Source organism: Neorhizobium sp. DAR64862/K0K3 (genome assembly GCF_050500185.1).
Classification (GTDB): domain Bacteria; phylum Pseudomonadota; class Alphaproteobacteria; order Rhizobiales; family Rhizobiaceae; genus Neorhizobium; species Neorhizobium soli.
In genome coordinates, this window is record NZ_CP191450.1 from 1371532 (window position 1) to 1428318 (window position 56787).

General features: G+C 60.2%; 56 protein-coding genes and 1 pseudogene (1 of these 57 only partly in view). 42 read left to right on the forward strand and 15 right to left on the reverse strand.

What is annotated here, in order from left to right:
• The 4 genes from ACQY1L_RS23115 to ACQY1L_RS23130 all read right to left on the reverse strand — a co-directional run.
• Window positions 1-1357, reverse strand: partial view of an MFS transporter gene (locus ACQY1L_RS23115; RefSeq protein WP_430244826.1) — the 5' portion only. The gene continues 356 nt to the left of window position 1, outside the view; the window shows 1357 of its 1713 coding nt (coding positions 1-1357); the start codon lies at window positions 1355-1357; the stop codon falls past the left edge of the window.
• Entirely contained in the window at window positions 1344-1799 is a 456-nt protein-coding gene (locus ACQY1L_RS23120; protein ID WP_062576743.1) for a MarR family winged helix-turn-helix transcriptional regulator, read from the reverse strand. Before ACQY1L_RS23120 ends, ACQY1L_RS23115 begins: the two co-directional genes overlap by 14 nt.
• A 249-nt stretch (window positions 1800-2048) precedes the next feature.
• Window positions 2049-2282 (reverse strand): hypothetical protein, encoded by a 234-nt coding sequence (locus ACQY1L_RS23125; RefSeq protein WP_113110177.1) that lies wholly within the window; start codon window positions 2280-2282, stop codon window positions 2049-2051.
• Between the two features lie 67 nt (window positions 2283-2349).
• Window positions 2350-3129 carry an SDR family oxidoreductase gene (locus tag ACQY1L_RS23130; RefSeq protein ID WP_062576745.1) on the reverse strand — a complete coding sequence of 260 codons (780 nt, stop codon included), beginning with the start codon at window positions 3127-3129 and terminating at the stop codon, window positions 2350-2352.
• A 264-nt stretch (window positions 3130-3393) separates the two neighbouring features.
• Between ACQY1L_RS23130 and ACQY1L_RS23135 the strand changes: the two genes are divergently transcribed.
• Both ACQY1L_RS23135 and ACQY1L_RS23140 read left to right on the forward strand, forming a co-directional pair.
• Window positions 3394-3894 carry a hypothetical protein gene (locus ACQY1L_RS23135; RefSeq protein WP_062454454.1) on the forward strand — a complete coding sequence of 167 codons (501 nt, stop codon included), beginning with the start codon at window positions 3394-3396 and terminating at the stop codon, window positions 3892-3894.
• A gap of 105 nt (window positions 3895-3999) precedes the next feature.
• Complete coding sequence (locus tag ACQY1L_RS23140) at window positions 4000-4158, forward strand: YqaE/Pmp3 family membrane protein (protein WP_082471680.1); 159 nt, start codon at window positions 4000-4002, stop codon at window positions 4156-4158.
• On the opposite strand, the gene ACQY1L_RS23145 is transcribed toward ACQY1L_RS23140, so the two are convergent.
• Window positions 4142-5128, reverse strand: coding sequence for a GlxA family transcriptional regulator (locus tag ACQY1L_RS23145; protein WP_430244830.1), 987 nt, complete (start codon window positions 5126-5128; stop codon window positions 4142-4144). The genes ACQY1L_RS23140 and ACQY1L_RS23145 overlap by 17 nt on opposite strands.
• 107 nt (window positions 5129-5235) lie before the next feature.
• Here ACQY1L_RS23145 and ACQY1L_RS23150 point away from each other — a divergent pair, with 107 nt between their 5' ends.
• From ACQY1L_RS23150 to ACQY1L_RS23200, 11 genes and pseudogenes are all read left to right on the forward strand, one after another.
• Window positions 5236-6138 (forward strand): 3-keto-5-aminohexanoate cleavage protein, encoded by a 903-nt coding sequence (locus tag ACQY1L_RS23150; RefSeq protein ID WP_430262133.1) that lies wholly within the window; start codon window positions 5236-5238, stop codon window positions 6136-6138.
• A gap of 5 nt (window positions 6139-6143) precedes the next feature.
• Window positions 6144-7645, forward strand: a pseudogene (locus ACQY1L_RS23155) (carnitine 3-dehydrogenase).
• A 73-nt stretch (window positions 7646-7718) separates the two neighbouring features.
• The gene (locus ACQY1L_RS23160) at window positions 7719-8012 is read left to right on the forward strand and encodes an Rmf/CrpP family protein (protein WP_430244832.1); all 294 of its coding nucleotides are present in this window, start codon (window positions 7719-7721) and stop codon (window positions 8010-8012) included.
• A gap of 48 nt (window positions 8013-8060) precedes the next feature.
• Entirely contained in the window at window positions 8061-8525 is a 465-nt protein-coding gene (locus ACQY1L_RS23165) for a GNAT family N-acetyltransferase (protein WP_249406523.1), read from the forward strand.
• A gap of 293 nt (window positions 8526-8818) precedes the next feature.
• Window positions 8819-10924 carry a TonB-dependent siderophore receptor gene (locus ACQY1L_RS23170; protein WP_430244834.1) on the forward strand — a complete coding sequence of 702 codons (2106 nt, stop codon included), beginning with the start codon at window positions 8819-8821 and terminating at the stop codon, window positions 10922-10924.
• Between the two features lie 80 nt (window positions 10925-11004).
• Entirely contained in the window at window positions 11005-12051 is a 1047-nt protein-coding gene (locus ACQY1L_RS23175) for an iron-siderophore ABC transporter substrate-binding protein (protein WP_430244836.1), read from the forward strand.
• Window positions 12048-13034: a FecCD family ABC transporter permease gene (locus ACQY1L_RS23180; protein WP_430244838.1), complete on the forward strand. Its 987-nt coding sequence runs from the start codon at window positions 12048-12050 to the stop codon at window positions 13032-13034. The genes ACQY1L_RS23175 and ACQY1L_RS23180 overlap by 4 nt, the downstream gene beginning before the upstream one ends.
• The gene (locus ACQY1L_RS23185) at window positions 13031-14047 is read left to right on the forward strand and encodes a FecCD family ABC transporter permease (RefSeq protein WP_430244839.1); all 1017 of its coding nucleotides are present in this window, start codon (window positions 13031-13033) and stop codon (window positions 14045-14047) included. The genes ACQY1L_RS23180 and ACQY1L_RS23185 overlap by 4 nt, the downstream gene beginning before the upstream one ends.
• Window positions 14044-14823 (forward strand): ABC transporter ATP-binding protein, encoded by a 780-nt coding sequence (locus ACQY1L_RS23190; protein ID WP_430244841.1) that lies wholly within the window; start codon window positions 14044-14046, stop codon window positions 14821-14823. Before ACQY1L_RS23185 ends, ACQY1L_RS23190 begins: the two co-directional genes overlap by 4 nt.
• A 291-nt stretch (window positions 14824-15114) precedes the next feature.
• Window positions 15115-15291: a hypothetical protein gene (locus ACQY1L_RS23195; protein ID WP_192078735.1), complete on the forward strand. Its 177-nt coding sequence runs from the start codon at window positions 15115-15117 to the stop codon at window positions 15289-15291.
• Window positions 15292-15394: 103 nt separating this feature from the next.
• Window positions 15395-16189 (forward strand): DUF1194 domain-containing protein, encoded by a 795-nt coding sequence (locus ACQY1L_RS23200; protein WP_062454443.1) that lies wholly within the window; start codon window positions 15395-15397, stop codon window positions 16187-16189.
• Between the two features lie 27 nt (window positions 16190-16216).
• Here the strand turns inward: ACQY1L_RS23200 and ACQY1L_RS23205 are convergent, their stop codons facing one another.
• Window positions 16217-16852: an alpha/beta family hydrolase gene (locus tag ACQY1L_RS23205; protein ID WP_430244844.1), complete on the reverse strand. Its 636-nt coding sequence runs from the start codon at window positions 16850-16852 to the stop codon at window positions 16217-16219.
• Between the two features lie 118 nt (window positions 16853-16970).
• On the opposite strand from ACQY1L_RS23205, the gene ACQY1L_RS23210 reads away from it, so the two are divergent.
• The 4 genes from ACQY1L_RS23210 (at window position 16971) to ACQY1L_RS23225 (ending at window position 20112) form a co-directional block, all read left to right on the forward strand.
• Window positions 16971-17864: a TIGR02587 family membrane protein gene (locus ACQY1L_RS23210; RefSeq protein WP_244473913.1), complete on the forward strand. Its 894-nt coding sequence runs from the start codon at window positions 16971-16973 to the stop codon at window positions 17862-17864.
• A gap of 10 nt (window positions 17865-17874) precedes the next feature.
• Window positions 17875-18288, forward strand: coding sequence for a TIGR02588 family protein (locus ACQY1L_RS23215; protein WP_430244846.1), 414 nt, complete (start codon window positions 17875-17877; stop codon window positions 18286-18288).
• Between the two features lie 192 nt (window positions 18289-18480).
• Window positions 18481-19008 (forward strand): DUF992 domain-containing protein, encoded by a 528-nt coding sequence (locus ACQY1L_RS23220; RefSeq protein WP_062454438.1) that lies wholly within the window; start codon window positions 18481-18483, stop codon window positions 19006-19008.
• 198 nt (window positions 19009-19206) lie between these two features.
• A complete protein-coding gene (locus ACQY1L_RS23225) occupies window positions 19207-20112 on the forward strand; it encodes a S1C family serine protease (RefSeq protein WP_062454437.1) in 906 nt (301 codons plus the stop codon).
• 12 nt (window positions 20113-20124) lie between these two features.
• Here ACQY1L_RS23225 and ACQY1L_RS23230 read toward each other — a convergent pair whose 3' ends face one another.
• Both ACQY1L_RS23230 and pcaQ read right to left on the reverse strand, forming a co-directional pair.
• Complete coding sequence (locus ACQY1L_RS23230) at window positions 20125-21381, reverse strand: glycerate kinase type-2 family protein (RefSeq protein WP_430244848.1); 1257 nt, start codon at window positions 21379-21381, stop codon at window positions 20125-20127.
• Window positions 21382-21435: 54 nt separating this feature from the next.
• On the reverse strand, window positions 21436-22380 hold the full coding sequence (gene pcaQ, locus ACQY1L_RS23235; protein ID WP_430244850.1) for a pca operon transcription factor PcaQ: 945 nt from the start codon (window positions 22378-22380) through the stop codon (window positions 21436-21438).
• A gap of 86 nt (window positions 22381-22466) precedes the next feature.
• On the opposite strand from pcaQ, the gene pcaD reads away from it, so the two are divergent.
• From pcaD to ACQY1L_RS23265, 6 genes are all read left to right on the forward strand, one after another.
• A complete protein-coding gene (gene pcaD, locus ACQY1L_RS23240; RefSeq protein ID WP_430244852.1) occupies window positions 22467-23261 on the forward strand; it encodes a 3-oxoadipate enol-lactonase in 795 nt (264 codons plus the stop codon).
• 5 nt (window positions 23262-23266) lie between these two features.
• Complete coding sequence (pcaC, locus tag ACQY1L_RS23245) at window positions 23267-23686, forward strand: 4-carboxymuconolactone decarboxylase (protein WP_209898727.1); 420 nt, start codon at window positions 23267-23269, stop codon at window positions 23684-23686.
• Entirely contained in the window at window positions 23683-24423 is a 741-nt protein-coding gene (pcaH, locus tag ACQY1L_RS23250) for a protocatechuate 3,4-dioxygenase subunit beta (protein WP_192078741.1), read from the forward strand. The genes pcaC and pcaH overlap by 4 nt, the downstream gene beginning before the upstream one ends.
• Window positions 24424-24425: 2 nt before the next feature.
• Window positions 24426-25043: a protocatechuate 3,4-dioxygenase subunit alpha gene (gene pcaG, locus ACQY1L_RS23255; RefSeq protein WP_062454426.1), complete on the forward strand. Its 618-nt coding sequence runs from the start codon at window positions 24426-24428 to the stop codon at window positions 25041-25043.
• A gap of 40 nt (window positions 25044-25083) precedes the next feature.
• Complete coding sequence (locus ACQY1L_RS23260; RefSeq protein WP_430244855.1) at window positions 25084-26154, forward strand: 3-carboxy-cis,cis-muconate cycloisomerase; 1071 nt, start codon at window positions 25084-25086, stop codon at window positions 26152-26154.
• 112 nt (window positions 26155-26266) lie between these two features.
• Window positions 26267-27442: an ABC transporter substrate-binding protein gene (locus ACQY1L_RS23265; protein ID WP_430244857.1), complete on the forward strand. Its 1176-nt coding sequence runs from the start codon at window positions 26267-26269 to the stop codon at window positions 27440-27442.
• 213 nt (window positions 27443-27655) lie between these two features.
• Here the strand turns inward: ACQY1L_RS23265 and ACQY1L_RS23270 are convergent, their stop codons facing one another.
• Window positions 27656-29056, reverse strand: a complete 1401-nt coding sequence (locus ACQY1L_RS23270; RefSeq protein WP_430262066.1) for a helix-turn-helix domain-containing protein — start codon at window positions 29054-29056, stop codon at window positions 27656-27658.
• Window positions 29057-29173: 117 nt separating this feature from the next.
• Between ACQY1L_RS23270 and ACQY1L_RS23275 the strand changes: the two genes are divergently transcribed.
• The 5 genes from ACQY1L_RS23275 to modC all read left to right on the forward strand — a co-directional run bounded on the left by ACQY1L_RS23275 (window position 29174) and on the right by modC (window position 33806).
• Window positions 29174-30766 carry an isocitrate lyase gene (locus ACQY1L_RS23275; RefSeq protein ID WP_430244861.1) on the forward strand — a complete coding sequence of 531 codons (1593 nt, stop codon included), beginning with the start codon at window positions 29174-29176 and terminating at the stop codon, window positions 30764-30766.
• Between the two features lie 67 nt (window positions 30767-30833).
• Window positions 30834-31010, forward strand: coding sequence for a hypothetical protein (locus ACQY1L_RS23280; protein WP_174197375.1), 177 nt, complete (start codon window positions 30834-30836; stop codon window positions 31008-31010).
• Between the two features lie 193 nt (window positions 31011-31203).
• Entirely contained in the window at window positions 31204-31989 is a 786-nt protein-coding gene (gene modA, locus ACQY1L_RS23285) for a molybdate ABC transporter substrate-binding protein (RefSeq protein ID WP_430244863.1), read from the forward strand.
• A gap of 48 nt (window positions 31990-32037) precedes the next feature.
• The gene (modB, locus tag ACQY1L_RS23290; protein ID WP_430244866.1) at window positions 32038-32739 is read left to right on the forward strand and encodes a molybdate ABC transporter permease subunit; all 702 of its coding nucleotides are present in this window, start codon (window positions 32038-32040) and stop codon (window positions 32737-32739) included.
• Window positions 32736-33806, forward strand: coding sequence for a molybdenum ABC transporter ATP-binding protein (modC, locus tag ACQY1L_RS23295; protein WP_430244868.1), 1071 nt, complete (start codon window positions 32736-32738; stop codon window positions 33804-33806). The genes modB and modC overlap by 4 nt, the downstream gene beginning before the upstream one ends.
• 84 nt (window positions 33807-33890) lie before the next feature.
• Here modC and ACQY1L_RS23300 read toward each other — a convergent pair whose 3' ends face one another.
• A complete protein-coding gene (locus ACQY1L_RS23300) occupies window positions 33891-35240 on the reverse strand; it encodes an MFS transporter (RefSeq protein ID WP_184656015.1) in 1350 nt (449 codons plus the stop codon).
• A gap of 304 nt (window positions 35241-35544) precedes the next feature.
• Between ACQY1L_RS23300 and cyoA the strand changes: the two genes are divergently transcribed.
• The 6 genes from cyoA (at window position 35545) to ACQY1L_RS23330 (ending at window position 42370) form a co-directional block, all read left to right on the forward strand.
• Window positions 35545-36666 (forward strand): ubiquinol oxidase subunit II, encoded by a 1122-nt coding sequence (gene cyoA / locus ACQY1L_RS23305; RefSeq protein ID WP_244473942.1) that lies wholly within the window; start codon window positions 35545-35547, stop codon window positions 36664-36666.
• Window positions 36667-36677: 11 nt separating this feature from the next.
• A complete protein-coding gene (gene cyoB / locus ACQY1L_RS23310) occupies window positions 36678-38681 on the forward strand; it encodes a cytochrome o ubiquinol oxidase subunit I (protein ID WP_062454404.1) in 2004 nt (667 codons plus the stop codon).
• Window positions 38682-38686: 5 nt separating this feature from the next.
• Window positions 38687-39307, forward strand: a complete 621-nt coding sequence (cyoC, locus tag ACQY1L_RS23315) for a cytochrome o ubiquinol oxidase subunit III (RefSeq protein WP_062454402.1) — start codon at window positions 38687-38689, stop codon at window positions 39305-39307.
• On the forward strand, window positions 39304-39705 hold the full coding sequence (cyoD, locus tag ACQY1L_RS23320) for a cytochrome o ubiquinol oxidase subunit IV (protein WP_062454400.1): 402 nt from the start codon (window positions 39304-39306) through the stop codon (window positions 39703-39705). The genes cyoC and cyoD overlap by 4 nt, the downstream gene beginning before the upstream one ends.
• Window positions 39706-39790: 85 nt before the next feature.
• Window positions 39791-40468, forward strand: coding sequence for an SURF1 family protein (locus ACQY1L_RS23325; protein WP_430244873.1), 678 nt, complete (start codon window positions 39791-39793; stop codon window positions 40466-40468).
• Between the two features lie 33 nt (window positions 40469-40501).
• Window positions 40502-42370, forward strand: coding sequence for an adenine deaminase (locus ACQY1L_RS23330; protein ID WP_430244875.1), 1869 nt, complete (start codon window positions 40502-40504; stop codon window positions 42368-42370).
• 7 nt (window positions 42371-42377) lie between these two features.
• Here the strand turns inward: ACQY1L_RS23330 and ACQY1L_RS23335 are convergent, their stop codons facing one another.
• The 3 genes from ACQY1L_RS23335 to ACQY1L_RS23345 are packed head-to-tail and all read right to left on the reverse strand — an operon-like array spanning window position 42378 to window position 45267.
• The gene (locus ACQY1L_RS23335) at window positions 42378-43412 is read right to left on the reverse strand and encodes a trans-3-hydroxy-L-proline dehydratase (protein WP_430244877.1); all 1035 of its coding nucleotides are present in this window, start codon (window positions 43410-43412) and stop codon (window positions 42378-42380) included.
• A 19-nt stretch (window positions 43413-43431) separates the two neighbouring features.
• Window positions 43432-44460: an SAM-dependent methyltransferase gene (locus tag ACQY1L_RS23340; protein WP_430244879.1), complete on the reverse strand. Its 1029-nt coding sequence runs from the start codon at window positions 44458-44460 to the stop codon at window positions 43432-43434.
• Between the two features lie 12 nt (window positions 44461-44472).
• On the reverse strand, window positions 44473-45267 hold the full coding sequence (locus ACQY1L_RS23345) for a DUF1295 domain-containing protein (RefSeq protein WP_430244881.1): 795 nt from the start codon (window positions 45265-45267) through the stop codon (window positions 44473-44475).
• A 197-nt stretch (window positions 45268-45464) separates the two neighbouring features.
• Here ACQY1L_RS23345 and ACQY1L_RS23350 point away from each other — a divergent pair, with 197 nt between their 5' ends.
• From ACQY1L_RS23350 to ACQY1L_RS23370, 5 genes are read left to right on the forward strand one after another with little or no spacing between them, the layout of a single operon-like run.
• Entirely contained in the window at window positions 45465-46826 is a 1362-nt protein-coding gene (locus tag ACQY1L_RS23350) for an NAD(P)/FAD-dependent oxidoreductase (RefSeq protein ID WP_430244883.1), read from the forward strand.
• Window positions 46823-47638, forward strand: coding sequence for a DUF1365 domain-containing protein (locus ACQY1L_RS23355; RefSeq protein ID WP_430244885.1), 816 nt, complete (start codon window positions 46823-46825; stop codon window positions 47636-47638). The genes ACQY1L_RS23350 and ACQY1L_RS23355 overlap by 4 nt, the downstream gene beginning before the upstream one ends.
• The gene (locus tag ACQY1L_RS23360; protein WP_430244888.1) at window positions 47625-48857 is read left to right on the forward strand and encodes a class I SAM-dependent methyltransferase; all 1233 of its coding nucleotides are present in this window, start codon (window positions 47625-47627) and stop codon (window positions 48855-48857) included. Before ACQY1L_RS23355 ends, ACQY1L_RS23360 begins: the two co-directional genes overlap by 14 nt.
• Window positions 48850-49230 carry a DUF2147 domain-containing protein gene (locus ACQY1L_RS23365; RefSeq protein WP_192078754.1) on the forward strand — a complete coding sequence of 127 codons (381 nt, stop codon included), beginning with the start codon at window positions 48850-48852 and terminating at the stop codon, window positions 49228-49230. The genes ACQY1L_RS23360 and ACQY1L_RS23365 overlap by 8 nt, the downstream gene beginning before the upstream one ends.
• A gap of 37 nt (window positions 49231-49267) precedes the next feature.
• The gene (locus tag ACQY1L_RS23370) at window positions 49268-49684 is read left to right on the forward strand and encodes a DUF2177 family protein (RefSeq protein WP_062454982.1); all 417 of its coding nucleotides are present in this window, start codon (window positions 49268-49270) and stop codon (window positions 49682-49684) included.
• 48 nt (window positions 49685-49732) lie between these two features.
• Here ACQY1L_RS23370 and ACQY1L_RS23375 read toward each other — a convergent pair whose 3' ends face one another.
• Window positions 49733-52276, reverse strand: coding sequence for a DNA translocase FtsK (locus tag ACQY1L_RS23375; RefSeq protein WP_430246035.1), 2544 nt, complete (start codon window positions 52274-52276; stop codon window positions 49733-49735).
• A 362-nt stretch (window positions 52277-52638) separates the two neighbouring features.
• On the opposite strand from ACQY1L_RS23375, the gene paoA reads away from it, so the two are divergent.
• Genes paoA through paoC form a run of 3 tightly spaced genes read left to right on the forward strand, consistent with a single transcriptional unit; the run spans window position 52639 to window position 56444 of the window.
• The gene (gene paoA, locus ACQY1L_RS23380) at window positions 52639-53286 is read left to right on the forward strand and encodes an aldehyde dehydrogenase iron-sulfur subunit PaoA (protein ID WP_062454375.1); all 648 of its coding nucleotides are present in this window, start codon (window positions 52639-52641) and stop codon (window positions 53284-53286) included.
• Entirely contained in the window at window positions 53283-54233 is a 951-nt protein-coding gene (locus tag ACQY1L_RS23385) for an FAD binding domain-containing protein (RefSeq protein ID WP_430244890.1), read from the forward strand. Before paoA ends, ACQY1L_RS23385 begins: the two co-directional genes overlap by 4 nt.
• A gap of 3 nt (window positions 54234-54236) precedes the next feature.
• A complete protein-coding gene (gene paoC / locus ACQY1L_RS23390) occupies window positions 54237-56444 on the forward strand; it encodes an aldehyde oxidoreductase molybdenum-binding subunit PaoC (protein ID WP_430244891.1) in 2208 nt (735 codons plus the stop codon).
• Between the two features lie 56 nt (window positions 56445-56500).
• Here paoC and ACQY1L_RS23395 read toward each other — a convergent pair whose 3' ends face one another.
• Complete coding sequence (locus ACQY1L_RS23395; protein ID WP_430244893.1) at window positions 56501-56749, reverse strand: hypothetical protein; 249 nt, start codon at window positions 56747-56749, stop codon at window positions 56501-56503.
• Window positions 56750-56787 lie beyond the last annotated feature (38 nt).

Below are 56787 nucleotides of genomic sequence, written 5' to 3' on the forward strand. Positions count from 1 at the left end.
CCTTCTGGGTAAACAGGAAGACAGCGATAAAGCTGATGACGTAGGTCAGGCCCTTCTTCAGCGCGGCGGCAAAACCCACCGCCATGGCCGGCGGTAGAAACAGACCGCTTCCGAATGCGATCATGGCCTGGCTGACATACATCTGTTCCGGCCGGGTCAGGACCGTGGATTGGCTGTCCATGTAGCATCCCGCCGCAATCAGGATCAACGCGACGAGGTGGATGAAGCCTTCCCGGCCGGGCTTCATCACAAGCGCGCAGACGAGGCCTGAAATCACGCTGGCAATCAGGATCGCCCAGTAGAGCCCAGCCATCTGTTCGTTGAACAGCCCGAGCTGTTTGAAGAAGTTGATCGCGCCTGTGGATTGCTCGGTCAAAAGCATGCGGAAGACCAGGAGAACGCCTGCAAAATGGATGATCTCGCGCGAGGTGATCCAGCGCACGTCGATCAGGTTTGTCTTGCGGTTGAGTTCGATGATCGTCATCAGAACGCCGGTGACGATCGCGACGACAAGCATCCAGCCGAGCCAGTCCGCTTCCAACCACCAATACAGGCGGCCCATGGTGAAGACGACGGCAAGGCATCCCATGCTGGTGGCCAGAAGCGCATAACTGACAAAGTCGAGCGGCGCGATCACCTTGGCTCTTGGAGGCGAGGTGAGTGGCAGCAGGAACACAAGGCCGAACACGATCAGTGCGAGGCCCAGTTCCAGAAGGTAGAGGCCCTGAAGGTCGCGCTCGTCGAGCAGCGATGGCGACACGAGACCGGCAATCGGCGTTGCCAGAAGCAGACCGATCAGCGCCAGACAGATACCGATATTCAGCTTCTTCTCCGGCGGAAAGATCTCCAGCATGTAGAGAATTGCGATGGAGGAGACAGGCGCGGCCGCGGCTCCCGCAAAAAACCGGAGGGCAATGGCAACGCTGAGATCGTTCACCCACAGATGTGCCAAGCTGATGATCACGTAAGGGATAATGGCGATTTCGCAGAAGTTGCGGATACCGTATTGCGTGCGGACCTTGAACAGAAACAGACCAAGGCTGGCGTTGGGAAACAGATAGGCGGCCACCAGCCAGGACGCTTCGGTCTGGGTCGCTTCCATCGGGCCGGCAATCTGCTGGAGGTTGGCCGAAATCAGACTTGTGCCCAGGCCCTGCATGACCGCCGCGGCAATCGACGCGAATGCATAGAGGAGCGCAATCGGAAGCGGTTTCGGAACGAAAGCCGGGGGGGCTACAGGCGGCGCAACGGCAGGGGCCGCATCCTGCACAGCTGAGGCGGCCGATCGCCCCGCATCGGGGCTCGCATCTGAATTTTCGACGTCGTCTTTCACGACTGTTGTGTCACGTGATGACATTGAAGCTCTCCAGATCGGCAAGATTGGTGCCGATCGCGTCCAGGAGGTCGTTGGCACGGCGGATATCGTCGTGGTCGAGGCCTGCAAAAATCTGTTTCCGGATCTGGTCCGCGAGGGAGCGCACGAAGTCTGCCTGCTCCTTGCCGTGGGACGTCAGCGAGATCAGTTTCGCGCGTCGGTCGCCGGGATCGGGCCTGCGCTCGATCAGGCCGTTCTGTTCCATGCGGTCAAGCAGCCGGACCAGTGTCGCCTGCTCGAGCTCAAGCTCAAACGCAAGCTCGGTCTGTGTCATGCTCTGCTTTTTAGTCAGCCGAAACAACGCACGGGCGCGCGGATAGGTCAGGCCGTGGGCGGTGACCTGCTGATTGAACGCCGTGCGGATTTTCCGGCTTACCTTGGTAAGCGATTCCAGAAAATCAGAGCTTGCGAGATCCTGATCCATAAAAGGTTAGTGTGCTAAGTTTATGATGACCATTAGTTAGCATGCGTACTATTCCGGTTCAAGGTCGGGATCGCCCTGTCTGCCGGCTTCAGCAACGCCATTATCGCATTGCGGACCCCGTTCTGCTGCATGGGTCCGGAGTGTCCGCTCCCATACTGACGTGCCTATTCCATAGAAAATGCCGCGCTCTTGGGAAGCGCGGCAGGACTTATCGCTGTATCGCAGAAAACCTGCGGCCAGCACTTGGTGTTAGCGGCAAACCTTCGTTTCCTTGATGATCACGGCACCGTGACGCATCGTCTTGACCTTCTTCACGACGCAACCGCGGCGCTGATGATGACGGTCACGTTCGCGCATCATGCGCGGCGGCGGCGGTCCACGGCGGTCGTCGGTAACGATCGTAACGCTCTGAGCCTGTGCAAAAGGTACAAATGATACAGTCGATGTAATAGCAATAGCGGCTGCGATAATAAAATTCTTCACGTTTCCTGCCCTCCTTGATGGCGGACAGTAACGCGAATGTCATCGACTGGTTCCACGCCTTTACATCTTAGCGAAGAAGGCTTTGCCCGCCGTCGACGAAGATCGGCGTTCCAGTGATGTGACGGGAGCGATTGGACGCTAGAAACAGCACGACGTCAGCAACATCCTCACTTTCGCCTGCCTTGCCTCCGGTGATCGGAATTTCCCCTGCCGGGAAAACGACAGGGACAGCCGTTTCGTCCTTGCCGCGAAGACTTGTATTGTCGTCGATGCTTGTCCCGATCGATCCCGGGCAGATCGCATTCACGCGGATCCTGTGCTTGCCAAGTTCGAGTGCCAGTTGCTGCACCATCGCAACCTGGGCAGCCTTGGTGGCAGAATAGGCGGTAGCGCCCGGCGTTGTGAACGTGCGGTTGCCGTTGATCGAGGAGATTACGACGACCGACCCGCCCTGTTTCTTGAGATGCGGCACGGTGACGTGAAAGGATAGGTAGGTGCCGCGCAGGTTGACGCGGATCGTGGTGTCCCACTCGTCCGGCTTCATGTCGTCGATCGGGGCCCAGACGCCATTGATACCGGCGTTGATCACAACGATGTCCAGTTGGCCATAGGCTTCGACGAGATGATCAACCGCTGCTCTCATTGCGGCTTCGTCCGCAACGTCGGCATCCAGCACGAGGGCGTCGCCGCCTCCGGCCGTGATTTCGTCAGCCGTCTCTTCCAGTTCGCTGCGCGTATGGCCGAGAAGCCCGATTCTGGCTCCCGATTGGGCCAGCTTGAGCGCTGCCGCCTTGCCAATTCCAGATCCGGCGCCAGTGACCAGGGCGACCTGCGTTTTCAATTCCATGAGCACATTCCTTGCTGCGACGCGAAAATCAGCGAAGGGCAAACGGCAAACGTAAATCGTGGTTCCCAATCCGGACGTCAAAAGTGACCGCATGGAGAGACCCCCGTCGCCGGCGCCTCTTAATAGGAGCTCCAGGATCAAGGGCAGCGTCCCGCATTCGAGCCCGTCACAGTTCTCGTTCAGGCTCCGCCGGATCCTGCTTTGGAGGGGGGAACTCCAAACGCGTTTGCGACGTTGGGTAGCAATCTCAGATGGAGCCAACCCATGCGCTTTCGCCGCCCGATCATCGCCTGCATCGCCAGCCTTCTCAGCTTGCCCGTATCGGCACAGGAGTCTTCCTTTCTTCCCACGCTCAAGGGCAGCTGGACCGGCGTCGGCACCGTCGTGACGCGCATCGGTGCAAAGCCGATCAACGTGACGTGCAAATTCGATATGTCGGGTGGGCGCACGGCGTTTTCGATGGACGGCACCTGCCGCGGCCTGCTGGTCGTCCAGCGCAAAATATCCGCCACACTTCAGGAAAGCGGCAATGGCTACCGCGGCACCTATACCGGCCCTTCCGGTCAGCCTTCGACCCTTTCGGGAAGACAATCCGGCAACCGGATCAATCTGTCCGTCCGTTGGGCACGTGTCATCAACGGCGATCGGACTGCCAATATGACAATCGAATCGCGCGGTGCTGGCAGCCTGCGTCTACAGACGGTCGACAAGGATCCGAGCACGGGCAAGACCGTCGTAACCAGCAGCATCAATTTAACCCGGTAGGCGCTCGAAAGCGCCTCGCCACGCACCTCGACCGCAGGGCGGGGAAATGAACTTTTCGCTGCACTGCACGTTGTCTTGCGCCATTGATCATTCGGAGAGATAATTTTGGACATCATCCGCATCCTTTTTGCCTTCCTCCTGCCGCCGCTTGGCGTGTTCCTGCAGGTCGGCCTCGGCCTCCACTTCTGGCTGAACATCCTCCTCACCCTGTGCGGCTTTCTTCCGGGTATCGTGCACGCGCTGTGGGTCATCCTGAAGAAATAACAGGATCGCGGCGCTTGACGCGCCGTCGCGTCTCACTCGGACTTTCGCGATACTGCGCCCTGTAGCTGCGCGATAAGGCGGAAGCCGAGTTGAAACCGGTCTCGGCGGCTATGTCGGCGATCGTCCCTGAGGTCTCGATGACCCTTCGTCGGGCTGCGTTCAGACGCAGGGCAATATAATGAGTGTGTGGTCCCACACCCATCGTTGTCTGGAACATGTCTTGAAGATGCCGGGCGCTTACACCTACGCGCTTTGCGAGCCTGGTGAGAACCAAGGGAGCATCGACAGTCTCCTCCATCAATCGCACCGCCGCCTGAACTCTGGCGTCGCGTCCCTGTCTGACGGAAGTGACGGCCGAACCATGCTCGCGGTCTAGGCGGTGACCGTATTCATAGAGAAACAGCCTGGACACTTCGAGCGCAAGCGTATGGCCATGGGCCCTGCGGATCAGTTCCAGCATCAGGTCGAGCGTCGGAACCGGTCCGCCTGTCGTAATGCGCTTGCTGTCGATCACGAAGCGGTCTCGAACAAGCTCGACCTCCGGATAAACCAGCGAAAAGGCCTCCAGATCCTCCCAGTGGATGGTTGCACGCGACCCGTCCAGCAGGCCAGCCTCGGCCAGCACGAAGGTTCCGGTCTCAATACCCGCGATCAGGCTTCGATGTCTCGCTGTGCGAGCAAGCTGCGCCTTCAGGTCGTTCGTGACGCTTTTCTTCCAGTCATAACTCGACAAGACGAACAGCGGGTCCGTTTCCCTTGCCGGTCGAAACGCGCCAGCCACCGCGATCGGTATTCCGCATGTCGTGTCGACCGGCGTTCCGTCAGGAGAATGCAGTGTCCAGCGATAGAGGTCGCCCCCGGCAATGCGATTTGCAGCCCGCAACGGTTCGATCACAGACGCCAGAAGGATGAGGTTGGTCTCTGGCAGAAGAAGGATATCGAAGTGCTGACTGGGGGCCTTTTGGCTCATTCACCGTAATCCGTGCTGATTGCCGATAGTGTATGAAATGGCTCCGATAATGCAAAGCATTCCATCCGCCTCTCGGTCGTAATACGCTCAATCAGAAGGAGCATATGATGCCGCTTGAGATGAACCGCGAGGTTTTCATAACCTGCGCCGTGACGGGTGCCGGAGATACGACATCACGATCGTCACACGTGCCCATCACGCCGAAGCAGATCGCCAATTCTGCGATCGACGCGGCGAAGGCGGGAGCCGCCGTGGTTCACTGCCATGTGCGCAACCCGGAAACCGGTGCCGCGGCCCGCAATATCGAACTCTACAGGCAAGTGACCGATCGCATCCGCTCGGCCGATGTCGATGTGGTCCTTAATCTGACCGCCGGCATGGGCGGCGACCTCGTGTTCGGCAATGTCGAAGCGCCGTTCCCGGTCAATCCTGATGGAACCGACATGGCCGGCGCGACCGAGCGTGTGGCGCATGTGGCGGAGTGCCTGCCGGAGATCTGCACGCTCGACTGCGGCACCATGAATTTTTCGCTCGGCGATTACGTCATGACCAACACGCCGTCGATGCTGCGCGAAATGGCAAGGCAGATGACGGCGCTTGGCGTGCGTCCCGAGATCGAGGCTTTCGATACCGGCCATCTGTGGTTTGCCAAGCAACTCGTCGAGGAAGGCCTGATCGAGGATCCGGTGCTGATCCAGCTCTGCATGGGAATTCCATGGGGCGCGCCCGACGACCTGAACACGTTCATGGCCATGGTCAACAACGTTCCGAAAACCTGGACGTTCTCGGCCTTCTCGATCGGCCGCAACGCGCTTGCCTATCCGGCGGCAGCGGTGCTGGCCGGCGGCAATGTGCGGGTCGGTCTTGAAGACAATCTCTATGCCGGCAAGGGGCAACTCGCGACCAATGCGCAGCTCGTCGAAAAAGCGGTCGGTGTGATCGAGGGCATGGGCGCAAAGATCATCGGCCCGGCCGAGGTGCGCGAAAAACTCAAGCTGCAGAAAAGGTGACCGGCATGAGCAAGATCAAGAAGGCAGCCTGTATCGGCGGCGGTGTCATCGGTGGCGCCTGGGCCGCGCGTTTCCTGCTTGGCGGCATCGACGTTTCCATCTTCGATCCGCATCCGGATGCCGAGCGCATCGTCACGGAGGTGGTGGCCAATGCGGAGCGCGCCTATGGCATGCTCACCATGGCGCCGCTGCCGCCCCGGGAAAGCTCACCTTTTGCGCGACGCTGGAGGAGGCGGTAACAGGCGCCGACTGGATCCAGGAAAGCGTCCCGGAACGGCTGGAGCTGAAACGCGGCGTGCTGACGAAAATCGATGCCGCTGCCGATCCGAAGGCGCTGATCGGCTCGTCCACATCCGGGCTGATGCCGACGCAACTGCAGCGCGACATGCGGCATCCCGAGCGTATGTTCGTCGCGCATCCCTACAACCCTGTCTACCTCCTGCCGCTGGCCGAACTGGTCGGCGGCGAACGCACAAGCCCGGAGACCCTGCTTCTCGCCCGCGAGCGGCTGGCGCCGATCGGCATGAAGGGCGTGATCCTCAAGAAGGAGATCGAAGCCTTTGTCGGCGACCGTCTGCTGGAAGCCTTCTGGCGCGAGGCGCTGTGGCTGATCCATGACGATATCTGCGATACCGAGACACTCGACGATGTGATCCGCTATTCATTCGGCATGCGCTGGGCGCAGATGGGACTGTTCGAAACCTACCGCATTGCGGGTGGCGAAGCGGGCATGCGGCATTTTCTGGCGCAGTTCGGCCCCTGCCTCGCCTGGCCCTGGACCAAGCTGACCGACGTGGTCGATCTCGACGACGCTCTGGTCGACAAGATCGCAGCCCAATCGGATGCCCAGTCCGGCGCCTATGGTATCCGTGATTTGGAGCGGATCCGGGATGAAAACCTCGTCGGAATCATGCAGGCGCTGAAGGCCGGCGACGGCGGCAAGGGCTGGGGCGCGGGCAAAATCCTGTCCGAGTTCGAGACGCATCTCTGGTCCGAAGGTGGCGGAAACGGCAAGGGGACAAGCCTGTCCGTCGACACCTCGGCCCCGCTGCGGCTGGTCGATACCAAGGTCAACGCCGCCTGGGTCGATTACAATGGCCACATGACGGAGCACCGATACCTCCAGGTGTTCGGCGACACGTCCGATGCCCTGCTGCGCCTGATCGGCGTCGACTTCGCGTATGTCGAGGCGGGCCACAGCTATTACACGGTCGAGACGCATATCCGGCATCTGGGCGAGGCCAAGCTCGGCCAGGCGATCTACGCCACACTGCAGATCCTGTCCGTCGACGAAAAGCGCGTCCGATTTTTCTCGACCATTCACGACTCGAAGACTGACGGCATCATCGCGACGGCAGAGCAACTGATGCTGCATGTGGATGCAAGCGCCGGCAAATCCGTTGTCGCTCCTCCGGAAGTGATGGCAAAGCTTGCGCCGATTGCGCAGGCGCATGCCAAGCTAACGTTCCCGGACGGGGCAGGCCGCTCAGTCGGGCAGAAAAATTAGCTCAGCGGAAGCGTTAGGCGGCCGGAACAATAACCGCATCTCCTCTGTTTCTGACAACAAGGAGAGATGCGCCATGACCTACGAGTTAAGGGCCGTCCGAGGCGATCAGATCATTCGGGAAAGTTTCGCAACGGCGCAGGATGCCGTCTCTTCGATCGATGCGTTGCGGGGACAGGGGGTGCGGGTGGAAGTAGCCATCGACAGCACCGCAGTCCAGCCTGATACACTGACGGATTCGGAACGGCTGATCATCGTGAGAGAAGGCCGGAGATCCGCGGCAAGCGGCAACACGCTGGACACCTGCCCTTACACGGATGATCTTGACCGTCGCGCACTTTGGCTGGAAGGATATCAGGATCCGAGCTGATTGATTTTTCTGCCGGACGATCACACGTATCGCAATAAGGCAAAAATCATGCAGATTCGTCCGTTTAGCGCCGGGGACACCGATGAACTTGCGGGACTGCTCGAGGAAATGCAGGACTATTACGGCGTGTTCTGCCCTCCGCGGGACGCAATCGTCGCGGGGATTCTCAACCGGCCGCTCAATACCGAGATCATCGTCGCCGGAACCAGCCGCGTGATCGGCTTTGCCGCCTTCGCTTCGATCTTTCCCGGTCCCGGCCTGGTGCCGGGCCTGTTCCTCAAAGAGCTTTTCGTGTCAGCTTCCGAGCGGGGCCAAGAGGTTGGTATCAAACTGATGCAGCGGCTTGCAGCGATTGCCGTCGAACGGAAGTTTGGCCGCGTCGATTGGACGGCGGCGCGCACGAACCAGCGGCTTTTGAAGTTCTACGACGACCTCGGCGGCGAGCGGAAGGAAACCCACATCTTCTACCGTCTCGAGGGTGCGAAACTGAACGCGCTGGCTGAACGGAGCTAGCTTAGAAAGCGCCGTCCTATCCAGGAAGCACGGACAGCCAGCACCCTCGCTATGACATTCCTGCCACAGTTTGACCCCGCTTTCCCGTTCCGGGCAACTCTTGCTTTGAGCAAAAGAGTTCAGCCGTTGACTTGCAAAAGCCCTCCCGATAATTCCTGATCAAAATAATCATGATTTCCTTTCCGCTTGGTCTGAAGCGGCGGGGCGTCGTGGAAGGAATTTTAGTACGAGGGGAATTTCGCGTGGCGTTTCGGTCAAGACCTTTTCAAATCAATCGTTTTTCACGGATTTCGATGGGGCGCCGGGTAAGCGCCCAACGGATAGCGCTTCTTTCCAGTGTGGCAATCCTGCTGCCGCTGCAGGCTCTTGCACAGACAGCTGATGCCACCGGCACAACGCTCGCCCCGATTGTGCTCGAAAGCGGTGGCAATGGAGTGGGTCCCGATGCGACGATCGTTGCCAAGGCTTCCCGTTCCAGCAGCAAGACCGATACCCCTCTGCTCGACGCGCCCGCTTCGGTTTCCGTCGTGACGGAAGAAGAACTGGAAAAGCGCGGCGTCACGACGCTCGACGAGGCTCTGGCCTACACGCCGGGTGTTTCGACCGACATCTACGGCTCCGATAATCGCTACGATCACTATCTGATCCGCGGGTTCTACTCGACCGGCAACGCGACCTATCGCGACGGTCTCCCGATGTACACGGGTGGCGATTTTACGACCAACCGTATCGAACCCTATGCGATGCAGCGCATCGAAGTGCTGAAGGGTTCCAACTCGTCTCTGTTCGGACTGTCGGGACCGGGTGGTATCGTCAATGCGGTGACCAAGCTTCCGCAGGACGAGAAATTCGGCGAAGTCTACACGACACTCGGCGACGGTCATGTCGAGACTGGAACCGATTTCGGCGGCCCGCTGGATGCAGACGGTATCTGGAGCTATCGTTTGACCGGCAAGTGGCAGAATGCCGACGCAGGGATCGACGAGACCGAGGACGATCGCATCTACGTCGCGCCGGCGCTGACCTGGTCTCCGACCGCGGATACGTCCTTCACGCTTCTGATGGACTACAACAAGCGTGACGGCAGCACGTCTCACGGCATTCCGCTCGGCTCCGGCATCGATTCCGAGACCTATCTCGGCGAGCAAGATTTCGACAACATGGACGTAATCGAGAAGAATATCGGTTACCAGTTCCGCCACGATTTCGGCAATGGTCTCGAGTTCCGCCAGAACGCCAGGTACACCAAACTCGATGTCACCTACGAGAGTGTCTACAATTCGGCTGATCCAGCCACGAGCCGGAACGCTCTTGCAGTCTACGGCGAATCCACGCGTTTCCACATCGACAACCAGCTGCAATACGAGGCGAGCTTTGGTGCCTTCGACAGCCGGACGCTGTTCGGCTTCGACTACGGTCGCGACAGCAACGAGGAAATGCGGTTTGACGGTACTGCACTCGGCGTCGGCGATATCCGCAATCCGGTATACTGCGGTCGAAGCTGCGTGTCATTCGGTGCCGGCGTTGCGTCCGAGTCCGATCTCACGACCAAGGGTCTCTATATTCAGGAAGAGCTGACCTACGACGATCGTCTGATCTTTACCGTCGGCGGTAGGTATGACCATGCCGAAACTGAAAGTACCTCCTACGGCACCGACTACGACGCGGTCGACGAGAATTTCTCCAAGCGAGCCGGTGTGACCTACAAGGCCACGAGCGAAGTCTCTGTCTACGCCAACTACTCGGAATCCTTCCTTCCGGTTGCGGCCAATCGCAGCTACTTCATCGGCACCCCTAAACCGCAGGAAGGCAGGCAGTACGAAATTGGCATCAAGTATGAGCCGACCGGCATCGATGCGCTCTTCACGGCGGCACTGTTCGACCTGACGCAGACCAATGTTGCACAATGGGCACCGGACTATTCGGCACAGTACCAGGTCGGAAAGATCAACGTTCGCGGTCTCGAACTGGAAGCCAAGGTCGCGCTGTCCAATCGGATCAACTTTACCGCCGGATATTCCTACCTGGATGCAGAGATCGAGGAGGATGTCGACCCCACTCTCGTCGGCAACCGGCCGTATCTGGTTCCCAAGCACATGGCGTCGGCATGGTTCGACTACACGCTTCCCGGCAACGGCGCGCGCGGCGATCTGACGCTCGGCGTTGGCGGACGCCTGGTCGGCAGTTCCTATGCCGATAACGCCAACACGGATCCCGTTCCGTCGAGGGTCCTGTTCGACGCAGCCGTGAAATATCAGATCCGCGACAACGTCGCTCTCTCGGCGAACGTCACGAACCTGCTCGATAAGGAATATATCAGCCAGATCGACGGCTTCAGCAACACCGCCTATTACGGCGATCGCCGTACGGTTCTCGCAACGCTGAAATACACTTGGTAACCGGGCTTCGCCTCAATGGGGCACTCGAACTGTGAAACCTGATTATACCAAGACATGACTGTGGAAAGGACCGTTTACAGATGCCTATCTGCCAGACAGCGATCGGCTTCGGTATCGTTGCACCCACGAGACGACAGGTTCTGACGGCTATCGCGTCGGGGTTTGCCGCTGCGGCGACCGGAGGCCTTCCTGGTGTCGCGATGGCGGAAGACGAACTTCGCTTTGTCCATGCCTTCGGTGAAACGGTACTGCCGCAGCCGGCCAGGCGTGTGGTCTCGCTCGGGTACTCCACCCATGATCCTCTCATGGCGCTGGGTGTCGTCCCTGTCGCCACGCGCCAATGGTTCGGAGGCTATCCCTACAACGTCTGGCCTTGGGCCCAGGCGCTGATGGGCGATGCCCAGCCGCAGGTCATCTCGGGTGAAGTGTCAATGGAGATCGTCGCTTCGCTCCAACCGGACCTGATTATCGGCATCGGATCAGGTATCTCGCAGGCCGAATACGATATCCTATCCCAGATTGCGCCTGTCCTGATGCAGGAAAAGGGCGATCTCGCCTATGGCACCACCTGGGACGCCCAGACCCGCGTCATCGGTCGCGCGGTCGGCAACACTGGCAAGGCTGAGGAACTCATCGAAGGCGTCAAGTCGAGGTTTGCGGACATCAGGACACGGCATCCGCAATGGGCGGAACAGACCGCTGTCTGCGCCTACAATTTCGGCGGAGAAACCGGTGCCTTCATCGGCACCGATACCCGCGCGACGTTCCTGAAGGAATTGGGTTTCAGGCCGCCGCCAGCACTCGCCAACCTCGAAACAAACGAGGGTTTTTACGCCCGGCTTTCCCCGGAGGATCTTTCCAGTCTCGACGCGGACCTGCTGATCTGGGTCTCCACGTCCGATGCCGTGCCGGACATCGTCTCAATGCCGATGCGCAAGACGCTGAAGGCCCATGTCGAGGGTCGTGAGGTCCTGGCCGGAGCGCTTCTGGCCGGAGCGTTGACCTTCGGCAGCGTTCTTTCCCTGCCGTTCGCGCTTGAGCGGCTTGAAGCGGAGATCGGGTTGGCTTTGGACGGAAAAGCCGAGACAAAGGTTCCATCAAGCGTTGCCGCCGGGCTTGCCCCGTGAAGTCAGCTGCCATCCTTGGCCTGATTTTCCTCTTCGCCGTGGTGCTGACACTTGGCGTCGGGGTGCGCGATGTCACGCCTATCGATGTGTTCCAGGCAATCTTTGCATATGATGAGAGCAATCCGGTCCATATCGTCATCGGTTCCGTCCGAATGCCGCGCCTTGTCGCGGCGCTGATCGCCGGTGCGGGCCTCGGTATCGCCGGCACGATCATGCAGGCGCTCACTCGTAATCCGCTGGCGGATCCCGGCATCATGGGCGTCAACTCCGGTGCCGCCTTCGCAGTGGTGATTGCGGCTTTGCTGACAGGGCGGTCCGATAGTGGCTTGATGTCTGCCATGGCCTTTCCGGGCGCAGCACTCGCCGCCGCCGCCGTGTTCATGCTGGGCGGTGGACTACGCGGCGATGCAGGCCCCGTCCGGCTGGCGCTCGCGGGCACAGCGCTCAATGCGATGCTTCTGTCTCTGGTCTCGGCCATCGTCCTTGCCCGCAACGAGACGCTCGAAATTCTCCGTTTCTGGATCACAGGATCGCTGGCACAGGCTGGCGCGCGTCCGCTCGCCGGCATGGGGAGCGCCGCTGCCATCGGTATCGGGGTGGCTCTCCTGATTGCGCCGCGCATCGAGGCACTTTCACTCGGGTCTTCGCTTGCCCGCGGGCTGGGCACGAAACCGGCGCGCGTGCAGGCCGGAGCCCTCGTGGCGATCACGCTCACGACGGGTGCTGCGGTCGCGGTCGCGGGCCCCATCGCTTTCATCGGCCTTCTGGTCCCGCCACTCGCACGGCGCGTCGCCGGACACGCCCTGCGGTTCGAGCTGATGGCCGCCGCAGTCATCGGCGCGTCGATTCTGCTCTATGCGGATACGCTCGGGCGTATCATCCTCGCACCATCGGAAATTCGCGTCGGCATCATGACGGCGCTGATCGGTGCCCCGGCTTTCGTCATCATCGCACGGCGGCTTCGTCCCGGAGCGACATCGTGACGGCGCGAGGCAATGGTCGGGCGAGGGGTGGCGGCAGGGCTGGCGTCGTCCTGCTGGTTGGCCTGCTGCTTTCCTCCATTCTCGCATCGCTCATGCTCGGCCAGATCTTTTTGACACCGCAGGATCTGTGGACCGGTCTATGGACGGGGACCGGGCCAGGAGCGCTGACGCTGCGTGTCTTGCGAGGCCCGGGAATTGCGACGGCAGTCGGTGTCGGGGCAGTTCTTGGTGCGTCCGGCACGATCTTCCAGATCCTGCTGCGCAATCCGCTGGCGGCGCCAGATGTGATGGGTTTCATGCAAGGCGCTGGCCTTGCGGTGATCTGCGGCGTCGCCTTAGGCCTTTCCCTGCCGCTGCCATTTCTGGCCGCCGCCGGCGGACTGATTGCGGCTGTCATTGTTGCGGGACTTTCTTACCGGCGGCACGGTACGCAGGCGGCGCTGACGCTTATTCTCGTCGGCCTCGGAATGGGTTTTTTCTGTTCTGCTGCAAGCAGCTTCCTGATGACCCGCCTGCCGCTCCAGGAGGCTGCGGATGCGCAGCGCTGGCTTGCAGGCTCTCTGGCCGCCCGCAACTGGGGACATGCGCTTCAGGTTTCCTCCACCGGCGGCGTTCTGTTTGCTTTGCTGGCCTTTCAGGTGCGCTCGCTCGGCCTGCTCGAACTGGGCGATGAGCTTGCAACGGGTCTCGGCGCGCGTGTGCGCCGGTCGAAATATCTGCTGATCGCCACGGGTGTGCTGCTGGCCGGCGCCGGTGTCGCCGTGGCGGGGCCGGTGCCGTTCGTGGCGCTGATGGCCGGGCCGCTCGGCTCGCGGATGACTAAGGCCAGCAGTCCGGGATCGCGGCTTGCAGCAGCCGCCGTCACAGGTGCCACAATTACTGTACTCGCGGATCTCGTCGCGCGCTCGCTTGTGCCGGGTCTGCAGCTACCGGTCGGCGTGATGACAGGGATCATGGGAGCGCCCTATCTACTGTGGCTGCTCTCGCGTGAAATGGAGACTGGAGACCTGTGACAGGCAAGGCGCTGAAAACCGAACTCCTGACCCTTGGCTATCGCGACCGGATCGTGATCCAGGATCTGTCGCTCACACTGCCGGACGGCAAGATCACGACCATTCTCGGGCCGAACGGATGCGGAAAATCGACGCTTCTGAAAGCGTTGGCACGGCTTATCCCGCCGCTGCACGGCACTGTGACGCTGGGGGGGGATGATATTGCGAAGATCGACACGAGAGCTCTCGCACGAAGGCTCGCCATCCTGCCGCAGGCATCCAAGGCCCCGGAAGGCATCAGTGTGTCTGATCTGGTGCGGCGAGGCCGCACACCCTGGCGCGGACTGCTCGCGCCCTGGAGCGAGACCGATGCGATCGCCTGCGAACGGGCGTTGTCACAGGTCGGCCTTGCCGATCTCGCCGACAGGCCGCTCGACGAACTGTCCGGCGGCCAGAGGCAGCGGGCCTGGATCGCGCTCGTGCTCGCACAGGATACGCCCTACCTTTTGCTCGATGAGCCGACGACATGGCTTGACCTCAGCCACCAGATGGACGTGCTTTCCGTGCTGCGCGAGCGCAATCGCAACCACGGAACGACGGTTGTGGCCGTACTGCACGATCTCAATCTAGCCGTCCGGTTTTCCGATCATCTCGTGTTGCTCGGCAGTAACGGACTGGTGGATGTCGGAAGCCCCGAGCAGATCATGACGGAAGCCAATCTCGACGAGGCTTTCGGTTTGAAATCAATGATCATTGCCGATCCGGTGACGGGAAAACCGATGGTCGTCCCGCGGTAAACTGGCCAATGCCGGCGGCATGCCGACAAGCCTCGCGCCAGAAACGTGATATATATTCACATCGCGGGGAAGATCTCATTCATGAAAACTAACAGTGATTGTTTTCGCTTAAGAATTTGGAATGTTTATTGCCGCGAAGCAAATCCGTGCCGGATTCACGAATCTATACTGTTGCGCTAGATTCTGCTCAGCAAATGATTCGCCGTCACGATGCATTTATCTAGTGAGGCCACATTGGACGCAGTAAGCCACAGGTTTGAAGACCAGAGTTCATCAGTCGAATACTGGGCCATGAACAGGGCCCATCAGATTGTCGTCCACCACGGTATGAGCCTGATCGAAGCCGCGCAGTGCCTTGACCGCAAGCGAACCAGCGCAAGCACCTACGCGCTCAGAAAAGCGATCATGGATTGCCTTGTCGAAGCGCTCACACAAGGCGCCCAGCAGGAGGTGACGCCTGCAGAATGAGTCTCATCACTGAGAGTTGAAGTCGAGTTCGCGCAACTGCATCGAAGCTTTCCAATCCTGTGTTACTGTTTTCACCAGTACAAACGCAGTGATTGGAGTGCAGATGCTTGCAACACTCGCGATGCTGATCAGCCTGTCTTCGGCTGCAACGCCCGTCGTACAATCGCCTGCCACTGCGGGCGGTCCGTCCGGCGAGGTCGATGTCGAACTCGTCCTCGCCGTCGATACCTCCCGTTCCATGGATTTCGAAGAGGTCGCCATCCAGCGCGAAGGCTATATCGAAGCTCTCCAGCACAGGGAATTTCTCGATGCGGTCAGGTCAGGCATGACCGGCCGCATTGCGATCAGCTATTTCGAATGGGCTGGCGGGGTCGTGCCGGGGTCGGTCATCGACTGGCACGTGATCGAAAATGCGCAGGATGCGCTCGTCTTTACGCAAAAACTGGCAGCGCGTCCGATCGAGACACAGAGGCGGACGTCGATTTCCGCGGCGATCACGCAAGGGGCGACGATGATCGTCTCCAACCCGTTGAGGGGCATGCGGCAGGTCATCGATATCTCGGGCGATGGGCCCAACAATTCCGGCAACCCGGTTGAGCCTGCAAGGAACAAGGCGGTCGAGGCCGGAATCGTCATCAACGGTCTGGCTCTGATGCTGCGACCGTCTGGTGCACCGGGCGGCCTGGACAAGTATTACGCGGATTGCGTGACGGGTGGTCCGGGCTCCTTCGTTCTCCCGGTTCACCGCATCGAGGATTTCGCAGTTGCGGTGCGCCGCAAGCTGGTGATGGAGGTGAGCGGCATCACGCCTCCGGAGAAAGTCATGAAGATTGCGTCCGGGCCGAAAAGCGATTGCATGATGGGCGAGAAACAGTGGCAGGACATTTTCGACCGTTAACCGGGACGCAGAATAGGGCTGTCGGGATCAAAGCCGCGCGGACCAGCTTTTGACGTGGGCCGCAACTGTCTTCAGGTGATCGTCGGCGGAATAGCCTGAAACGGTTTTTCGCGGCTTCAGATCGTGATCGCCATCGGGAAGCCACAGGAGTTCGATCGCGTCCGAAAGATCGTAGCCTTTGACCTCCTCTTCGCTGCCGAGCGGGTCGCGGGTTCCCTGGCAGATCAGCGTCGGCGTCTTAAGGTCGCTCAGATGTGCGGTGCGGAGCTTGTCCGGCTTGGCCGGCGGGTGGAACGGATAACCCAGGCAGAGGAGACCGGCGATCCTGCCATCGGCAAACTCCAGGTCAGCAACCATGCTGGCGACGCGTCCGCCCATGGATTTTCCGCCTATAACCAGCTTCGATTTCCCATCGAGATCGCCGATGGCCTGGCGGTATTCGTCCTGCAATCGTTCGGCTTTCGGTGGCGGCCTTTTGCTGCCGCCCTCCCGCCGCGCCGCCATGTATGCGAACTCGAACCGCGCCACGCGAAACCCTTCGGCAGCGAGAGCCTCAGTGACGGCTGTCATCGCGCCTGAATCCATCGGAGCGCCTGCGCCATGCGCAAGAAGGATGGTCACCGGCGCGTCTTGTCGTCCATCGATCAGAAATTGTGTCGCCATCGTCAAGACGCCCTTCCGCAAACTGAGGATAAGTCCTTTTATCGGCAGAGGGATAGCTAGCCAATCGGGGCCATGTTCCTATCTATGCCATTCAGGCGTGTAAGCGAAAGCGACCGGTTTGGGCGGAACTGCCAGTATCGAAAACAGCAAGACGCAAGCCGATGGCGAATTGCGGCGCTTTCTCGTGGGCCTTGGCCGGGGTGCCGCGGGCGCGATGCTGTTCGGCATTCCCATGCTGATGACGATGGAGCTGTGGGAACTGGGTTTCTATATCGAGCAATCCCGGCTCCTGATCCTGCTCCTCGTCAACATCCCGCTCCTGATCGTGCTTGCGCATCTCATCGGGTTTGAGCGGACCTCTACCTTCTGGCAGGCCGTGCGCGACGCGTTGACGGCCTTCGCGCTCGGGATCGTCATGAGTGGTGCGGCACTTGTGATGCTCGGCGTGCTGAAGGCCGATATGCCCATGGCAACGATCATCGGCAAGATCGCCATCCAGGCGGTTCCGGCAAGCATCGGCGCCATGCTCGGGCGCTCCCAGCTGGGTGGAGAGGATAACGCTGACGACGAGGACGACGAGACGTCCCAGTCATCAGATGCCGTTCCCGACAGTCTTTCGACGAACTACGTGCGCGAGCTGTTTCTGATGGCGATCGGTGCACTGTTTCTCAACCTCAATGTCGCGCCGACGGAAGAAGTCGTCCTGATTTCCTACAAGATGATGAACTGGCACGGGGTGGTAACAATCCTGGTGTCGATCGCCATCATGCACTGTTTCGTCTACGCGGTGTCTTTTCGCGGCGGGCACAGAATGCCGGAAGACAGCTCACGCTGGCCTATCTTCTTCCGCTACACGCTTCCCGGTTATATGGTCGCGATGCTGGTCAGTCTCTATGTGTTGTGGATCTTCGGCCGGCTGGATGGCATGGCCGCAACGCCGGTGCTGATCTCGGTCATCGTCCTCTCATTCCCGGGGGCGATCGGCGCTGCCGCGGCCCGACTGATCCTTTAGCGAGGCCCTGATGAAAGACACGAGCGATATCGGCAAGGTCACCGAAAAGGGTGAGGCACACTGGATCGAGTGGGTCACTGCGATCGTTTCGACGCTGATTGTTGCGGGCGTCCTAGGCTGGGTTGGCTGGCGCGCCGTAAGTGAGGAGAAAGTCCCGCCCGCGTTCCGTATCGAGATCACCGAGCGCATGCCCGTCGAGGGCGGCTACCGCATCCGGTTCGTTGTTTCCAACAGCGCTAACCGAACGGCGGCAGCGGTCGTCGTGCGCGGCGAGGTCATGGATGGTGATGCGGCCGTCGAACAGGCGGATGTCACCTTCGATTACGTTCCCGCGCAATCGAAAGCCTCGGGAGCCATCCTTTTCGCCCGTGAGCCGCGTCAGGACCAGATCCGGTTGCGGACGATCAGCTTCACCGATCCCTGAACGGGCGCCGCCAGCCGATCATGGCTTTTCGACGGGCGCCGCCAATGCAATCCACTCACGTTCTGGAATCCGGCGTGACATTTCGTGTAGCGATGACGGGATCGATTCGGAGTCATGTGCGTTTATGTTCGCTGCCTGCGACCGACCAAGAGGTGAGGTCGCGGTAAAAGAAGAATTAAATGGAGTACAGGGATGAATAAGACTTTCGCCGCGGCTGTTGCCGCCCTGCCGATCGTTCTCACCGCAACGACCGCCTTTTCTGCTGACGTGATTTCGCGCAGGGATGCACCATACCAGGAAGCTGACCAGCGCGGCGGCGTCCGTATCGGCTATCTCGATTGCCAGGTCGGCGGTGGCGTCGGTTACGTCATCGGTTCCGCCAAGGAAGCCGAATGCACCTTCTCGTCCACGATGGGCAGCGAGCCGATCGATCAGTACACCGGCGTCATTCGCAAGATGGGTGTCGATCTCGGCTTCACCACGCGCAGCCGCTTGATCTGGGCAGTCTTCGCACCGACCGCTGGCTATCACCACGGTTCGCTCGGCGGCCTCTACCAGGGCGCAACGGCTGAAGCGACTGTCGGTGCCGGCATCGGCGCCAACATTCTCGTCGGCGGCACATCCGGTTCGATCCATCTCCAGACCGTCAGCATCACCGGTCAGCTCGGCCTGAACGTTGCTGCGACAGGTACTTCGGTTACGCTGACCCCAGCCAACTGATCTATCGGCCAGACGTCAAGTCATTTGGAAGGCCGCCGGGTAACTCCGGCGGCCTTTCCATGTCTGGTAGCAACCTCTTGAACCGGTCCGCGCAAAATCATATTTTGACCCTGTCGCTTGGAAACAGCGTGCAGTTTGCGATCAATCAATTCGGCTAGGCGGCCGCGCCCCTACCGCGACAAGATAAGGATCGGCATCATGGATATAGAGAAAATCTTGGCGTCCGTCGTCGCGGTACGCGCCTCCATTCCCGATAACGCGTTCACGGCCGATGCTCTCGGCGTCCGGCGCGAAGGCAGCGGTGTGGTCATCCGGGAAAACGGTCTTATCCTGACGATCGGCTATCTGATTACCGAGGCCGATGACGTGTGGATCACGAGCCGTGATGGCCGCAAGGTCCCGGGCCATGCACTCGCCTACGATCAGGAAAGCGGCTTCGGTCTCGTCCAGGCCTTGGCGCCCTTGGAACTGCCGGCGCTCGAGATCGGCGATTCCGACAATGCTGCTGTCGGAGATCCGATCGTTTTTGCGGACGGGGAGGGCCAGTATGTGCGCGGCAATATCGTCGCCAAGCAGGAGTTCGCCGGATACTGGGAGTACCTGCTCGACGAGGCGATATTCATCACGCCAGCGCATCCCTCCTGGGGAGGCGCCGCGATGGTCGATGCCGAAGGCCGGTTGATCGGTGTCGGCTCCCTACGACTGCAGATGAGCAAGGGCGGAGAGATCGCCGATATCAATATGGTGGTCCCGATCAACCTACTGGCTCCAATCTTGGATGACCTGCTCAACAGCGGCGAATTCAAGCGCCAGCCGCGCCCTTGGCTCGGCGCGTTCTCGGCAGAAACGAATGGCGACGTCGTTGTCATGAGCGTCACCGAAAATGGCCCGGCCGCAAAGGCAGGGCTCAAGCGTGGCGACGTCATCTCGGAAATCCGCGATGGTGAGGTCGACGGGTTGGCTGACTTCTACCGCAAGGTTTGGGAAAGCGGTCCGCCTGGTGCCGAAATTCCCATGCGTGTTCTCCGTGACGGCCGCGAAGCCTGGCTTCGCGTGAAATCGGCGGACCGCAACGACTTCCTTCTGAAACCGCAACTGCAGTGAACGCCAGCCGGATTACCGGATCAGGATTGCCCTGAAATCGTTGACATTCGTGCCCGTCGGGCCGGTGACGAACAGGTCACCGGTCGCTTCGAAGCCGGTATAGCTGTCGTTGCGTGACAGAAGCGCGCGTCCTTCCTGTCCGGCCGCGATCAGTCGCCTTGTCGTGCTGCCGTCGCAAAAGGAGCCGGCGTTGTTTTCGGAGCCGTCGATCCCATCCGTATCGGCTGTCAGCGCAGTGATCTCGAGGCCGTCGATAGCTAGCGCAAGGGCCAGTGCGAATTCGCCGTTGCGTCCGCCACGTCCGCCGTCGGAGCGCAGCGTCACAGTCGTTTCGCCACCTGAGAGAAGCACGGCAGGCTTGGCGAACGGCCGGTCGTGCTTTGCAATTTCCCGCGCAATCGCTGCATGAACGAGCGCCACATCGCGCGCTTCACCTTCGATGGAATCCGACAGGATATGCGGCGTCAGGCCGTGTGCCAGCGCTATCTCGGCGGCGGCCTGCAGCGAAACGCCGGCCGAGGCGATGACGTGATGCTCGTTCCGGGCGAAAACCGGGTCTGAAGGATCCGGAGCATCGGCCGCGGGCGACGTCAGATGCGCCATCATGGCCCGCGTGAGATTGAGTCCGTAGTTTTCGACGATGGCCAAGGCATCGTGCCGCGTGCTTTCGTCGGGGATTGTCGGGCCGGACGCGACAAAGGCCGGATTGTCGCCGGGGATGTCGGAGACGATCAGGCTGACGACCCTGGCCTGGGTTGCTGCCGCAAGACGGCCACCCTTGATCGTCGACAGATGCTTGCGGACAACGTTCATCGCTGAAATCGGCGCGCCCGATGCCAGCAGGGTCTCGTTGAGCGCGATCTCGTCATCGAGCGTCAGTCCCTCCGGTGGCGCCGGCAGAAGGGCAGAACCGCCGCCGCAGACCAGTGCAATCACCAGATCCCGTTCCGTCAGATCAGAGACCGTTTCCATGATCTTCACCGCAGCGGCGAGACCGGCCGCATCAGGCACAGGGTGAGACGCTTCCAGAACCTCGATAAACCGTGTTTCGCAACCGTAGCCGTAACGGGTGACGACGACGCCTGAGAGCTCGCCGGGCCATATCGTTTCCAGCGCAGCGGCCATCTGGGCCGCGCCCTTGCCGGCACCGACAACGACGGTACGGCCGTCTTGCGGCTTCGCTGGCAGGTGCCGGCTGATGCCGGTTAGAGGATCGGCTGCCTTTACCGCTGCGCGGAACATCGCCTCCAACAATTCCCGATCCTGCATTCTCCGCTCCCTCATGCCTTCATTCGTCCGTTCGATCACGGTGACCTGCGGTCGTCAATCGCGTTTGCCCGCCGCCCCTGCAATGTCACGCGCCGCCTGGCGGATCGTCTGCATTAGAATATCGAGTGGCGCGGGGACACCGGCCTCGGCCTTGAGGGTCAGCCCCACCGGACCCTTCGTCTCCGCCGTGTCGATGGGCAGCGTTGCCAGCAGGCCGTGGGCGATATCGGCCGCCACAACGCCGTAGGAGATGATCCAGATAGCGTCGCTGGTCTGGACGAAGGCGCGACCGAACGTATCGGAAACCGTCTCGATCTGGACCGGGAGATCGGTAATGCCGTGGGTGATCAGAAACTGCTCGACGACCGGCCGAATGATCGATCCGCGCGTCGGCATCAGGATCGGGAAATTGCCAAGCGTTTCAAACAGCGACTGTTTTGCATCGAGCAGTCGATGCCCGGTGCGGACCGCAAACACGACCTGTTCCGAATAGAGATGCTCGAAGCTCAACCCCGCCATTTTCTCGGGCGCCGCAAGCCGTCCCACCACCAGATCGAGATCGCCGAGGCGTAGCTGTTCCATCAGGACGGCATTCTCGCCCGTCACGATCTTGACTTGGCCGCCTGCATTCTCGGCAAGAAAAAGCGTCATTGCCCGCGGCATGATGTTGCTGGCGACCGTCGGAAGTGCGCCGATCCGCAGCGGCATCGAGTCACCAAAGCGTGTGGTGGAAACGGCATCCATGCCCCTCTTCAAAGAGGCGAGCGTGGTCCCGGCGTGGCGCAGAAACACTTCCCCTGATCGCGTCAAGCGCAGACCGCGGCCTTCGCGCTCGAACACCGTCACACCAAGCGCCTCCTCCATTTCGCGAATGGTCTTCGTCACCGCCGGCTGGCTGACATTCAGCACCTTGGAGGCCTGCACTACACTCTTCTGCCGGGCGACCTCGACAAAGGTCTGCAGGTGGCGGAACTTGATCTTGAGATTGTCCAAATTCATAACCCATGGGTTAAGCAATGGCCAAAAATTATCATTTTACTTAACCGCAAGCCAGTGCGAACACTGTGCCCAGGAGGATTTGGTTCATGCAGTTTGTCGATTTCGACGGCGTCGCGGTTCACTACGATATCGACTGGGCGGGAGATAACCGGCCGGTCGTGGTGCTCGTGAATTCGCTCGGTACGGATAGCCGTATCTGGCATCACGTTGTCCCCAAGCTGGCAGGCGACTACACCGTGTTGACCTACGACAAGCGTGGTCACGGGTTGTCGGATCTTGGAAGCCCTCCCTATTCCATCGAGGACCTCTCCGGAGAGCTTGCAGCGCTGCTCGATCATCTCGGCCTGTCCGATGTCATCGTCTGCGGCCTTTCCGTGGGTGGATTGATTGCCCAGAGCCTCTACGTGTCGCGGCCGGATCTCGTTCGCGCGCTGATCCTTTCCAACACGGCGCACAAGATCGGGACACCGCAGATGTGGGCTGACCGTATCGGCGCCGTCGAGCAAAACGGGATCGGCAGCATTCTCGAACCTGTCATGCAGCGATGGTTCACCGCAGCATTCCGCGAGCCCGGAAATGCCGCCTACAAGGCCTATTGCAACATGCTGGTGCGCCAACCCGCCCTCGGCTACAGCGGCACATGTGCTGCGATCAGCAAGGCGGATTACACGGAGCAGGCAGCCCGGATCGCGGTGCCGACGCTTTGCATCGCAGGCGATCAAGATGGATCGACCCCGCCCGAACTGGTGCAGTCGCTTGCGGATCTCATTCCCGGTGCACGCTATGAAGTCATCGAAGGCACGGCGCATATACCCTGTATCGAAGCGCCTGGCGCCTACGCGGCCTTGGTCCGCGGCTTTCTCGAAGAACTGGAGTCCTGAACGACATGGCAGAAGCTTCCATCCCGTCGGAACGCTACAAGCAGGGACTGGCGACGCGCCGCTCGGTTCTCGGCGAGGCGCATGTGGACCGCGCTCTTGCCAACGAGACGCCGTTCGACCAGCCGTTCCAGCAGTTGATCACCGAAGGCGCCTGGGGCTCCGTCTGGTCTCGCGAGCAATGGTCGAAGCGCGAACGGTCGATGGTGACGATCGCGCTTCTGGCCGCACTCGGCCATGATGAAGAGGTGGCGATGCATATCCGCGCCACGGCCAATACGGGAGCGACGCGCGAGGATATCTGCGAGGCGCTGATGCATGTGGCGATCTACGCAGGCGTGCCCGCCGCCAACCATGCTTTCAAGATCGCCAAGGCCACCTATGCCGAAATCGATGCGGCAAAGCCTGCTGCGGAGGAGCAGAAATGAGCAACGCACCACCAGAAACGACACCCTTTTTCGCACGCGACAGGGACCGGCACCCTCCGGCATACACACCAGGCTACAAGACCTCGGTGTTGCGCTCGCCGCAGCGGGCGTTGATCTCGCTCGAAGGCACGCGCAGCGAAATCACCGGGCCGGTGTTCGGCCATAACATTCTCGGCGAATTCGATAACGACCTGATCGTCAACTACGCCAAGCCCGGTGAATCCGCGATCGGCGAGCGCATCATGGTCTATGGCCGTGTGCTCGATGAACGGGGTAGGGGCGTTGCGGGGGCTCTCGTCGAATTCTGGCAGGCCAATGCCGGTGGACGCTATCGCCACAAGAAGGAAAGCTATCTTGCACCGCTCGATCCCAATTTCGGCGGTTTCGGCCGGGCGATTGCGGATGTAGAGGGCTATTACTGTTTCCGCACGATAAAGCCCGGTCCCTATCCCTGGCCGAACGGAGTCAACGACTGGCGTCCGGCGCATATCCATTTCTCGGTATTCGGGAACGGTTTTGCCCAGCGCCTGATCACGCAGATGTATTTCGAGGGTGATCCGATGATCTGGCTCTGCCCGATCGTCAAGACGATCCCGGACAGGCACGCGATCGAAAGCCTGATCGCACCGCTCGACATGAATGCCTCGATCCCGCACGATCTGCGGGCCTACAAGTTTGATATCATCCTGCGCGGGCGCCGCTCGACCCTTTTCGAAAATCGTCTGGAAGGCAATTGATCATGGCGCAGCCGCTGAACTACCTCAAGGAAACGCCATCCCAGACGGCCGGACCCTACGTGCATATCGGTTGCACGCCGAATTTCGCAGGCCTTGAAGGCATCTACGACCAGGATCTTGGGTCCGGGCCGATGGCCAGCGACAAGACCAAGGGCGAACGGATCACCATCAGGGGTTTTGTCTATGACGGTGCCGGCGCACCGCTGAAGGATGCGCTGATCGAGATCTGGCAGGCCGACGCGGACGGGATCTACAACAGCCCGTCGGAAACGCGCGGTGCGGCCGATCCCAATTTCTTGGGGTGGGGCCGTTGTCCCGGCGATATGGCAACCGGCGAGTTCGCTTTCGAAACGATCAAGCCCGGGCGCGTGCCGTTCCGGGACGGCCGGCTGATGGCGCCGCATGTCACGTTCTGGATCGTGGCGCGTGGCATCAATCTTGGCCTGCAGACGCGGATGTATTTCTCCGACGAGGAAACCGCCAATGCGGAGGATCCGGTCCTTGCCCGCATCGAGCATCGCGTGCGGGTGCCGACCCTCATAGGTCAGCGGGACGGCGATACGGTTCGCTTCGATATCCATCTCCAGGGTGACAAGGAAACGATATTCTTCGATATCTGACGGACACTCTGAGAGAGACCAGCAAGGTGACAATTCCGGCATGACCGTTTCCGCATTCGAACATCCCTTCCTGTCTGGTCTGCTCGGCGATGAGGAAGTGTCTCGGCTTCTGTCTCCAGAGGCCGAGATCACGGCGATGCTGGCGTTCGAAGCGGCTCTCGCCACCGCGCAGGCAAAAAGCGGTCTGATACCGGATGCATCCGCACAGGCGATCGCTGCGGCATGCGCGTCGTTTTCGCCCGATATAGCCAAGTTGAAGCAGGCGACAGGCCGCGACGGTGTCGTCGTGCCGGAGTTGGTCCGACAGCTGCGCGGTGCGATCGGGGTTGAGGCGGCCCCGCATATCCATTTCGGCGCGACCAGCCAGGACGTGATCGATACCGCACTTATGCTGCGCCTGAAATCGGTCGCCGCGCTTCTGTCGGGGCGACTGCAGGATCTGGCCGAGCGGTTCGGTGAAGTTGACCGGGCGCACGGTTCCCGCGCGATGATGGGGCATACGCGCATGCAGGCGGCTTTGCCGATCAAGGTATCGGACCGCGTGGATGCCTGGCGCCATCCGCTTATCCGCCAGAAACATTTACTTGCCGCCTTTGCCGAGGATGGCTTTGCGCTGCAGTTTGGCGGTGCCGTCGGCACGCTGGAGAAATTGGGGGACCACGCGGCTCAAGTCCGCGCCATCATGGCCGCCGAGCTTGGTCTTGCCGATGCTCCGCAATGGCAGAGCCAGCGGGGCAGGCTTGCCGAGTTCGCCGGCATCCTTGCCACCATTTCCGGAAGTCTCGGAAAATTCGGACAGGATATCGCCCTTCTCGCGCAAATGGGGGGCGAGATAACCTTGTCGGGCGGTGGTGCCTCATCGGCCATGGCGCACAAGCAGAACCCGGTGGCGGCCGAAGCGCTTGTCGCTCTTTCGCGCTACACAGCGGTTCAGCTTTCCGGCATGCAACTCGCCATGGTCCACGAGCAGGAACGCTCGGGCGCTGCCTGGACGCTGGAATGGCTGGTCCTGCCGCATATCGTAATGGCGGCGGGTGCGGGCCTGCGGCTGGCCGGCGAGCTCGCTTTCAACATCACCGCGCTCGGCCGCGATGCCCCGCGCGATATTTGACGAATAGCAATCGGCTGACACGCCGATTTCGGTTTTACATTGCAGCACCGCATGCAATCTTCTCGCAACGTTACATCGGGAGGCGATGCGACACATGGCACGGGAGAGCCTAATGAAGACGCTGATTTCAACTGTTTTCGCACTGACCTTGATGTCGGGAGCCAGCTATGCCGAGACCATCAAGGTCGGCGTCGTCGGTCCCTTCTCGGGCCCTTTCGCGCTGCAGGGAAAAAACTTCAAAGCCGGTATCGATGCCTTCTTTGCCCTGAACGGCAAGAAGGTTGGCGATAACGAGATCGAGGTGGTCTATCGCGACGTGCCGACCGCCGATCCCGCCAAGTCCAAAGCGATGTCGCAGGAGCTGATCGTTCGCGAGAAGGTCCAGTATCTCGCCGGATATTATTTCACGCCAGACGCGATGGCGGCGGCCCCCATGCTGCAGCAAGGGAATGTGCCGATGGTTGTCATGAACGCCGCCACGTCCGCAATCGTGAACGCGAGCCCTTATGTGGTCCGCACCTCGTTTACCACCTGGCAGACGGCCACGCCGCTCGCCAAGGTCGCCAAGGATGGCGGCGTCACCAAGACGATCACGCTGGTCAGCGATTACGGCCCAGGCGCCGATGCCGAGACGGCTTTCAAAACAGCGTTCGAGAAAGAGGGCGGGCAGGTTGTCGAATCCATCCGGATGCCGCTTTCGACAACGGATTTCGCACCCCTGATGCAGCGGATCAAGGATTCCGGCGCGCAGGCGCTGTTCACCTTCCTGCCATCCGGCCCACCGACGCTTGCCTTCGTGAAGGCCTATAACGACACCGGTCTCAAGGCTGCGGGGATCAAGTTCTTCGCAACGGGCGATCTGACGCAGGAATCCGATCTGCCGGCTCTGGGCGAAGCCGGCCTTGGCCTCACCACCAGTTTCCACTACGCGGTCTCGCATGACTCGGCCGAAAACAAGGCTTTCGTCGAAGCAGCGCAAAAGGCGATCGGCAACCCTGCCGAACTCTCCTTCCCGGCTGTCGGGGCGTTCGATGGCATGCATGTCATCGCAAAAATGATAGAGGCGACCGGCGGCAAGCAGGATGCGGCCAAGGCCGTCGAGGCCGTCAAGGGCCTGTCATGGACCAGTCCGCGCGGCCCTGTGACGATCGATCCTGCCAGCCGGCACATCACCCAGAACATCTATCTGCGCAGCGTCGAGAAAGGCGCAGACGGCAAATACTTCAACAAGGAAATCCAGACCTTCGAGAAACAGGGCGATCCGGGTCTGGCCTTCACCAAGAAGTAGGCGTTCCGGCTGAGAGCTGCTCCGGCCTGTCAATGGGTTTGTAGGACCAACCCAATTGTCAAAAAGGCCCTGCTGAGCCCGTGTTCAGCAGGGTTGGAAAGCCTTCGAGTTAGGATGCCCGGCTCGCCGACACGTTCACAGCATCCGTTAGTTTGCAAAGCGCCATTACCCTTTTTACTCATGTCGATCGGATCGTAGGCGTCCTCAGTCGGGCTACGCGTCGGAGAACCCAAACGGAGCCTCCGTCCTCCGATAGTTGTCCGGAAGTACCTGCCGTCCAATCGGCGGTTCGGCACGCGAAGTGCATTCTGTGCGCTGACAGAGCTGGCACGCAATGCCGATAGGCGTCGGCTTATGTGTCTGAGGATGCTCGGAGGCGTAGACAAGCCGGTCTGCATATCGAGCCTCACAGACGATCGCGATCGCGCGGTCGACGCTCGGAAGGCCGTGGCTGCCACCGCCCGAGTGCACGGTTCGAGCTATCGAGAAGAACCTTTGGCCATCAGGCAGCTCCATCCATTGTGTCACGACCCGCCTTGGAGAGGTAAACACCTGATGGACCGTCCACAACGGACAGCCGCCGCCGTGTCGTGCAAAGGGAAAGGCGCCGCTGTTCAGTCTCTTGGAGACGTTTCCGGCAACGTCGACCTTTATGAAGAAGAAGGGAACTCTCTCGTGTCCGGGCTTCTGGAGCGTCGTGAGCCGGTGTGCAGTCTGCTCGAAGCTCGTCCCGAAGAAACGGGCTAATGAGTCTATATCGTATCGGCGAGCCTCCACAGCTTTGGCAAAGGCAGCATACGGCATGAGGATTGCCCCCGCGCAATAGGCAGCGATGGCTCGATGAGCAAGCCGCTCCGAATTCTGCGATTCGAAATTGCCTTCGGCAACGGTGCTTGCAATCTCGTTCTCAAACTCAAGGTAGGCGAGCTGCTGCGCCATCTGAAAATTCTGGCTTGAATGATCCAGAGCTTCGTTGAGCAGCAGTTCCTTGCGATGCCAGTCAAGTCGCCGGAGGGATCCTGACATCACCTCTGTGGGAAGCCTTCGGACTTTAAACCCGTGCTCGTTCTGGAGGAAGGCTGGCAAACCGCCGCCTTGACTTATCCGGCCCGCCAGCTTTTCCGACAGCGTGTCCAAAACCGGGAAGAAGTTCTTTCGGGCGGCTAGAAAGCTTCTGACGGCGGCGATGGAATCCCCTTCAAACGGGCGTCCGTCGTTTGTCGTGTGTTGGCGCCGGTCGGCTAAAGCGAACTGCTCCTCTTTGTATGCCGTGTAAAGTCGCAGCAGCGCTTCAGCAAACCCGGGAAAGCTGTGCGCGATATCCGCGATATCGACCGCATTCAAATCGATGTCAGTGAAGATCGCGTCTCGTGCTGCAAGCCGTAACTGCGCGACAAGATCCTGGCCTGAGTCAGCGGTAAATTCGCTAAAATCGATCTTATACGCCTTGGCGAGGCGCAGCAGTATTTCAGCTGTCACCGGGCGCTGATTGCGTTCCATCAGCGCGACATAGGATGGCGAGATGTCGAGGTCACTCGCCATCTCTACCTGCTTCAGGCCCAAGTCCCGGCGAAGTCTTCGCAAGCGCGGCCCAAGGTAAACACGGTTATCCATACAAGCATTACAGCATTACGAAGAACTTCTGTAAAGTTTGACAGCTTGACTTCAGCGTGGCTCGCCATGGCCTTACCGGCTGTTATGCTCCCATGGACAGAAACATTGGAGGGTCTCATGTCGTATCAAAAGCTACTCGAAGAAGCCGAGCACCTGATAGGTGCGAATGAATGCTGGACTGGAATGACACCCGAGGCCGTTGCGAGGATCAGGCTTCAGAACCGGTTCAAGACCGGCCTCGACATCGCCAAATACACCGCCAAGGTCATGCGGCGAGACATGGACGCGTATGATAACGACCCGTCCAAGTACACGCAGTCGCTCGGGTGCTGGCATGGGTTCATCGGTCAGCAGAAGATCATATCGATCAAAAAGCATTTTAAAAGCACGGAGCGGCGCTACCTTTACCTCTCCGGCTGGATGGTCGCCGCGTTACGCTCGGAGTTCGGGCCGCTGCCAGACCAGTCGATGCACGAGAAGACGACCGTACCGGCATTGATCAACGAGCTTTACACGTTCCTGCGGCAAGCCGATGCTCGTGAACTGGGCGACATATTCCGGCAAATCGACAAAGCCCGGGAGGCAGGCGATGCTGTCAAGGAACGGCAGCTCACCTCCGCGATCGATGATTTCCAAACGCACGTCGTCCCGGTCATAGCCGATATTGACGCCGGGTTCGGCAATGCCGAAGCGACCTACCTGCTCGCCAAGAAAATGATCGAGGCAGGGGCCTGCGCTCTTCAGATCGAAAACCAGGTCTCCGACGAGAAGCAGTGTGGCCATCAGGATGGTAAAGTTACCGTCCCTCATGAAGACTTTGTCGCGAAGATCCGTGCGTTGCGCTACGCCTTTCTCGAGATGGGAGTGGACGACGGCGTCATCGTGGCTCGCACGGATTCTTTGGGCGCCGGGCTGACCAAACAGATCGCCTTTTCGGTCTCCGAAGGCGATATCGGCGACCAGTACAATTCGTTTCTGGATTGCGAGGAGGTCGGCGCGGGCCAGCGATTGAACGGTGACGTCCTGCTGACCCGTGGCGACAAGGTTCTGCGTCCGAAGCGCCTCCGCTCGAACCTCTACCAGTTCCGACCCGGCACGGGTGCCGATCGTTGCGTGCTCGATTGCATCAATGCGCTTCAGAACGGCGCGGACCTTCTCTGGATCGAGACCGAGAAACCGCACATCGAGCAGATCGCCGGGATGGTCGACCGCATTCGCGATGTCGTTCCGAACGCGAAGCTCATCTATAACAACTCGCCTTCCTTCAACTGGACGCTGAACTTCCGGCAACAGGTCTTTGACGTGTGGGTCGAGCAGGGCAGGGACGTTTCGGCGTATGACCGTGCGAAGCTCATGAGCGTCGACTACGACGGTACGGAACTCGGCAAAGAAGCTGATGAGCGCATCCGGACATTTCAGCGTGACGCAGCAAAGCGAGCAGGCATCTTCCATCATCTGATCACCCTGCCGACCTACCACACGGCCGCTCTTTCGACCGACAATCTTGCGAAGGAGTACTTCGGCGATCAGGGAATGCTTGGCTACGTCGCCGGCGTTCAGCGGCAGGAAATTCGCCAGGGGATCGCAGCGGTGAAGCACCAGAATATGGCCGGTTCGGATCTGGGCGACGATCACAAGGAATATTTTGGTGGCGATGCGGCGCTGAAGGCGGCTGGAGAGCACAATACGATGAACCAGTTTGCAGCTTGAGCTGCAGGATCATACGCCTCGAAGGAGCGATGCTCCTTCGAGGTACACTTTCAACGGAGGAGCTGAAATGTCGACAAATACTGAGACCAAGACGTCACAACCCGAACGATCGAGAGCCGTCTTCTCAAACCAGGACTTCGAACTCATCCGGGTCGCGATCAGTCACTATTTGCAGGAAATCAAGGAGCAGCCGGAGGCGGTAAAATACTCGAACCTGTACCACCGGCTCGGTCGCGTTGTTTGAACCCGCAAAGCAGCACCGGTGATAGAGACTATCGGTGCTGCGCTCGATGCTGGTGCTTGGGGCCGATTGCTGTGGAGGAGCGTTCTGGATCGGCTTACCCGGCGAGATATTTCGCCGAATATATCCCTTGGCAAAAATTCCCCGTGCGATATATCGAGATGGATATCTTGCTTATGCCTCGGAGCGCGATTGGATGAATGGTAAGACACGACGTTCCTGTGTTTTTCAAGGGTTGCTGACCGTCCTCGCAGTCTCCCTGTCTCTCGCCTTGCTGGCTGCTCCGGCCGCGGCGGATGAGAAGGTGACGGTGTTTGCTGCAGCCAGCATGAAGAATGCGCTCGACGCTGCCAACAAGGCCTATGGCAAGCCGGTGACCGCCTCCTATGCGGCAAGCTCGGCGCTCGCCAAGCAGATCGAAAGCGGTGCGCCGGCAGACGTGTTCGTCTCCGCGGATCTCGACTGGATGAACTATCTGTCCGGCAAGGCTCTGGTGAAGGAAGACACAAAGTCCAACTGGCTCGGAAATCAAATCGTGCTGGTCGCGCCCAAAGAGAATGCCGCACCGGTCGATATCATCAGGGGTCTCGACCTTGCCCGGCTTCTGAACGGCGGCAAGCTTGCCATGGGTGAGCCGAATTCGGTTCCTGCGGGCAAATACGCAAAGTCGGCGCTGGAAAAACTCGGCATCTGGTCGTCGGTCGAAAAAAGCGTCGCCGGTGCCGAAAGTGTGAGGGCAGCCCTCGCGCTCGTGTCGCGTGGAGAAGTGCCTTACGGCATCGTCTATGCAACCGATGCCGCTGCCGATCCGGGTGTCGCGGTGGTCGGAACCTTCCCTGCGGACAGCCACGCGCCGATTATCTACCCGATTGCGATTCTCTCGGATTCAAAATCGCCGGATGCCGCGGGTTATCTCGATTACCTGAAGTCCGCCAAAGCCGCACCTTTCTTCGAAAAGGAAGGCTTTACGGTTCTGAAGTAAGCCAGTTTGACTTGGCCCCCCTGGGCTGATGTCTGAAGGGAAGCGGCGTTGGACTGGTTGGTACTCAGCGAGGAGGAATGGACGGCGGTGCGCCTGAGCCTTCGGGTCTCAAGCGTGGCAGTTCTTGTCAGCCTTCCGCTCGGCATTCTTGTCGCCTATATCCTGGCGCGCGGAAAATTCTGGGGCAAATCGATTCTCAACGGCATCGTGCTTTTGCCGCTGATCCTGCCGCCTGTTGTGACCGGGTTCCTGTTGCTCATCGTCTTCGGCAGACGTGGCGTGGTGGGCTCGTTCCTCGCGGATTATCTCGGCATCGTCCTCTCCTTTCGCTGGACGGGTGCCGCCCTTGCCTGCGGGGTGATGGGATTTCCCCTGATGGTCCGCTCGATCCGGCTGTCGATCGAGACTGTCGATCGGAAGCTGGAGGAGGCGGCCGGCACGCTTGGCGCCAGTCCTCTCTGGGTCTTCCTCACCGTTACCCTGCCGCTCATTCTTCCCGGCATTATCGCCGGCATGATCCTCGCATTCGCAAAGGCCATGGGTGAATTCGGTGCGACGATCACATTCGTGTCCAATATCCCCGGCGAAACGCAGACGCTGTCGGCAGCGATCTACACGTTCACGCAGGTTCCCGGCGGTGATGTCGGCGCCATGCGTCTTACTATCGTGGCGATCGCGATCTCGTTTGCGGCGCTGCTCGCGTCCGAATTCATGGCCTATCTGGTCGGACGCAAGGTGGCGGTCGAATGACGATGATCGTGGACGTGCGGCAGTCGTTCAAGAGCTTCGTGCTCGACGCATCCTTCACCTCGACAGGCGGCGTGACGGCGCTGTTCGGCCGCTCGGGATCCGGAAAGACATCGCTGGTGCGCGCCATTGCCGGCCTCTCCAAACCGCAGCGCGGACGGATCGAGATTGACGGCGATGTCTTGCTGGATACCGACCGTGGCATCTTCGTGCCAATGCACAGGCGTCGCTTCGGATATGTCTTCCAGGAAGCACGGCTCTTCCCGCATCTAAGCGTCCGTCAGAATCTTCTTTACGGAAAATGGTTCGCGCCCAAGTCAGGGCAGGTCGAGAATATCTCGCATGTTGTCGAACTGCTCGGCATCGGTCCGCTCCTCGACCGCCGGCCGGGCAACCTTTCCGGTGGCGAAAAGCAGCGCGTGGCGATCGGCCGAGCGCTTTTGTCGTCACCCAGACTGCTCCTGATGGACGAACCACTCGCAGCGCTCGACGACGAGCGAAAGGCCGAAATCCTGCCCTATCTGGAGCGGATGCGCGATGAGACCGCGATGCCCATCGTCTATGTCAGCCATTCGGTCGCGGAAGTGGCGAGGCTCTCGGACCGCGTCGTGATGATGAGCGACGGTCGGGTGGAGATATCAGGCACACCGTCGGACGTGCTGTCCGGCAGCCAAGTGCTGGCCACAGAGCGCCGCGAAGCCGGCGTGGTGCTTTCCGGAACCGTCGAAGCGATCGATTCGGCGCATGGCTTGGCGACTGTGCGGCTTTCGTCCGAAGTTCTCGTCGTTTCGAACGCGCGGGCGCAGGTTGGACAGAGCGTCAGGCTCCATGTGCCGGAGCGAGATGTGATGCTCGCCACCAGGAAGCCCGAAGGGCTGAGCGCCCTCAACATTCTGGAAGGGCAGATCGCCCAGATGGATGCCGAAGGGGAGGGCATGGTGCGCGTCAAGATCCGGTGTGGCGAAGACGTGGTGCTTGCCCGGATCACCGGCCTGTCGGTTGAGCGTCTTGCACTTCAAACCGGACTGCCCGTCTATGCGGTGATCAAGACCGTCGCCCTGGCACGGTAATTAGCCGTGTACGCCGTGCCCGAAATAAAAAGGGCCAGCGCTGGCTGACCCTTTTCGTCTGTCTATAGGCTTAAACCCGTTCGATCAGGTCGTGACGCCCTGCGGGCTGTCGGCCGACCTGTCAGGTGCACGGCTGAGCATCAGGGCGACGATCGTGCAGATGGCACCCGAAATCAGGTATCCGCCGATGAAGATGATGCCGAACTGGCTCGCGAGACCGAGCGCGGTCAGTGGCGCAAAACCTGCGCCGACCAACCATGCGAGGTCGGACGTCAGGGCCGAACCGGTGTAACGGTAAGGCTGGCTGAAGCGCGACGAAACCGAACCGGAGGCCTGACCAAAGGAAAGGCCGAGGATGGCAAAGCCGATGATGATAAACGCATCCTGGCCGGTACCGCCCGCATTCAGCAGGAACGGGGCCGTAAAGCTGAAGATGGCGATGATCACCGCACCAATGATCAACTGGCGGCGACGACCGATCCTGTCTGCAAGAAGACCGGAGATCACGACCGTCACGAGTCCGAGCAAAGCACCGATGACCTGGACGAACAGGAATTTCCCGGCGCTCTGGCCACCGAAAAGTGTCACCCAGCTCAGCGGGAAGATCGTTACAAGGTGGAACATCGCGAAGCTTGCAAGCGGGGCAAAGGCGCCGAGAACGACGTCGCCCCCGTGAACGCGCAGCACTTCCAGAACCGGCTTTGCCTGCAATTCGTGCGCTTCGAGCGCATCGCCGAACTCTTTCGATGCAACAATGCGCAGACGAGCAAACAGGGCCACAACGTTGATGGCAAACGCGACGAAGAACGGATAGCGCCAGCCCCAGCTCAGGAAGTCGGCGTCGGAGAGATTGAAGACGAAATAGCCGAACAGGACGCTCGCGAGCGCAAACCCGAATGGCGCGCCGAGCTGCGGGATCATCGCGTAAAGGCCGCGGCGGTTCGGGGGTGCATTCAGTGCCAGCAGCGATGCAAGACCGTCCCAGGCTCCACCCAGCGCAAAACCCTGGCCGAGACGGAACAGCGCCAGCAGAGCCGGCGACCAGTATCCGATCGTCTCATAGCCGGGCAGGAAGGCGATCGAGGCCGTCGAGCCACCGAGCACGAGAAGGGCAATCGTCAGCTTCGTGCCGCGTCCATAGGTACGGTCGACCCACATGAAGACCACCGAGCCAACAGGACGCGCGATGAACGCGAGCGAGAAGATCGCAAACGAGTAAAGTGTGGCGGTGACCGGGTCTCCGGCAAACGGAAAGACCACGCGAGGGAAAACCAGGACCGAGGCGAGGCCGTACACGAAGAAGTCGAAAAATTCCGACATTCTGCCGATGACGACCCCGATAGCAATATTGCTCGGTTCGACCGGCTTGTCGTCGTGGATCTGCCGGGCATCCCGTTCCATCTCTGTGGATGTAGGATTGGCAAGTTGGCTCATGAATGTGTTCTCCTGCACGTCTGTTTCCACATGAGAATGTCGGGCGTACCAGCTGTCAATCAAGACGTCGCGCAAAAAGCATATTTTGGGCGGATTTTGGTGTTTTCTGAGGCACCCATGGCAACAGATGGACATTGAGGCGGAGTTGATGTTTTTGCAACGACCATCATCAATCCACACACCCCGCTTGCATTGCAGCGCGAAAAAGTTATTGCACTGCGACGAAACACCTCATGGAGATCAGTTGCTTGCTCCGTTAGGCCGACTGGACACATCGAAAGTTTCGAGCAGACCAATGTTCCCAATGTTGAAACGTCTCATCCAAATCGCTTTGCTGCCGCTTTTGGCCACCCTTTCGGGCTGCAATCTCGTCGTGATGTCGCCATCAGGCGATATCGCCAGGCAGCAGGCAGATCTGATTATCGTCTCGACCGTTCTGATGCTGCTGATCATCGTGCCGGTCGTGTTTCTCACGCTCTACTTCGCCTGGCACTATCGTCATGCGAACACCACAGCAAAATACGATCCGGAATGGCATCACTCGACACGGCTCGAAGTGGTTATCTGGGCCGCGCCGCTGGCGATCATTGTCGCGCTCGGTGCGATCACCTGGATCAGCACCCACCGTCTCGACCCGTATCGTCCTCTCGACCGCCTCGATGCGGAACGTCCGGTTCCCGCCGAAACGCGGCCTCTGACGGTTCAGGTCGTGGCGCTCGACTGGAAGTGGCTGTTCTTCTATCCGGAATACGGCATCGCCACGGTCAACGAAATGGCCGCACCGGTCGATCGCCCGATCACGTTCGAGATCACCTCGAGCTCGGTGATGAACTCGTTCTACATTCCGGCGCTCGCCGGCCAGATCTACGCGATGCCGGGGATGCAGACCAAACTGCACGCCGTCATCAACAAGGAAGGCGAGTTCGAGGGACTTTCGGCAAACTACAGCGGTGCCGGGTTCTCGCACATGCGCTTCAAGTTCCACGGCTACACGGCCGAAGGCTTCGACGGCTGGATCGCAAAGGTCAAGCAGCAGGGTACCGCACTCAACCGCGATGCCTATCTGAAGCTTGAGAAGCCGTCCGAGCGCGAGCCGATCCGCTATTTTGCGGCGGCCGACAAGGATCTCTACAGCGCGATCCTCAACATGTGTGCCGAACCGGGCAAGATGTGCATGAACGAAATGATGCATATCGACATGATGGGTGGTGCCGGCACTGAGAGCCACGAGAACCGCGCGAAACTTCAGTATGACAATCGTCGTATCGGAGATGCGGAAGGTACAAACGCCGCGACTTTCCCCGCGACTGGCACACCTGCCAAGAGCGATGAACAGCCGCACAATGAGCAAGGTCACGGCAACCACTCGATGCCGGACACGAACAATGGCGACGCCGATCCGGCGCCTGCGCAGATCAACAATTAACGGGTTGTCCCATGTTTTCCAATCCTGACATCCTGAAGTTTATCTTCGGAAGGTTGTCCTTCGAATCACTGCCGTTTCACGAACCGATCCTGATCGTGACGTTTGCGGCCGTGTGTCTGGGCGGCATCGGCGTGGTGGGTCTCATGACCTACTTCAAGCTCTGGGGGCCATTCTGGCGCGACTGGGTTTGCAGTGTCGATCACAAGAAAATCGGCATCATGTACATCGTGCTGGCCATCATCATGCTGTTCCGCGGCTTTGCCGACGCCATCATGATGCGCGTACAGCAGGCCATCGCCTTCAACGGCAACGAGGGTTACCTCAACTCTCACCACTACGACCAGATCTTCACCGCCCATGGCGTGATCATGATCTTCTTCGTGGCGATGCCCTTCGTTACCGGTTTCATGAACTATATCGTGCCGCTGCAGATCGGCGCGCGTGACGTCTCGTTCCCGTTCCTGAACAACTTCTCGTTCTGGATGACGACGGCCGGTGCGATCATCATCATGATCTCGCTGTTCATCGGCGAGTTCGCACGTACCGGCTGGCTGGCCTATCCGCCACTGTCGGGCGCCGATTACAGCCCGGGCGTCGGGGTCGATTATTACATCTGGGGTCTGCAGGTGGCCGGTGTCGGCACGACGTTATCGGGTATCAACCTGATCGCGACAATCGTGAAGATGCGTGCTCCCGGCATGTCCTTCATGAAGATGCCGATCTTCACCTGGACGGCACTCTGCACCAACATCCTGATCGTTGCCTCGTTCCCTATCCTGACCGCAACCCTCGTGCTGCTGTCGCTTGACCGTTACGTCGGCACCAACTTCTTCACGAACGACCTCGGCGGTAATCCGATGATGTACGTGAACCTGATCTGGATCTGGGGTCACCCGGAAGTCTACATCCTGATCCTTCCGGTCTTCGGGATCTTCTCGGAAATCGTTGCGACCTTCTCCGGCAAGCGCCTGTTCGGCTATGCCTCGATGGTCTACGCGACCTGCGTGATCATGATCCTGTCCTACCTCGTGTGGCTGCACCACTTCTTCACGATGGGTTCGGGTGCTTCGGTCAACGCCTTCTTCGGCATCACCACGATGATCATCTCGATCCCGACGGGCGCGAAGATGTTCAACTGGCTGTTCACGATGTATCGCGGTCGTATTCGCTACGACGTCCCGATGCTCTGGACGGTCGGCTTCATGGTGACCTTCGCCATCGGTGGTATGACCGGCGTCATGCTGGCTGTTCCGCCTGCCGACTTCGTGCTCCACAACTCGCTGTTCCTGATCGCCCACTTCCACAACGTCATCATCGGCGGCGTGCTGTTCGGCCTTCTCGCAGGCGTCAACTACTGGTTCCCGAAGGCGTTCGGCTTCAAGCTGAACCAATTCTGGGGCAAGGTATCGTTCTGGTTCTGGTTTGTCGGCTTCTACTTCGCCTTCATGCCGCTCTACGTTCTTGGCCTGATGGGCGTCACCCGCCGCGTATCGCAGTTCGAAGATCCGTCGCTGCAGATCTGGTTCATCATCGCAGCATGCGGTGCAGGTATGATTGCCATCGGTATCGCCTCATTCATCATCCAGATCGGCGTCAGCGTCTGGAAGCGTGATGAACTGAGGGACGAAACGGGCGACCCATGGCACGGCCGTACTCTGGAATGGTCGACGTCGTCGCCGCCACCGGACTACAACTTCGCCTTCACTCCGGTGGTCCACGATCACGACAGCTGGTACGACATGAAGAACCGCGGTTATGCGCGTCCTCTTCAGGGTTTCAAGCCGATCCACATGCCGAAGAACACCGGCACCGGCGCGATCCTCTCCGGCATCAGCGTGGCACTCGCCTTCGGCCTGATCTGGTACATGTGGTGGCTTGCTGCCCTGTCCTTCATCGCCATCATCGTTGTGTCGATCGTCCATACGTTCAACTACAACCGCGACTACTACATTCCGGCGGACGACGTTGTCGCGGAAGAGAACAAGCGGACCGAACTGCTCGCTAGGCAGGTGTGATAACCATGAGTGCTTCTAAAACAGAGACGGCGGAAAACCCGCAATTCTACCTGGAAGAAGATCATCATCCGGAGAACAGCACCAATCTTGGGTTCTGGCTCTACCTGATGAGCGACTGCCTGATCTTCGCGATCCTGTTCGCCACCTACGCTGTCGTCGGCCGCAATTATGCGGCCGGCCCATCGCCGGCGGATCTGTTCGACCTGCCGCTCGTCGCGCTCAACACCGCGATGCTGCTGTTCTCGTCGATCACCTACGGGTTCGCGATGCTTCAGATGGAGCGTGGCGCCAAGGCGGAGACACTGTTCTGGCTGGGCGTGACCGGCGTGTTCGGTCTCGCCTTCCTGGGCATCGAGCTCTACGAATTCAGCCATCTCCTGCACGAAGGTGCCGGCCCGCAGCGCTCTGCGTTCCTGTCGGCGTTCTTCACGCTGGTCGGAACCCACGGTCTGCACGTTACCTTCGGTATCATCTGGTTGGTCACGCTGATGGTGCAGGTTTCCAAGCATGGCCTGATCCCGGAAAACCGCCGTCGCCTGATGTGCCTGTCGATGTTCTGGCACTTCCTCGACGTCATCTGGATCGGCGTCTTCTCCGTCGTTTACCTCATGGGAGTCCTCGGATGACCGACAAAGCACCCGCGCACGAAGATGCGCACGCCGCGCATCACGCCCATAGCCACGGGCACGAGGCGAGCCACGGTTCGCTGAAAAGCTATACGACCGGCTTCATCCTGTCGGTGATCCTGACGGCGATACCGTTCTGGCTTGTGATGGGAGATGTCTTCGACAACAAGGCTGTCACCGGCGCTCTGGTGATGATCTTCGGCGTCATCCAGATCGTCGTGCACATGATCTACTTCCTGCACATGAACACCAAGTCCGAAGGCGGCTGGACGGCGATGGCACTGATCTTCACGATCGTCATCGTGGTCATCGCTCTCTCCGGCTCGCTCTGGGTCATGCACCATCTCAATGCAAACATGATGGTCATGTCGCCGGAGATGATGAAGAACATGCCTTGAGGCGGTCATGAGACCGGTTGAGACAGACACCAATCAAAGTGGCGCGGGTCATTCCGCGCCACTTTCCCGTTCTCGATCCCATATCATGCGGGCGTTTCTGGTCTTTGCGGCGCTGATTTTCGTGGCGCTCGGGTCCTGGCAGGTGCAGCGCCTGTTCTGGAAGCTTGATCTCATCGCAAGGGTCGATGCCCGTGTGCATGCGACGCCGGTGGCACCTCCGGCAGCCGGCCAGTCACCTGACGATATCGAATATTTCCACGTCGCCATCTCCGGGTCCTTCGATCACACGAAGGAAGCGCTGGTTCAGGCCGTGACGAAGCTCGGGCCCGGATACTGGGTCGTGACGCCTCTGAAGCTTGAAGACGGCAGGACGATCCTGATCAATCGCGGCTTCGTGCCCCCTGACCGCAGGGATCCCTCAACCCGGGTTGAAAGCCAGACCGTCGGCGAAGCCGCCGTGACAGGTCTTGTCCGCCTCTCCGAACCCGGCGGCGGCTTCCTGCGGGAGAACGATCCGGGCAACGAGCGTTGGTATTCGCGCGATGTCGCAGCGATCAGCGCGTCGCGTGGTCTTCAGGGCGTCATGCCCTATTTCATCGATGCGGACGCAACGTCGAACCCGGGTGGCTATCCGGTCGGCGGCCTGACCGTCATCCAATTTCCCAACAGTCATCTGAGTTACGCACTGACCTGGTTTGCGCTCGCAATCATGTCTCTCGGTGCTGCGATCTTCTTCGGACGCTTGCAGCGCGCGGCCGGTTGATCCGCAACGATTTCATCTTGAGGAGAACGCGCCTTGGATACTCCCGCCATCAACGATATTGGCCTCGATTCTGATGTCGAGATCGCGGTTCGCCAGGAATTGACGCTCGTCGCACTTGGCAAGTTGCCAGCCGATACGGCGCTCCGGGTAGGCCGGCTGCTCGATGTCAGCACGCGGACATGGCGCACGAATCAGGAAATCATCATCAAGGGCCGCCGCATTGCCTATGTCGGCGATGCGGGATCCTATCCGGGCACCGTCGCTCACCGGGTGCATGAACCCGATCTGGCTGCCATTCCAGGGCTTGGAGAGGTGCACAAGCATATCGAAAGCTCGCATTTGACACCGGAATGGGAAGCAGCACTCGTTCTTCCCCGCGGCAATACCTGGACCTGTGAGGCAAGCCATGAGTTTTCGAACGTCAACGGCGCAAAGACGCTCGAATTCTGGCTGAAGGCCCGCGCCGCCGGCTCGCCGCTCAAGATCTTCCCGCTGCCCGGATCGGCCGTGCCGCCCACCGGTTATGAGCATGGCGGCGGGTATCTCGGTTATGACGAGCAAAAGCAGTTCATGTCCGAAAGCCTGATGGTTGCGGGCCTCGACGAGGTGATGGACTGGCCGGGCGTGTGGGACAGAACCAGCCCTTCCTACGACCGCCTTTGGGGCATGATCCGAGCAACGTTCGAGAAGCGCGGAGTCGTTGAAGGTCACGCGGCGGGCATTCGCGACATCCCAACGATCAACGCTTTCGCCGCGGCCGGTCTGGCATCGGATCACGAAGCCTGGACGGTCGAGGAGTTCTGGGACAAGCTGACCCGCGGCCTGTTCATGGAACTGCGCCCGCACAGTTTGCCGGAGGTTATCGCCGGTCTCCTCGAGAAGGGCCTCGCCGACTGGTCGCAGATCGCGCTGACGACCGACGATCGCAGCGCCTCCGATACTCTGAAACTCGGCGCCACCGATTACAACGTTCGCCTCGCCATCGAGGCAGGCCTTGCGCCCGAGATCGCCATACAGTGCGTGACCATCAATCCGGCCCGTCACATGCGCCTGACGCCCTGGGTGGGCACGATCGCGCCGGGACGTTATGCCGATATCGTGCTTCTGTCCGACGTCGAAAAGTTCCAGATCGCCAAGGTCTGGGCCGATGGCATCCAGGTTTCCGATGGCAAGCGCTATCTGCCCGAGGTGCCCAAAATCGACTGGCCGGACTGGGCGACGAAGACAATCAATATCGGCCGCGTGCTGAAAGCTGCGGATTTCGCAATCGCCGCTCACCCCGGACGCGAGACAATGACGGCTGCGGTGTTGCGGCCGTTCCACTGGACCGATGATTTCCTGACCTTCGACCTTCCCGTCGAAGATGGGTTCGTCCAGCGCGATGCCGATCGCAACATCACCAAGTTCTCGATCATCGACCGGTTCTCGGGCAAGGGAGCGGTGTCGAAAATGTTCTGGCTTGGCTGCGGGCCGCGGACGCCGGATACGGCGCTTGCCTGCTCCATGGCGCATGACAAGCACAATATCTGGTGCGTCGGCTCATCGGACGAAGCGATGGCCGCAGCTGTCAACGCCGTCGCTGCCAATGATGGTGGCTGGGCATTGGTTCGCGATGGAAAGGTCGTCGCGCGGGTTCGCTACGAGGTGGCGGGGCTGATGAGCTGCCGGTCGGCGGACGCTCTGCATGAGGAGATGCAAGTGCTCTATGCCGAGGGCGAAAAGGTCGAGTGGATGTTCGAGCCGAGTTTTCATCCGCGCTGGTCCGCAGGTTTCCCGGAGCGTCTCGCCTTTGCGACGCTCACCTGCGCGCCCTGGCGCTGGGTTCTGGTCGCCCCGAGCGATTACGCGCCGGAGGGGCTCGTCAACGTCCAGACCGGCAAAACCCATCCGGTCGTATTTTGACGCCGCTTCACCTTCCGAGCTTCGGCCAGGTATCCGAAAGACGGTAACCGCCCGGCCAAGGGTCCGACGGATCCAGCATCGATTGATGCGTTCCGGTAATCCAGGCGCGGCCGGAGATCAGCGGATAGATTGCCTCGCGATCGCCGAGAAGCGTCGTCGAGTCAATACGGCAGTGGAATTCCGAACCGATGATCGAGCGTCCGATATAGGTGTCGCCGATTGCCATCTCGCCACGCGCAAGGAGAACCGCCATGCGCGCCGAGCAGCCCGTGCCGGTGGGAGACCTGTCGATCTTGCCCGGCTGGATGACGACGGCGTTTGCGCCGCTCAGCACGTCGTTTTCCCGGGTAAGGGGAGCGGCGATCTGGCAGAAGGAAATGTGGTCCCAGCCGGCATTGTCCGGATGGGTAAAGCCGATCTGCTCGTTGGCAGCCGCGGTAATCTTCACGCCCGCTTCTGCAATTTCGCGTGCCTCGTCGGGTTTCACCTCGAACCCCAGTGAAGCCGCATCGACGATGACGAAACTGTCTCCGCCATAGGCTGTGTCAACCGTCAGTGTTCCGAAGCCGCCCACTTCCAGCGACACTGCGAGCTTGTCTGCAAAGGATGGCACGTTGCGCACCGTAATCCGTTCGGCCTTGCCGTCGCGGCATTCCGCGGTGACCTCGACCAGGCCGCCTGGCGCTTCGAGCGTCATGCGTGTCACCGGCTCGGTCATGGGAATGATGCCGGTGTCGAGCAGTACGGTCGCAACACAGATGGAGTTGGAGCCGGACATCGGTGGCGTGTCGGCGGGCTCCATGATGATCCAGCCCATCTGGGCGCGCGGATCCTTCGGCGGCACCAGCAGATTGACATGCCGGAAGACACCGCCACGGGGCTCGTTCAGCACGAAGTTGCGCAGCGTTTCGTCACGGGCGATGAAGCGGGACTGGTCCCAGAGTGTATCGCCCGGCGGCGGGAGTACACCGCCGACGATGACGTCCCCGACTTCGCCCTCCGCATGGCAGCTGACGATGTGGATGACCTTTGATGTGCGCAACGCGACCCCCCGGCAGATGTTACCGCTTGGGTGTCATCAGGTAATGCCCGACGCCCCAGACCTCTCCCTTGTCATGGCCGAACAATCCGGCAGTGGCAAGAAAGAACAGACGCCAGCGGCGCTGCCAGAGGCAGGCGTCCTTGCCGTAGACATCCTTCAGGATCGGCTGGATTTGCCCGATCTCGCGATCGAAATTTTCAAGCCAGTGCATCGCGGTGCGGCGATAGTTGAGACCCGACCAGCGCCAGTCTTGTTCGACGGTGAAAATATCATCGAAACGCCGCGGCAGGTCGTGCGCGGGCATGATGCCGCCGGTGAAGAAATGGTGGGCAATCCAGTCCGCTGGGTTGTCGTGCTCGAACCGGTAGGACCGATCCTTGTGGGCGAACACGTGCAGGAACAGCTTTCCGTCGGGCTTCAGCCAGCCTCTTGTGCGCTCCATAAGGCCTCGCCAGTTCGACATGTGTTCGAACATTTCCACCGAAACGACCCGGTCGTAGGTCTCATCCGTCGAAAAGTCGTTCATGTCGGCGGTGATGACGGTGAGGTTGTCGAGCTTCAGCCGCTCGATTTCGCTGAGGATGTGTTGACGCTGCGGGGCCGAGTTGGAGACGGAGGTGATTCGGGCATTGGGAAAATGCTGGGCCATGTAGAGCGACAACGAACCCCAGCCGCAGCCGAGCTCGAGAATGTCCATTCCATCACTCAGTTCCGCGTGACGCACGGTCTCGGCCAGCGCGTAGGATTCCGCTTCCGCAAGCGTGGTATCGTCAGCCAGATACAATGCGCAGGAGTATTTCCGCTGTGGACCGAGAGCGAGGCTGAAGAACTCTGGCGGCAGTTCGTAATGCTGGCGGTTGGCATCATCCGTATGGGTGGCGATCGGAAAGTCGGCCATCGACCTTGCGAACGCGTCCTCGGCGGTTGCCGGCGTGGAGGCCAGCTTTCGCTTGGTGCGACCGCATAGAAAGTCGATCCCGGCAAGCGTCACGCCATCGCTTAAGGGTGCTCGTTCAGCCGTATTGATGGCAAAGGCCAGCATGTTCATCGTGGCGTTCCCTTATTGTGTTGAGAGTTTGGATCGACGCGGACCGGGGAAAAATGCGTTGACGCGTGCCTGGACAGCACGGAACTGGTCACCCCGGGATTTCAGCATGTGTTCCTCAAGCGGCGGAATGCCGGAGACGTGCACCAGCAGCCAGTACATCATCACCGGTGCGAGAAGCGCGATCGCGGCAAAGCCCAGCGCCGGAAGCGCCATCAGCGGCCAGCTGCACCAGAACAGCCACTCAAAGAAATAGTTAGGGTGGCGGGAATAGGCCCACAGCCCCTTCTGGCAGATTTCCCGCTTGGCTTCCGGCGTCTTGCGGAATCTCGAGAGCTGAACGTCGGCTACCATCTCGCCGATAACGGCAATCGCTGCCACGGCAAGCGCGAGAAGATCGCCCACCTGCGGGTATTCTGCCGGGTTCGAAGCGGCGCAGTAGACTGCAAGCACAAGAATGAAGGCAGCGACCGCCTGGATCTGGAGAAAATAGAACAGGCGGAAGGAAGCGCGATCGCCCCATTCCTTGATAAGCTTTTCGTAGCGGGGATCCTCGCCACCGAGCCGCGTGCGGGCGCCAATATGGAAGGCAAGCCTCAGCGACCAGGCCGCAACGATGACGATTGCCGTCACGCGGCGCTCGACGGGACCGGCCGCCAGATAGGCTGCAGCCACGCCGCCGACGCCGACCGCCAGCGACCAGATCGTGTCTATCCAGCCGCTCGCACCCGTCGCGCGTTGTACGGCCCAGGAGACCGCCATGGCCAGCGACAGGCCTATCGCCAGAAAAATGAGGTGAATGTAATCCATTGGTCTCCTCGAACGTAGAAAGCCCGACACGTTCTTTGTGTCCCTCTACGGCTGACATAGCCAATCAGTTTCATGGGCTTGGAAAAAATGTCGCAAAAAGAAGTGATATTGCGTGAAACTCTCTATCTCAATCTCTCGTAATGATTACAGAGCCCACAGGGCAGGTGATCGATTGCTTTGGGAGCTGGGGGAATTGTATGGCATTTCGTGAGACGCATAGGACCTCGGGACGTCGACGCATCGCAGTTGTCGGCAGTGGAATATCCGGCATGTCCGCTGCATGGCTTCTGGCCAAGGCCCACGATGTTACCATATTCGAGGCAGCCGATCGTATCGGCGGCCACAGCCATACCGTGGATTTCGACGCATCGGGAAGAACCGTTTCCGTCGACACCGGCTTCATCGTCTATAACGAGGTGACCTATCCTAATCTGACGGCGTTGTTCCGTCATCTGGATGTTCCAACCACGGCCTCCAGCATGTCCTTCGCCGTCTCGCTCGACGATGGCGGTTTCGAATATTCTGGTGGCACAGGGTTCGGACTGTTCGCCCAGAAGTCCAACATCGTCAGCCCACGCTTCTGGTCGATGATGCGCGATCTCGTCCGCTTCTACCGCAATGCTCCCCGTGATCTGTCGACGATGGGCGGTTTGTCACTCGATGACTACCTCGACCGACATCACTACGGACGGGCGTTCCGCGACGACCATCTCTACCCGATGGCGGCTGCGATCTGGTCGATGCCCGCGGGTAAGGTGGGTGAGTATCCCGCGGTCAACTTCGTCCGCTTCTGCGGCAATCACGGGCTGCTCGAACTCTGGAACCGGCCGATCTGGCGCACGGTGACGGGCGGAAGCCGGGAATATGTGGATCGCCTGACAGCTGACTTTCGCGATCGCATTCGCCTGTCGACGCCCGTCCAGGCGATCAGGAGAACCGGTGGCGGTGTTGAAATTTCCACCGGACCGGACGGATGGCAGGCATTTGACGAGGTGGTGATCGCAACGCATGCCGATCAGGCACGTCGTCTCCTGTCGGACGTTGATGACCACGAGGCACGCATTCTGGGGGCCTTCCGCTATTCCCGCAACGAGGCGATCCTGCACAGCGACCAGAGCTTCATGCCGAAGCGCAAGGGCGCATGGTCCAGCTGGAATTATTCGGCAAAGACCGGCGAGGCGCAGGTCCAGCCTGCCATCACCTACTGGATGAACAAGCTGCAGCCGCTTGGCGATGCGCCGCCGACCTTCGTGACGCTCAATCCCCCGCGTCAGCCCCGCGAGGACGCCGTCATTCGGCGCGAGATCTACGAGCATCCGATCTTCGACATGGCAACCGAACGGGCACAACGGGAAATCTGGTCGCTTCAGGGTGTGCGCAACACATGGTTCTGCGGCGCCCACTTCGGCTCGGGCTTTCATGAAGACGGCCTCCAGGCAGGCCTGGCGGTCGCGGAAGATCTTGGCGGCGTTCGGCGTCCCTGGAAGGTCGCCGAGGAAAGCGCCCGGATCGTGCGCCGGCCGCTCGGTGCTACCGTTCCGATCGAGGTCACGGCATGACGGCTTCGTTTCGGTCGGCGCTTTATCCCGGTCATGTCACGCATGCACGCATGCGGCCGAAAGAGCATCGGCTGGCCTACAGGATCTATTCGCTGCTGATCGATCTCGATGAGCTCGACGCGCTTGATCGCGGCCTGAAACTGTTTTCCGTCGACCGGTTCAATCTATTCTCGTTTCGGCAAAGAGATCGCGGCGACCGCTCGGGATCCGATCTTCGGGGCCAGATAGAGCAATGGATGCGCGCCGCAGGGCTCGAGCCTGATGGCGGGTCGATCAAGCTTCTCACCATGCCGAGAATACTCGGCTGGGCCTTCAATCCGCTCAGCATCTTCTTCTGCTACGGGCTCGACGGCGAGGTGAAGGCGATCCTGTGGGAAGTGGACAACACATTCGGAGAACGACATGGCTACCTCATCCCGGCCGATAATCGTGTCGGCGGCGAGATCGTCCAGCACTGCGACAAAGCATTTTATGTCTCGCCGTTCATGGACATGGACCAGCGCTATACCTTTCGCGTGACGCCGCCGTCCGAACGGCTGTCGATCAAGATCGATACATTCGACGCCGAGGGGCTGATGCTGACCGCGCGTCATCTCGCGCACCGCCGTGATCTGACAGACCGGGCGCTTCTCAAGGCCTTCTTCGCCATTCCCTTCCTGACGCTCCGTGTCGTCGGCGGCATCCATTGGGAAGCACTGAAAATCTGGCTCAAGGGCGTGCGTTTGCGCAAGCGTCCAAGGCCACCGGGAAACCCCGTCTCCGTCACTCCTGCTGTTCCCCTACGCAAAGTGGAAATCCATGAGCCAATCTGACGAATTCACCTCCGTGACGACCGATCGCACACCCGGAGCTGGCGTTGCCGGCTTCGGCGCGCGGGTTGTGAACCGGCTGCTGAGCGGTATCCGCTACGGTTCCATTGGCGTTGTGCTGCCTTCCGGTCGCACCATCGAGATGGCCGGGCCGGAAAAAGGGCCGGACGCCGTTATCGTCATCAAGCGCTGGCGGATGCTGAGCCGCGTTCTGCATGCGGGCGACATCGGTTTTGCAGAAGGATATCTCAAGCAGGAATGGACGACACCTGATCTTACCAATGTGATCCGGTTTGCTGCGCGCAACCGGCATGGGCTGACGCTTGCGACCCATGGGGGCTATCTCGGCCGGATCGCGGTTCGCCTGTCGCATCTTCTCAACGCCAATACCAAGCGTGGCAGCAAACGCAATATCGAGGCCCATTACGATCTCGGCAACGAGTTCTACGCTGAGTGGCTAGACCCTTCGATGTTCTATTCCTCGGCGCTCTACGAGCATCAGGGACAGTCTCTCGAAGATGCCCAGCGTCAAAAACTCGAGCGTATCCGCGAAAAGCTCGCCATGAGCCACGGCGACAGCGTGCTTGAGATCGGCTGCGGCTGGGGCGCTCTTGCCTTGGACCTCGCACAAAACGTCAATGCCCGGGTCACCGGCCTTACTCTTTCTCCTTCGCAGCTGGCCTTTGCAAACGAGCGCATCCGGCAGGCCGGCGTGGAAGGGCAGATCGATCTCCGACTGCAGGACTACCGCGATACATCAGGGCAATTCGACCGGATCGTCTCGATCGAGATGTTCGAAGCGGTCGGAGAGGCCTATTGGCCAGCTTATTTCGACACCATCCGTCGCTGTTTGAAGCCCGGTGGCCGTGCGGTTTTGCAGGTGATCTCGATCAACGAGGACCGCTTCGATTCCTACAGGCGCAATCCGGATTTCATCCAGAAATACGTGTTTCCGGGAGGATTTCTTCCCTCGGACAGCGCGTTCACGGCAGCCGTTGAGAAATCCGGGCTTGTCGTCAGCGACATCGAACATTTTGGCGCGTCCTATGCGCGGACGCTGGCCGAGTGGCGGACGCGGTTTCACGCCGCTTGGCCGAAGATTGCGGAACTCGGTTTCGACGGCCGTTTCCGTAGGTTGTGGGACTACTACCTTTGCTATTGCGAGGCTGGCTTCGAGGAGGAAGCGATCAATGTTGGCTTCTATACGATTGAACATGCGTAATCTGGGTTTGCGAATCGGTGCTGTCGCAGCACTCTTGTCACTGTCGGCAGGGCCGCTTCTTGCCGCTGATCTGGACGGCAACTGGGCTCGTGGCGACGGCAATGCCAAGGTCGAGATTGCGCCTTGCGGCGCCCAGATCTGCGCCACCAACACATGGATCAAGCCCGGATCGGGGAGCGAGAAGGCCGGCGACAAGCTGGTCATGACGATCGACCGGACAGCTGACGGCTCCTATTCCGGTACCGCCTTTGATCCACAACGCAACATGACGTTCAAGATCACAGTCGTTGTCGCGGAAAAGAAGATGACGACGAAAGGCTGCGTTGCTGGCGGTATTCTTTGCCGTGCCGTCAACTGGTCCCGCATCGACTGACACAGAAAGAGGGAACGAACCCATGGCGAAGATCTCGCTGAAGACGCTGGCTCTTGCCTACATCACCACGTTCATCGTGTTCGGCGCGATAGACTCCGTCTGGCTCAGCACGATGACAAGCCTGCTTTACCGGCCGGTCATGGGCGACATGCTTCTGCCGAGTTTCCGTCTCGCGCCTGCCGTGATCTTCTACCTTCTCTACATCGGCGGACTGACGCTGATGGCAGTGCGTCCGGCCCTGATTGCAGGCGGTGTCGGAGCAGCGGTGCGGCAGGGAGCGGCGATCGGGTTCATGTCGTACATGACCTACGATCTCACCAACCATGCGGTCATGAAGAACTGGTCGACGCTGCTTTCCGTGGCCGACATCATTTGGGGAACCTTGCTTTCGGGTCTCGCCAGCGGTCTTGCCACCTGGATCGTTCTGCGGTTCTTCAGAACAAAACACCACTAGCGTTCGAAAACAATATGGCCGGGAAATCCCGGCCATATCTTTGAGCTATTACTGTTCAGGCTCCTCGGCCACGGTCGGCTGACCGCGCTGGTCGAGTATCTCTCGTTTGCCCACATGGTTGGCCGGTCCGACCAGCCCATCCTTCTCCATGCGTTCGACAAGCGATGCGGCCCTGTTGTAGCCGATCGACAGGCGGCGCTGGATGTAGGAGGTCGAGCACTTCTTGTCGCGCATGACGACCTTGATCGCCTGCTCGTACATCTCGTCCCGGTCTTCCTCGCTGATCGCGGACCTGTCGAAGACCGCCTGGTCTTCTTCCTCGACCTCTTCACCCTCTTCGTCTTCGGTGACGCTGCCGAGATAGAGCGGCTGGCCTTGGGTCTTCAGATGCGCAACGATGCGCTCGACTTCCTGGTCCGATACGAAGGGACCGTGAACGCGAGCAATGCGTCCGCCGCCCACCATATGCAGCATGTCGCCCTGACCGAGCAGGTTTTCAGCACCCTGTTCGCCAAGGATCGTACGGCTGTCGATCTTGGACGTCACCTGGAAGGAGATACGGGTCGGGAAGTTCGCCTTGATCGTACCGGTGATGACGTCGACCGAAGGCCGCTGCGTCGCCATGATCAGGTGGATGCCGGCAGCACGCGCCATCTGCGCAAGCCGCTGGATCGCACCTTCGATCTCCTTGCCGGCCACCATCATCAGGTCGGCCATCTCGTCGACGATGACGACGATATACGGCAACGGCGTCAGGTCCATGTCCTGCTGCTCGTTGATCGGCTCGCCGGTCTGACGGTCGAAACCGACCTGGACGCTGATCGAGATGACCTCGCCGGATGCGGACGCGGCCGCCACACGAGCGTTGAAGCCGTCGATATTGCGAACGCCGAGACGCGACATCTTGCGATAGCGGTCTTCCATTTCGCGCACGGCCCATTTCAGCGCCAGAACCGCTTTCTTGGGGTCGGTCACGACAGGGGTGAGCAGATGCGGGATACCGTCATAGGCCGACAATTCGAGCATCTTCGGATCGACCATGATCAGCCTGCACTGGTCCGGCCGCAGACGGTAGATCAGCGATAGGATCATCGTGTTGACCGCGACCGACTTGCCTGAACCGGTCGTGCCGGCGACGAGCAGATGCGGCATCTTCGCAAGCTCGGCGACGACGGGTTCTCCGCCGATCGTTTTGCCAAGGCAAAGCGGAAGCCTGAAGCCGGTACCCGCATAGGTGCCGCTTTCGATCAGCTCACGCAGGTAGACGGTTTCGCGCACGGGATTTGGCAGTTCGATACCGATCACGTTGCGACCGGGAACGACAGCCACGCGGGCCGAAAGCGCTGACATGGAGCGGGCGATATCGTCCGAAAGACCGATGACGCGCGAGGATTTGACGCCGGGTGCCGGGGCGAATTCGTAGAGCGTCACGACAGGGCCGGGACGAACGTCGATGATCTCGCCGCGGATGCCGAAATCCTCCAGCACGCTTTCCAAAAGCCCGGCGCTCTGTTCCAGGCTTTCCTGGCTGACGGGGCTGATCTGGTCGTCCACCGGTGCCTGCAGCAATTCGATCGACGGGAACTCGTAGTCGTCGGACGCATGCAGCGGTTCGGTGTTAAACGGCCGGATCGGAGAGATCGCGCGGGTCGCCATGACAACCTGCCGCGTCGACTTTACTGGCACAACGGGAGCGACCGCAGGCGCCGGGGCCTCGACGACGGTCTCAGCGATGACGGGCGCAACGATAACAGGCTCAGGAATGACAGGCTCAGGAATGACCGGAGCAGCGATGACGGGCGCATCCTGCACTGGAGGCACCACCGGATTTGGCGCAGCATCGTGGCCGGCCTGGCGCAACGTGATCGAACGATAGAGATCAAGCGGCGACGGCCCCACCGGAATTTCTTCAACCAGACGTTTGGTCAGGGTCTCGATCGGCTGGCGAATGACCGGCGCCCTCAGGGCAACCCGCACAGGTTCGGGCCGGACCGGCTGTTTCGGATAGGTCGGGAGCGGACGCTGAGCAACGAACACAGGTCTCTGCTCGACCTTTGGAGGGGGAGGCGGGGTCAGCGCGAACTCTTCGCCGGTGGCCTCTCCAAGGCTCATCACCTCGAAGAACAGATGATCCGGCAGGTTGGCGATCGGAGACTGTCTTTCAGTGCTAATCACGGGAGCATCAATCACTGCTTCAGGCTGCGGCGGCGCAACTGCGACCAGCACCGGTTCAACGGTTTCCCTGGCAAACGTGGCCCGGCGTTCCCTCAGCGCCTGATCGAGAGTGCCGACGAGATTGCGGGCGCCGGGTTCAGGCGACAGGAAGCTGGCGATAGAGGTCGACAGCGCGTCGCCGTCATGTCTTTGGGTGAAAGTAATCTCGGAAATCTCCTGAACGGCTGGCGCCGCCATAGAGGGAATGACAGCCTCGGGGACGGCGTGGGAAGCGACGGCTTCGCCCTCCGCTTCCGGGCCGGAGGGTGCCCCACGCCTGGAGATGGTTTTCTCCGGCGTGCGGGTGAAACGAACGGTCGGGCCCAACATGAAGGCCTTCTGCCAGTCCGGCAGCGCCTCGATCTCGTGGGCCTGCATCTGGACTGTCGACACGATGTCGCAAGCCACCTGTTGCCCCGCATTCGGGGGCTCAGGCGGATTTATGGGGTGAGAGTGGCCGGTATCCGGCAGTTCGGAAGCCTGGGCTTCCAGCTTGTCAGTTTCGCGAAATTGCGGGCCTGTGAGACGCATTGCCACCAATGAAACCATATGAACAAATCTGGGACACGAACGTCCTTGGATATAAAACAAACATTAACCATGCGTTGCCGGCGCCGATAAATCGTCGAGCGCGGTGATGGCCTGTGACAAAAGGCGCCGGTGAAATGGTCTTTGGGACGGAACAGACTCGGGCAGTTGGTGGTTATTGGGTCAACTGTAGTCGTCAAGATGGAGCCCCCATGTCGAGTCCGAATTCGTTTGAAATGTCACGACGGGATCTTCTCGTCGCAACCGCTGCCGGCTCTGTGGCCGTGGCAAATAGCAACAGAGCTGCAAATGCGCAGGCGGCAACACCGCCTCCTCGGCCGGGGACGGCGACGTCGCGGGTGGGTTTTGTCGTCAACGGCACACGCCAGGATCTCGATCTCGACAACCGCACGACCCTGCTCGACGCGTTGCGTGAGAACCTGCACCTGACCGGCACCAAGAAGGGTTGCGATCACGGCCAGTGCGGCGCCTGTACTGTCATGGTCGATGGTCGCCGCATCAATTCGTGCCTGTCGCTTGCCATCATGCACGAGGGCTCCGAGATCACCACGATCGAAGGCCTTGGCACACCGGACGAGATGCATCCGATGCAGACGGCATTCGTCAAGCACGATGGCTTCCAGTGCGGCTATTGCACCCCTGGGCAAATCTGTTCCTCCGTCGCCGTTCTTGAAGAAATCAAGGCCGGCATACCGAGCCATGTAACGGAAGACCTGACAGCCCCCACGCAGGTTTCCGAGATGGAAATCCGCGAACGTATGAGCGGCAATATCTGTCGATGCGGGGCCTACCCGAACATTGTTGCGGCTATCACGGAAGTTTCGGGGAGGCAGGCATGAAACAGTTTACTTATGAACGCGCCGCATCACCGGCTGAAGCTGCGTCCAAGGCCGCCAACAACCAGAACGCCAAGTTCATCGCGGGAGGCACCAACCTCCTTGACCTGATGAAGCTAGAGATCGAATCACCGACCCATCTCATCGACGTCAACGGTCTCGACCTCGACAAGATCGAGCAGAGCGAAGATGGCGGCGTCCGGATCGGGGCGCTCGTGCGCAATACGGATCTCGCCTCGGACGAGCGCATCCGCCGCGACTACGGCGTGCTTTCGCGCGCACTTCTCGCAGGCGCATCGGGTCAGCTCCGCAACAAGGCAACGACGGCCGGCAACCTGTTGCAGCGGACGCGCTGTCCCTACTTCTACGACACCGCCCAGCCTTGCAACAAGCGCAAGCCCGGTAGCGGTTGTTCCGCCATCGGCGGCGTGACCCGCCAGCTGGGCGTGATCGGCGTCAGCGATGCTTGCATCGCCACCCACCCGGGCGACATGGCAATCGCCATGCGTGCCCTCGATGCAACTATCGAGACGGTCAAGCCCGATGGCGCAACACGCGCGATCCCGATGGCGGATTTCCACAAACTGCCCGGCGATACGCCCGAGATCGAAACCACGCTTGAGCGCGGCGAGATCATCACGGCTGTTACGCTGCCGGCACCTGTGGGCGGCAAGCACGTCTATCGCAAGGTGAGAGACCGTGCGTCCTACGCTTTCGCTCTTGTGTCGGTTGCCGCCATCATCCAGCCGGATGGCACCGGTCGCGTTGCGGTCGGCGGTGTGGCTCCCAAACCATGGCGCGTCGAAGAGGCGGAAGCCGACCTGCCGCAGGGATCCAAGGCCATGATGGCCAAGGTCTTTGCCGGCGCAAAGCCAACAGAAGAAAATTCATTCAAGGTGACACTGGCGGAGCGCACTCTGGCCGGCATCCTCGAAGAAACCAAGGGGTAAGCCATGCTATTCGATCGTCCCGCAACGACCAATCCCATCGATCAGATGAAGGTGGTTGGCCAGCACATCACGCGTATCGACGGCCCTAAGAAGGTCACCGGCACGGCGACCTATGCCTATGAATGGAACCATGCCAACCTCAATGTTGCCTACGGCTATCCCGTTGGCGCCGGTATAGCCAAGGGTCGGATCAGCTCGATGGATATCCAGGCGGCCCGCAACGCTCCGGGCGTTCTGGCTGTCGTCACGGCTGAAACGGCTGGCAAGCTCTCTAAGGGCAAGATGAATGCGGCCAAGCTTCTCGGTGGCCCCGAGATCTCGCATTATCACCAGGCCATCGCCGTCGTCGTCGCTGAAACCTTTGAGCAGGCCCGCGCCGCAGCGAGCCTTATCAAGGTGGATTACGTTCGCGCTCCCGGTTCCTACGATCTGGAAGCAGCGAAGGACACGGCCAAGAAGCCGGAGGGCTCCGAAGGTGAAGACGCAGACACCTCTGCCGGCAACTTCGACAAGGCGTTCGCCGAGGCAGCGGTCAAGTTCGACCAGACCTACACGACACCCGACCAGTCACATGCGATGATGGAGCCGCATTCGTCTCTCGCCATGTGGGACGGGGACGAAGTTACGGTCTGGACCTCGAACCAGATGATTGCCTGGAACAAGTCCGAAATGGCGATCACGCTCGGCATTGATCCGGAAAAGGTCCATATCATGTCGCCGTTTGTCGGCGGTGGTTTCGGCTCAAAGCTTTTCCTCCGGTCGGATGCGGTGCTTGCAGCGCTTGGTGCGAAAGCGGCGGGACGCCCCGTCAAGCTCGCGCTTCCGCGTCCGTTTGTGATGAACAACACGACGCACCGCCCGGCTACGATCCAGCGCATCCGCATCGGAACGACGCAGGAAGGCAAGATCACCGCGATTGCCCACGAAAGCTGGAACGGCAACCTGCCGGGTGGCAGCCTGGAGACAGCCGTGGCGCAGACTCGCCTTCTCTACGCCGGCGAAAACCGGATGACCTCCATGCGGCTTGCTGCACTCGATCTGCCCGAAGGCAATGCGATGCGCGCACCGGGCGAAGCGCCTGGCCTCATGGCGCTTGAAATCGCCATGGACGAACTGGCCGAGCAGCTCAAACTCGACCCCGTCGAATTGCGGATCATCAACGACACGCAGGTTGATCCGGAAAAGCCTGAACGGAAGTTCTCGCACCGTCAGCTGGTCGAATGTCTTCGCCGGGGTGCTGAAACCTTCGGCTGGGACAAGCGCAACGCCGAGACGGGTCGCGTCAAGGATGGACGCTGGATGGTTGGCATGGGTGTTGCGGCAGCGTTCCGCAACAACATGAACATGAAGTCTGGCGCCCGCGTGCGGCTCGATTCCGAAGGCGTCGTGACTGTCGAAACCGACATGACGGATATCGGTACGGGTAGCTACACGATCATCGCCCAGACCGCGGCCGAAATGATGGGCGTAACGATCGATAAGGTTGCCGTAGAGCTCGGCGATTCCCGCTTTCCGGCGTCGTCGGGATCGGGCGGACAGTGGGGCGGAAACAGCTCCACCGCCGGCGTCTACGCCGCATGCGTGGCGCTGCGAGATGCGATCTCGCAAAAGGTCGGCTTCAACTCAGCAGATGTCACGTTTGCGGACGGCCAGATCCGTTCCGGCAACCGCAGCATTGCTCTTGCTGAGGCAGCTGGCAAGGATGGTGTCGTTGCGGAAGATACGATCGAGTATGGCGATCTCGCAGAAGAGATGCAGCAGTCGACTTTCGGTGCCCATTTCGTCGAGGTCGGCGTCGACATGTACACGGCTGAAATCCGCGTTCGACGCATGCTGAGCGTCTGTGCAGCAGGGCGCATTCTCAACCCGATCACGGCCCGCAGCCAGGTCATCGGTGCGATGACGATGGGCGTAGGCGGCGCCTTCATGGAAGAACTGGCCGTCGACAAGCGCCGCGGCTTCTTCGTCAACCATGATCTGGCCGGCTACGAAGTTCCTGTCCATGCCGATATTCCGCATCAGGATGTCATCTTCCTCGATGAGACGGATCCGACCACCTCGCCGATGAAGGCAAAGGGTGTTGGCGAACTCGGCCTTTGCGGTGTGGCGGCAGCGCTTTCCAACGCCGTGCACAACGCAACCGGCGTGCGTATCCGGGATTACCCTGTCACGCTCGACAAGCTGCTGCGGGACATGCCGCAGGTCGGCTGATCCGCTCGGCACCATTACGCAAACCTTTGGCCGGAGCATCCACAGATGCTCCGGCCTTATATTTTTAGAACCTCGTCGCGCCAGAAGACGATAACATAGCCGCCGCGTGCTTCAGCGTTGGATGCCCATGCCTTGAACTGCGGCATATAGGGCGGATGACGCCACAGATCGGGATAGTCGGGATCGGCAAGGACCGTAATCTGCTGTCCTTCCCCATAGACCATCAGGTGGGATCTTTGAGGAGCCCACTCGTCGCCCAGTCCTTCGCGCGTTAGCCAATGGCACACGAAGTCGCGGCAAAGCATCGGTCGATCCTGGTAGATGGAACAGCCTTGTCCGGCAA

Excerpts from the sequence above, each read along its gene's own strand:
- ACQY1L_RS23280 (WP_174197375.1), top strand. The coding sequence starts at position 30,834 with ATGTCGACAAATACTGAGACCAAGACGTCACAACCCGAACGATCGAGA.
- pcaD (WP_430244852.1), top strand. The coding sequence starts at position 22,467 with ATGCAGTTTGTCGATTTCGACGGCGTCGCGGTTCACTACGATATCGAC.
- paoA (WP_062454375.1), top strand. The coding sequence starts at position 52,639 with ATGTCGAGTCCGAATTCGTTTGAAATGTCACGACGGGATCTTCTCGTC.
- ACQY1L_RS23170 (WP_430244834.1), top strand. The coding sequence starts at position 8,819 with ATGGGGCGCCGGGTAAGCGCCCAACGGATAGCGCTTCTTTCCAGTGTG.
- cyoA (WP_244473942.1), top strand. The coding sequence starts at position 35,545 with ATGTTGAAACGTCTCATCCAAATCGCTTTGCTGCCGCTTTTGGCCACC.
- modA (WP_430244863.1), top strand. The coding sequence starts at position 31,204 with ATGAATGGTAAGACACGACGTTCCTGTGTTTTTCAAGGGTTGCTGACC.
- ACQY1L_RS23165 (WP_249406523.1), top strand. The coding sequence starts at position 8,061 with ATGCAGATTCGTCCGTTTAGCGCCGGGGACACCGATGAACTTGCGGGA.
- cyoB (WP_062454404.1), top strand. The coding sequence starts at position 36,678 with ATGTTTTCCAATCCTGACATCCTGAAGTTTATCTTCGGAAGGTTGTCC.
- ACQY1L_RS23160 (WP_430244832.1), top strand. The coding sequence starts at position 7,719 with ATGACCTACGAGTTAAGGGCCGTCCGAGGCGATCAGATCATTCGGGAA.
- modC (WP_430244868.1), top strand. The coding sequence starts at position 32,736 with ATGACGATGATCGTGGACGTGCGGCAGTCGTTCAAGAGCTTCGTGCTC.
- ACQY1L_RS23120 (WP_062576743.1), bottom strand. The coding sequence starts at position 1,799 with ATGGATCAGGATCTCGCAAGCTCTGATTTTCTGGAATCGCTTACCAAG.
- ACQY1L_RS23265 (WP_430244857.1), top strand. The coding sequence starts at position 26,267 with ATGAAGACGCTGATTTCAACTGTTTTCGCACTGACCTTGATGTCGGGA.
- ACQY1L_RS23270 (WP_430262066.1), bottom strand. The coding sequence starts at position 29,056 with ATGGATAACCGTGTTTACCTTGGGCCGCGCTTGCGAAGACTTCGCCGG.
- ACQY1L_RS23350 (WP_430244883.1), top strand. The coding sequence starts at position 45,465 with ATGGCATTTCGTGAGACGCATAGGACCTCGGGACGTCGACGCATCGCA.
- ACQY1L_RS23300 (WP_184656015.1), bottom strand. The coding sequence starts at position 35,240 with ATGAGCCAACTTGCCAATCCTACATCCACAGAGATGGAACGGGATGCC.
- ACQY1L_RS23325 (WP_430244873.1), top strand. The coding sequence starts at position 39,791 with ATGCGGGCGTTTCTGGTCTTTGCGGCGCTGATTTTCGTGGCGCTCGGG.
- ACQY1L_RS23150 (WP_430262133.1), top strand. The coding sequence starts at position 5,236 with ATGCCGCTTGAGATGAACCGCGAGGTTTTCATAACCTGCGCCGTGACG.
- pcaC (WP_209898727.1), top strand. The coding sequence starts at position 23,267 with ATGGCAGAAGCTTCCATCCCGTCGGAACGCTACAAGCAGGGACTGGCG.
- ACQY1L_RS23175 (WP_430244836.1), top strand. The coding sequence starts at position 11,005 with ATGCCTATCTGCCAGACAGCGATCGGCTTCGGTATCGTTGCACCCACG.
- ACQY1L_RS23375 (WP_430246035.1), bottom strand. The coding sequence starts at position 52,276 with ATGCAGGCCCACGAGATCGAGGCGCTGCCGGACTGGCAGAAGGCCTTC.
- ACQY1L_RS23200 (WP_062454443.1), top strand. The coding sequence starts at position 15,395 with ATGCTTGCAACACTCGCGATGCTGATCAGCCTGTCTTCGGCTGCAACG.
- ACQY1L_RS23340 (WP_430244879.1), bottom strand. The coding sequence starts at position 44,460 with ATGAACATGCTGGCCTTTGCCATCAATACGGCTGAACGAGCACCCTTA.
- cyoD (WP_062454400.1), top strand. The coding sequence starts at position 39,304 with ATGACCGACAAAGCACCCGCGCACGAAGATGCGCACGCCGCGCATCAC.
- ACQY1L_RS23395 (WP_430244893.1), bottom strand. The coding sequence starts at position 56,749 with ATGCTTTGCCGCGACTTCGTGTGCCATTGGCTAACGCGCGAAGGACTG.
- ACQY1L_RS23130 (WP_062576745.1), bottom strand. The coding sequence starts at position 3,129 with ATGGAATTGAAAACGCAGGTCGCCCTGGTCACTGGCGCCGGATCTGGA.
- pcaG (WP_062454426.1), top strand. The coding sequence starts at position 24,426 with ATGGCGCAGCCGCTGAACTACCTCAAGGAAACGCCATCCCAGACGGCC.
- ACQY1L_RS23230 (WP_430244848.1), bottom strand. The coding sequence starts at position 21,381 with ATGCAGGATCGGGAATTGTTGGAGGCGATGTTCCGCGCAGCGGTAAAG.
- cyoC (WP_062454402.1), top strand. The coding sequence starts at position 38,687 with ATGAGTGCTTCTAAAACAGAGACGGCGGAAAACCCGCAATTCTACCTG.
- ACQY1L_RS23385 (WP_430244890.1), top strand. The coding sequence starts at position 53,283 with ATGAAACAGTTTACTTATGAACGCGCCGCATCACCGGCTGAAGCTGCG.
- ACQY1L_RS23145 (WP_430244830.1), bottom strand. The coding sequence starts at position 5,128 with ATGAGCCAAAAGGCCCCCAGTCAGCACTTCGATATCCTTCTTCTGCCA.
- ACQY1L_RS23215 (WP_430244846.1), top strand. The coding sequence starts at position 17,875 with ATGAAAGACACGAGCGATATCGGCAAGGTCACCGAAAAGGGTGAGGCA.
- ACQY1L_RS23345 (WP_430244881.1), bottom strand. The coding sequence starts at position 45,267 with ATGGATTACATTCACCTCATTTTTCTGGCGATAGGCCTGTCGCTGGCC.
- ACQY1L_RS23360 (WP_430244888.1), top strand. The coding sequence starts at position 47,625 with ATGAGCCAATCTGACGAATTCACCTCCGTGACGACCGATCGCACACCC.
- paoC (WP_430244891.1), top strand. The coding sequence starts at position 54,237 with ATGCTATTCGATCGTCCCGCAACGACCAATCCCATCGATCAGATGAAG.
- pcaQ (WP_430244850.1), bottom strand. The coding sequence starts at position 22,380 with ATGAATTTGGACAATCTCAAGATCAAGTTCCGCCACCTGCAGACCTTT.
- ACQY1L_RS23365 (WP_192078754.1), top strand. The coding sequence starts at position 48,850 with ATGCGTAATCTGGGTTTGCGAATCGGTGCTGTCGCAGCACTCTTGTCA.
- pcaH (WP_192078741.1), top strand. The coding sequence starts at position 23,683 with ATGAGCAACGCACCACCAGAAACGACACCCTTTTTCGCACGCGACAGG.
- ACQY1L_RS23195 (WP_192078735.1), top strand. The coding sequence starts at position 15,115 with ATGAACAGGGCCCATCAGATTGTCGTCCACCACGGTATGAGCCTGATC.
- ACQY1L_RS23220 (WP_062454438.1), top strand. The coding sequence starts at position 18,481 with ATGAATAAGACTTTCGCCGCGGCTGTTGCCGCCCTGCCGATCGTTCTC.
- ACQY1L_RS23260 (WP_430244855.1), top strand. The coding sequence starts at position 25,084 with ATGACCGTTTCCGCATTCGAACATCCCTTCCTGTCTGGTCTGCTCGGC.
- ACQY1L_RS23275 (WP_430244861.1), top strand. The coding sequence starts at position 29,174 with ATGTCGTATCAAAAGCTACTCGAAGAAGCCGAGCACCTGATAGGTGCG.
- ACQY1L_RS23225 (WP_062454437.1), top strand. The coding sequence starts at position 19,207 with ATGGATATAGAGAAAATCTTGGCGTCCGTCGTCGCGGTACGCGCCTCC.
- ACQY1L_RS23355 (WP_430244885.1), top strand. The coding sequence starts at position 46,823 with ATGACGGCTTCGTTTCGGTCGGCGCTTTATCCCGGTCATGTCACGCAT.
- ACQY1L_RS23135 (WP_062454454.1), top strand. The coding sequence starts at position 3,394 with ATGCGCTTTCGCCGCCCGATCATCGCCTGCATCGCCAGCCTTCTCAGC.
- ACQY1L_RS23205 (WP_430244844.1), bottom strand. The coding sequence starts at position 16,852 with ATGGCGACACAATTTCTGATCGATGGACGACAAGACGCGCCGGTGACC.